The sequence below is a fragment of the Streptomyces sp. NPDC048197 genome, from assembly GCF_043202395.1.
GTDB classification, from domain to species: Bacteria; Actinomycetota; Actinomycetes; order Streptomycetales; family Streptomycetaceae; genus Streptomyces; species Streptomyces siderophoricus.
In genome coordinates, this window is sequence record NZ_JBIDAJ010000025.1 from 47,146 (window position 1) to 102,151 (window position 55,006).

Sequence of the window (55,006 nt, forward strand, 5' to 3'; positions counted from 1 at the left end):
GCTCGGCGGCGGGGCGGCGTTGGCCCGCGGGGGCGCGGCGCCCCGGGGGGGGCCCCCCCCCCGCGGGGGGGGGGCGGGGGGGGGCCGGGGGGGGGGGCGCCGGCCCCGGGGGGGGGGGGGCGCCCGCCCGCGTCCACGAGGCGTACCGGCGGCCGGTCTACGAGGCGTCCTGGTAGGCGCTCCAGACCTTCGGCGGGAGGGACGTCCCCAGACCGGTGCGGGGGCCGCCGACGCCCTGCAGGCCCAGCAGTTGGGGCGCACCGGGCTGGTTGCGGAACATGGTGACGGCGGTGGTCGGCTCGTCACCGGCGCCCGGCGTGGTGCCGGGGCGGACGCCGCCCCAGTTCCCGCCGCCGGTGCCGGGCCCGGTGCCGACCGGGGCGGGCGCCGGGCTGCCGATGAACCACGCCGACTTCATCCGGTCGCCCGGCTCGGTACGGCCGGCCGCCACCGGCGGCCCGGCCGGCTTGGCGTCCGGCAGCCCCAGCGTGCGCCATCCCACGCCCTCCAGGGCGCCGGTCACCTGCTGGGCGACCCCGGCGTCGAGGACCTGCTGGGGCACCGACCGCTCGAAGCCGGGGACCGTGCGGCCGTCGTGCGTCATGGACGACACCGCGTACGGATCGGCGTGCAGCCCGCCGTTGGCGAACGTGGTGTAGGCGCTCGCCATCCGTATCGCGCTGGGCGCCGAGGTGCCGAGCGGGAAGGTCTGCTCCAGGCGGGCCATGCTCTCCTTGCGCAGTCCGGCGGCCACCGCGAGGTCCCGGATCCGGGCCAGCCCGATCCGCTGCCCGGCCTGGACGAACGGCGGGTTCTGGGCCTGCACCAGGGCGCTGCCGAGGTCCGCTGCGGCCTGGTCCGGCCGCCAGTCCACCGGGACGGCCCGGCCGGCCCCCTCGGGGCGGTCGGTGGGCTGCACGGTGGTGTCGACCTGCTGCTGGAGGGCGGCGGCGAGCACGAAGGGTTTGAAGGCCGAGCCGGCCGGGACCGCCGTGGTGTCCGCGTTGTTGCTGAAGTGCCGGGTGGCGTCGGCACCGCCGTAGAGCGCGACGATCGCGCCGTCCCGGGGGCGCACCGAGGCCGCCCCGAATTCCACGAAGGTGTCGGCGGCCCGCTCCTTCGGGTCGAGGTTCTCCCGGCGGACGGTGTTCACGGCCGCCTCCAGGCGGCGGGTGCGCTTCTTGTCGAAGGTGGTGTGGACGCGGTAGCCGCCGCGCGCCAGGTCCTTGTCGGTGAGCCCGGTGTCGGCCTTGATGAACTTGTTGGCGACGTCGACGAGATAGCCGATCTGGCCGGCCTGGCTGGTGGGCTTCGACGGCGGCCGGGGCTCGGGGAAGGTGCGGTACTTCGCCCGTTCCTCCTCGCTCATCTTGCCGGTGGCGACCTGCCGGTCGAGGATCCACCGCCAGCGTGCCACCGCCCGCCGGTGGTTGGCCTCGCTCAGCCCCGGGTCGTACTGGTCGGCACCCTTCAGCGTGGCCGCCAGCAGGGCGCCCTGGCTGGGACTGAGGTTCTTGGCGTCGATGCCGTAGTACGCGTGGGCGGCGGCCTGGATGCCGTACGAACCGCGGCCGAACCAGCTGGTGTTGAGGTAGCCGCGGAGGATGTCGCGCTTGGACTTCTGGTTGCTCACCTTCAGCGCGATGATGAATTCCCGCAGCTTGCGGGTGACCGTCTGGTCCTGCGAGAGATAGGTGTTCTTCACGTACTGCTGGGTGATGGTGGAGCCGCCCTGGGTCTCCTCGCCGGAGACCATGTTGACCAGGGCCCGGGCGATTCCCTGGACGGATACCCCGGGATCGCTGTAGAACGTGGCGTTCTCGGCGGAGATCACCGCGTTCTCGACCGAGTCGGGGACCTTGTCGAGGGTGATGTTCTGCCGGTTGACGGCGCCCACGCTCACCATCTGGCTGCCGTCCGCCCAGTAGTAGACGGTGGCCTCCTTACCGGCGAGCTCGTTCTCGTCCGGTATGTCGATCTTCGCGTACACGAACGCGAACAACCCCGCCAGGGAGAGGATGCCGAACGCGAGGGTGCCGAGCCACAGCCGCCATGACGGCAGCCAACAGCGCAGCCCCTCGCGTCCCCGGCGCGGATAGTCGATGAACCGGCGACGCCCCTTCGTGCCCTTCATAACCGGATAGATGTGGCGGCCCCGGCCCTGGTTGCCGAGGTAACAGAACGCTCACAATCGCAGGTGACCGGGGTGAACGGGCGCCGCCGGCAAGGACGTCGGGGCGCCGGCCTAGAAGTCGTCGTCGAAGGAGACCGAGCCCTCGACGGCGACCTGGTAGGCGGAGGCCCGGCGCTCGAAGAAGTTGGTCAGCTCCTGGACGTTCTGCAGCTCCATGAAGGAGAACGGGTTCTCCGAGCCGTACACGGGCGCGAAGCCGAGCCGCTGCAGACGCTGGTCCGCGACGCACTGCAGGTACTCGCGCATCGACTCGGTGTTCATCCCCGGCAGGCCGTCGCCGCACAGGTCACGGCCGAACTGCAGCTCGGCCTCGACGGCCTCCCTCAGCATCTCGGTGACCTGCAGCTCCAGCTTGTCGTCGAAGAGGTCGGGCTCCTCCTCGCGGACCGTGTCCACCACCGAGAACGCGAACTCCATGTGCATGGACTCGTCGCGGAAGACCCAGTTGGTGCCGGTGGCCAGGCCGTGCAGCAGCCCGCGCGAGCGGAACCAGTAGACGTAGGCGAAGGCACCGTAGAAGAACAGGCCCTCGATGCACGCCGCGAAACAGATGAGGTTGAGGAGGAAGCGACGGCGGTCGGCCTTGGACTCCAGCCGGTCGATGCTCTCGACCGAGTCCATCCACTTGAAGCAGAACTGGGCCTTCTCCCGGATGGACGGGATGTTCTCCACCGCGGCGAAGGCGGCGGCACGGTCCTCCGGATCGGGCAGATAGGTGTCCAGCAGCGTCAGATAGAACTGGACGTGCACCGCCTCCTCGAAGAGCTGACGGCTCAGGTACAGCCGCGCCTCGGGGGAGTTGATGTGCTTGTACAGCGTCAGGACCAGGTTGTTGGCGACGATCGAGTCACCGGTCGCGAAGAACGCGACCAGCCGGCCGATCATGTGCTGCTCGCCGGGCGAGAGCTTGGCGAGGTCGGCCACGTCGGAGTGGAGGTCGACCTCCTCCACGGTCCAGGTGTTCTTGATCGCGTCGCGGTAGCGGTCGTAGAACTCCGGGTACCGCATGGGCCGCAGGGTGAGTTCGAAGCCCGGGTCGAGCAGGTTCTTTGAACGGGCGGTGTCGGACATTACTGGCAGGCCTCGCAGGACTCGGGGTTTTCCAGGGAGCAGGCGACCGCCTCGGGGTCGGTCACCGGCAGTTGCGGCGCTTGCTGGGCGGGGACGGACGCGGCGCGCGCCGACTGCGCGATCCGCGTCGCCGGGCGCGACCGCAGGTAGTACGTGGTCTTGATGCCGCGCTTCCAGGCGTACGCGTACATCGAGCTGAGCTTGCCGATGGTCGGCGACGCCATGAAGAGGTTCAGCGACTGGCTCTGGTCGAGGAACGGCGTACGGGCCGCGGCCATGTCGATCAGGGCGCGCTGCGGGATCTCCCAGGCGGTGCGGTAGAGCGCCCGGATCCGCTCGGGGATCCACGCCACGTCCTGCACCGAGCCGTTCGCCTCGCGCAGCGCGTCACGGGTCCGCGCGTCCCACAGGCCCAGAGCCTTGAGCTCCTCGATCAGGTAGGCGTTGACCTGCAGGAACTCACCGCTCAGCGTCTCGCGCTTGAAGAGGTTGGACACCTGCGGCTCGATGCACTCGTACACACCGGCGATGGAGGCGATGGTCGCGGTCGGCGCGATCGCGAGGAGGAGGGAGTTGCGCATCCCGGTCTTCGCGATGCGGGCGCGCAGCGCGGCCCAGCGGTCCGCCCAGCGCGGCTCGGCGTCCGGGTAGTGGTCGGGGTGCAGCACGCCGCGGGCGGTACGGGTCGCGGACCAGGCGGGGTGCGGGCCGTGCCGCTCGGCGAGGTCGGCGGACGCCTCGTAGGCGGCGAGCATGATCCGCTCGGAGATACGGGTGGACAGCTCCTTCGCCTCGGGGGAGTCGAAGGGCAGCCGCAGCCGGAAGAAGACGTCCTGCAGACCCATCAGGCCCAGACCGACCGGGCGCCAGCGGGAGTTGGAGGCGGCGGCCTGCTCGGTGGGGTAGAAGTTGATGTCCACGACGCGGTCGAGGAAGGTGACGGCCGTACGGACCGTGGCGTCCAGCCGCTCCCAGTCCATCGCCTCCTCCCAGCCGTTGGCCTCGTTGCCCAGGTGGGCGGCGAGGTTGACCGACCCGAGGTTGCAGACCGCGGTCTCCCCGTCGTCGGTCACCTCCAGGATCTCCGTGCACAGGTTGGAGGAGTGCACGACCTTGCCGGGCTCGGCGGTCTGGTTGGCGGTGCGGTTGGCGGCGTCCTTGAACGTCATCCAGCCGTTGCCGGTCTGCGCCAGGGTGCGCATCATGCGGGAGTACAGCACCCGGGCCGGGATCTGCTTGAGCGCCCGGCCCTCGGCCTCGGCCTTGCGGTACGCGGCGTCGAACTCCGCGCCCCACAGGTCCACCAGCTCGGGGACGTCGGAGGGCGAGAACAGCGACCAGTCGGCGTCCGCCTCCACCCGGCGCATGAACTCGTCCGGGATCCAGTGCGCGAGGTTCAGGTTGTGGGTACGGCGGGCCTCTTCGCCGGTGTTGTCGCGGAGCTCCAGGAACTCCTCGATGTCCGCGTGCCAGGTCTCCAGGTAGACGCAGGCCGCGCCCTTGCGCCGGCCGCCCTGGTTCACCGCCGCCACCGAGGCGTCCAGCGTGCGCAGGAACGGCACGATGCCGTTGGAGTGCCCGTTGGTGCCGCGGATCAGCGAACCACGGGCCCGGATCCGGGAGTACGACAGTCCGATGCCGCCGGCGTGCTTGGAGAGCCGGGCGACCTGGTGGTACCGGTCGTAGATCGAGTCCAGCTCGTCCAGCGGGGAGTCCAGCAGGTAGCAGGACGACATCTGGGGGTGGCGGGTGCCGGAGTTGAAGAGGGTGGGGGAGGAGGGGAGGTACGACAGCGAGCTGGTGAGGCGGTACAGCTCGGCGACGTCCACCAGCGCCCGCTCGGTGGCCTCGGGCGAATCGGCGGCCTCCGCGAGGCCGCAGGCCACCCGCAGCAGGAAGTGCTGGGGCGTCTCGATCACCTGACGGGTGGTGGGGTGCCGCAGCAGGTAGCGGGAGTGCAGGGTGCGCAGGCCGAAGTAGCCGAAGCGGTCGTCGGCGCCGTCCGCGAGCGCCTGCTCGACCAGCGCGTCCAGCCGCGCCGCGTGCGCCCGGACGAACTCCGCGGTCTCGTCGGCGATCAGGCCCTCGCGGTGGCCGACCTCGATGGAGGCGGAGAAGGCGACCGCCCCCTGTTCGGCCGCCTCCTCCGAGATCGCGAGGGTGAGCAGCCGCGCGGCGAGCTTGGAGTACTCCGGCTCGTCACCGATCAGGCCGGCCGCGGCCTCGGTGGCCAGCGCGCGCAGCTCGGCCTCGTCGGAACCCGCGTGCCGGCCGCGCAGGGCGGCGGCGGCCACCTTGCCGGGGTCGGTCGCGGTGAGGTCCGCGGTCAGGTCGGTGAGGGTGCGCAGCAGGGCGACGCCCGGACCGTCGGAGGCGGGCGGCGTGGTCACCGCGGGCGGCACGACCTCGGCGTCTGACGCGGGTTCCGTTGGCGCGATGGTCACGTGATGCTCTCCCTCACTCGGCGGGGGCCGGGAGGGGCGCGGGCGCGACGGGCGCACGCGGGCATGCGGCACCCCGTCAGGTCAGGGGTGCGCGGGCACACCGCGCGGCGTCCACCGGCCCTCCCTCGGGGCCCGGACGTATCGACGTCCGCACCGATGGCGGTGCGGGCGTGCCGTCGGCAGGTCCTCGGACTTCCGGGCGCACGGCGGCCCGTCGACAAAGGCGGGCGGGTGCGCTCGTACACCGTTGCGGGACAGTCCCGGATTCCCACCGGGTTCCCCTGCGGCGACAGCGAGGACGAGCATACATGTGGTGGTGGCCCCTCAGGTGCACCCCCACATCTAGTGTGTCGCGAGTGATCAACGAGTGATCGGGCGGTGCCTGTCAGTGGTCTCGGCTATCGTCGGTTGCACGTTCCTTGCTCTGCCCGATGACAGAAGGAGGAGGCTCCATGACCGCGCTTGCCGACCGGCCGCACATCAGCACGGCCGATTTCGAAGAGGCCGCCCGGATACTCAGCCGCTTGGAGGAAGAGGCGCGGTTGGAGCTCATCAACGGGAAGGTCAAGAGCAAGCCCATGCCGGACGGGGATCACGGACGGATCATCCAGTGGTTGCTGCGCATCTGCATGCAGCACAGGCCTGAGCTCTTTCTGGACCCGAACCAGGGGCTGAAGACGGAGGCTTACCGGAACGGCCGCCTCCGCCCTGATGGCTCGCTCGTTCCCAGTGATGCTTTCGTCGGTCAGGGTGAATGGGCGGATCCCGAACCGGTGTTGATGGTCGTCGAGGTGACTTCGCACGACGCGGACACCGACCAGCGCGATCGGGTGGAGAAGCCCCGCGCGTACGCCGAAACCGGCATTCCGGTCTACCTGCTGATCGACCGTGACAACTGCGAGGTGTCCGTGTACAGCGAGCCGAACGGTTCCCGGTACGAGAACGTGCACACCGTCCCGTACGGCAAGTCTCTCCACCTCCCGGACCCCGTCGGCATCACCCTCGACACCGAGCCGCTCAAGGACTGGGCGAACTGATCCGGGGTGTACGGAACGGGCCGCTGCCTCCCGTGCGAGAGGCAGCGGCCCGTGGCGTCGGACGCGGGGTGGCTCAGTGCCCCGCCGGAGCCCCCGCCGTCGCCGGGGGGAGTTCGACGGCCACGCCTTCGTCGCCCGCGTCGGCGGTGTAGTCCGCGGGGCTGGTCTCGTCCGTGCCGTCGGGGGCGTTGAAGGCCCGTAGGACGACGGTGAGGACGACCGCGACGACGACGTTCAGGACGAACGCGGTCAGGCCGATGTAGCCGATCTCCCCGAGGCCGGGGATCGCCGTGCTGGGGCCGCCGAAGTGCTTCTGCTTCGGGGTGGCCACGCCGTACGCCGCGAGCGTGCCGTAGAGCATGCCGGCCGCCCAGCCCGCCAGGAGTGCCCAGCGGTGGAACCAGCGGGTGAACAGGCCGCCGACCAGGGACGGCAGGGTCTGCAGGATCCAGATGCCGCCCAGCAGCTGGAAGTTGATGGCGACGGTCTTGTCCATGGTGAGGACGAAGACCAGGGCGCCGACCTTGACCAGCAGGGAGACCAGCTTGGCGACCTTGTGCTCCTGCTCGGGTGTGGCGTCCTGCTTGAGGAAGTCCTTGTAGACGTTCCGGGTGAAGAGGTTGGCGGCCGCGATGGACATGATGGCCGCCGGGACCAGGGCGCCGATGCCGATCGCGGCGAACGCGACGCCGGTGAACCAGCTGGGGAACATGTCCTCGAACAGCTGGGGGATGGCCAGTTGCGGGTTGCCCTGGATGTCCGTACCGGCCTTGATCGCCATGAAGCCGAGCAGCGCCAGCAGGCCCAGCATCAGCGAGTAGAGCGGCAGGATCGTGGTGTTGCGGCGGATCACGTTGCGGCTGCGCGAGGACAGCGTCGCGGTGATCGAGTGCGGGTACATGAACAGCGCCAGGGCCGAGCCGAGGGCCAGCGTGGCGTACGCCCACTGGGCGTTGGGGCCGCTGGTCACTTCGCCGCGTGGTTTGCCGGGGACGGCGCCGGGCTGCGCGAGCGCCTTGCCCGCCGCGTGGAAGATGCTGTCGAAGCCGCCCAGTTTGATCGGGATGTAGATGATCGCGACGCCGATGACGAGGTAGATCAGGCCGTCCTTGACGAACGCGATCAGGGCGGGCGCACGCAGACCGGAGGAGTAGGTGTAGGCCGCCAGCACCGCGAAGGCGATCAGCAGCGGGAGGTCCTTGACGAACCAGTTGGTGTGCTCGCCGCCGCCGATCCCCATGACGTCCAGCACGGCCTGGATGCCCACCAGCTGGAGCGCGATGTACGGCATCGTGGCGAGGATGCCGGTGAGCGCCACCGCCAGCGACAGGCCCTTGGAGCCGAAGCGGCCGCGGACGAAGTCGGAGGTGGTGACGTAGCCGTGCTTGTGCGAGACCGACCAGAGGCGGGGCAGGAAGAGGAAGATGAAGGGGTAGACCAGGATCGTGTACGGCACGGCGAAGAAGCCGGAGGCGCCCGCCGTGTAGACCGCCGCCGGGACGGCCACGAAGGTGTACGCGGTGTACAGGTCACCGCCGAGCAGGAACCACGTGATCCAGGTGCCGAAGCTGCGGCCGCCCAGGCCCCATTCGTCCAGGTTGGCGGACTGCTCGGCCTTGCGCCAGCGGGCGGCGAGGAAGCCCATGACCGTCACGGCCAGGAAGAAGAAGACGAAGACGGCGAGGGCGACGCCGTTGACGCCGTGGGTCTGGGAGGCGGCCAGCCGGACGGTCGCCGGGGCCGCGGTCACGAGGGCGCTCACCGGCCACCGTCCTTGCGGAGGCGCTGCTCACGCCGGACGAGCTTGTACGCGACGGTGGTCAGCACCGTAGAGATCAGCACCCACGCCATCTGGTACCAGTAGAAGAACGGGATCCCGATCAGCGTCGGCTCGATCCTGGCGTACGAGCTCACCCACAGCATCGAGACGAACGGGGCCAGCAGGCACAGTCCGGCCACGATGCGCGTCGGGGTGACGACCTGTCTTCCGGTCGGTGATTCGGCTGGCTCTGGCATCAGCGTGGCTCCGTCCCTGGCTGTCTCCTGTGCAATCGGCTGGAAATCTATGGCAGGGCCGTGGCGCGCGTCACTAGGTGTCCGCATATCGGTATGGACACTTCGCCGGGAACGGGGCGGCGGGCAACGGGAGTTCCGCGCCCGCCGGTGCCGTTCAGTCCGTGGGGCGCTGCAGCCTGGCGACGAACTTGTAGCGGTCGCCGCGGTAGACCGAGCGCACCCATTCCACCGGCTGCCCCTGGGCGTCGAGGGAGTGGCGGGAGAGCATCAGCATCGGCAGGCCGACGTCGGTGCCCAGCAGTCCGGCCTCGCGCGGGGTGGCGAGCGAGGTCTCGATGGTCTCCTCGGCCTCGGCGAGCCGGACGTCGTAGACCTCGGCCAGCGCGGTGTACAGCGAGGTGTACTTGACCAGGTTGCGGCGGAGCGCGGGGAAGCGCTTGGCCGACAGGTGGGTGGTCTCGATCGCCATCGGCTCACCGCTGGCCAGCCGCAGCCGTTCGATGCGCAGCACCCGCCCGCCGGGCGCGATGTCCAGCAGGCCGGCCAGCCGGTCGTCGGCGGTGACATAGCCGATGTCCAGCAGCTGGGAGGTCGGTTCCAGCCCCTGGGCACGCATGTCCTCCGTGTAGGAGGTCAGTTGCAGGGCCTGGGAAACCTTGGGCTTGGCCACGAAGGTGCCCTTGCCCTGGATGCGTTCCAGCCGGCCCTCGACGACCAGTTCCTGGAGGGCCTGGCGGACGGTGGTCCGCGAGGTGTCGAACTCCGCGGCGAGGGTGCGTTCGGGCGGGACCGGGGTGCCGGGCGGCAGGGTTTCGGTGATTTCCAACAAGTGCCGCTTGAGGCGGTAGTACTTGGGCACGCGCGCGGTCCGCGCGCCGCCGGCGCTCTCGACGCTGCCGCCGTCGGTCTCCATGACCCGCCTCTCCGACCCCTGTCCTGCTGCCGTCACCGGCTCCTCCGTACGTAGCGGCTCACATCGTGGCACGGAAGGGTTCCCCGCGCCCTCTCGCAGGTCCCGGCCCGCCTGATGTCGGTCCGGTAACGGACCTGACAGCGACTCTTATACACCCTTGACACCCCAAAAGGTCTAGGCCAAGCTGCGGGAACTGGTCTAAACCATTAAAGACCACACCCGGCCTTTAGGGGAGAGCGCAATGAAGCGTGGGCTCATAGCAGCGACGGCCGTCGCGGGAATGCTGGTGAGTGTCGCTGCCTGTGGGTCCAGCGACGGCGGGAAGACGGGGGCGGACGGCTTCAAGGGCCAGAAGCTGACCGTATGGGTGATGAGCGGATCGAACCCGGCACAGTGGTCCAAGCAGGTCTCCGAGCAGTTCAAGAAGAAGACCGGCGCGACCGTCGAGTTCAAGGTCCAGCAGTGGAACGGCATTCAGCAGAAGCTGAGCACCGCCCTTTCCGAGGACACCCCGCCGGACGTCGTGGAAATCGGCAACACCCAGACCGCCGCCTACGCCAAGGCGGGCGCCCTGGCCGACCTCGGTGACCTCAAGAAGGACATCGGCGCCGACTGGAACGACGCGTTCAACAAGGCGTCGATCGTGGACGGAAAGCAGTACGCACTGCCGTGGTACGCCGGGAACCGCGTGGTGATGTACAACAAGAAGATCTGGGCGAAGGCCGGTATCAAGGGAATTCCGAAGACCCGTTCCGAGCTCTTCAAGGACTTCGACACCATCAAGAAGAAGACCGACGCCGAACCGCTCTACCTGCCCGGCCAGAACTGGTACTTCTTCGACGGCCTGACCATCGGCACCGGGGCCGACCTGGTGAAGAAGCAGGGCGGCAAGTGGGTCTCCAACCTCGGCGACCCCAAGGTCTCCAAGGCCATGGACATCTACCGGCAGTACCAGTCCTTCAGCACCGCGCCGAAGAACAAGGACGAGGCCACCCCGCAGCAGGCCGAGATCTTCGCCAAGGGGAAGACCGGCGCCATCATCGCCATGGGCTACGAGGCCGCCGAAGCCGTCAAGACCAACCCGGACATCAAGCCGGACATCGGCTTCTTCACCATTCCGGGCGAGACCGCCGGCAAGCCCGAGGGAGTATTCCTCGGCGGCTCCAACTTCGCGGTCGCCGGAATGGGCAAGAACCAGGAACTCGCCAAGGAATTCCTGAAGGTCGCACTCTCCAAGGAGAACGACGGGCAGATGGTCAAGGAGGCCGGCTGGACCCCCAAGTCCGCCGACCTGGCCGGCGCCGCCCAGGAGAATCCGGCCGCCGCGGCCGCCGCCCCCGCCGCACAGAAGTCCGGCGGCACCACCCCGCTCATTCCGCAGTGGGCCGCCGTGGAGAACGTCCCGAACCCCATCAAGAACTACATGACGGCCGTGCTGAACGGTAAGTCCCCGGCCGACGCCGCCAAGGACATCGAGTCCGACATCAACGCGCGGCTCGCCAAGCAGTAACCACACCGGCTGCGTACGGGGCCGGCCGTCCCCGGCCCCGTACGCGCGTGGGCAGGCGCACACCGACCTTCACGGCAACCCGGCGACAACAAGGGGGAACAGGGGCCATGGCAGTGCAGCTCGACGCCGCGGTGGAAAAGACCGCGCCGCGCACCGGCAAGGGGGGAGCCCCGCCCGCCCGCGGCACCGTGGGCAGACGGACCGCCCGCCGCACCCCCTACCTCCTCCTGCTGCCCGCCCTGCTCGCCACCGCCGTCTTCCTCGGCTGGCCGCTGGTCCGCAACCTGCTGCTCTCCTTCCAGAACCTCAACATGAAGGAGCTCATCCAGCACCTCACCGACTGGCGCGGGACCGGCAACTACCAGGAGGTCCTGGGCAGCGAGCAGTTCTGGCGGGTCACCGGCCGGACCGTCGTCTTCACCGCGGTCAACGTGGTCCTGATCATGGTCCTGGGCGTGCTGATCGGACTGCTGCTGGCCCGGCTCGGCAAGAAGATGCGGCTGACCCTGTCGCTCGCGCTGGTCCTGGCCTGGGCGATGCCGGTGGTCGCCGCCACCACCGTCTTCCAGTGGCTCTTCGACTCCCGCTACGGCGTCGTCAACTGGCTGCTCGACAAGCTCGGCCGGCACTCCATGGCCCACTACGACTGGGTCGGCACCCAGCTGTCGACCTTCTTCGTGATCACCGTGCTGATCGTGTGGCAGTCCCTGCCGTTCGTGGCCCTCAACCTCTACGCGGCCACCACGACCATCCCCCGGGAGCTCTACGAAGCCGCCCGGATGGACGGGGCCGGCACCTGGAAGGTCTTCACCTCCGTCACCTTCCCCTTCCTCAAGCCGTTCTTCCTGGCCACCACGTTCCTGGAGATCATCTGGGTCTTCAAGGCGTTCCCGCAGATCTTCGCGATCAACCAGGGCGGCCCGGACCGGCTCACCGAAACCCTGCCGATCTACGCCTTCACCGAGGGCGTCGGCAACCTCCACTTCGGCATGGGCGCCGCGATCTCCCTGCTCACCATCGCCGTGCTGCTCGTGATGACCGCCCACTACCTGCGTCTGACGCTCAAGCAGGAACAGCAAGAGGAGAACGAGCTGTGAAGCGCACGGCCCTTTCGACGGCCGGCCGCATCTGGCCCAACGCCACCGCGGCCCTGCTCGCCCTCGGTTTCGTCTTCCCCGTCTACTGGATGTTCAGCACCGCCTTCAAACCGACCCGGGACATCATCACCGAGGACCCGGTGTGGTTCCCCTTCCACGGCACCGTCGAGCACTTCGCGACGGCCGTCACCGCCCCCCACTTCTGGGCACTGGCCGGCAACTCGGTCGTCGTGACCGTCCTGGCCGTCGGGCTGTCCCTGGTCATCGCGCTCTGCGGGGCGTTCGCCCTCACCCGGATGCGCTTCAAGGGCCGCCGCGGCATCCTGCTGACCTTCATGGTCGCCCAGATGGCGCCCTGGGAGGTCATGGTGATCTCCATCTACCTGATCGTCCGGGACGCCGACCTGCTCAACAGCCTCGTCCCGCTCACCTGCTTCTACATGCTGATGGTGCTGCCCTTCACCCTGCTGACGCTGCGCGGCTACGTCGCCGCGGTGCCCAGGGAACTGGAGGAGTCCGCGATGGTCGACGGCTGCTCCCGGCGGCAGGCGTTCCGCAAGGTCGTCCTCCCGCTGCTGGCACCCGGCCTGATGGCCACCTCCCTCTTCGGCTTCATCACCGCCTGGAACGAGTTCCCGCTCGTGCTGGTCCTCAACAAGGAGCCGGGCACCGGCACGCTGCCGCTGTGGCTCTCGCAGTTCCAGACCCAGTTCGGCGACGACTGGGGCGCCACCATGGCCGCCGCCTCCCTCTTCGCCGTCCCGATCCTCGTCCTCTTCCTGTTCCTGCAACGCAAGGCGGTCGGCGGTCTCACCTCCGGCGCAGTGAAGGGATAACGCACGCCATGCCACCTCCCGTCCGCCCGGTACGCCCCACCGACACCCTCACCCGCGACGCGCTCGCCGTCCTCCAGCCCGGCTTCACCGGCACCACCGCCCCCGACTGGCTGCTGCGCCGGCTCGGCGAGGGCCTGACCACGGTCGGCCTGTTCGGCCGCAATGTGGCGAACCCCGGCCAACTGGCCGCGCTGACCGGCCGGTTGCGCCGGGAACGCGAGGACGTCCTGGTCGCCGTCGACGAGGAGGGCGGCGACGTCACCCGCCTCGAAGTGCGCGGCGGCTCCTCCTTCCCCGGCAACCACGCGCTGGGCGCCGTCGACGACCCGGCCCTGACCCGCGCGGTCGCCCGGGAACTCGGCCGCCGGCTGGCCGAGTGCGGCATCACTCTCAACTGGGCACCGTCCGCCGACGTCAACTCCAACCCGGACAACCCGGTCATCGGCGTCCGCTCCTTCGGCGCCGACCCGCACCTGGTCGCCCGGCACACCGCCGCCTACGTCGAGGGCCTGCAGTCCGCCGGCGTGGCCGCCTGCACCAAGCACTTCCCCGGCCACGGCGACACCGCCGTCGACTCCCACCTCGACCTGCCGCGGATCACCGCCGACCTGGCCACCCTCCAGGAGCGCGAACTCGTCCCGTTCCGCGCCGCGGTCGCGGCCGGCACCCGCGCCGTGATGAGCGCCCACATCCTGCTGCCCGCACTGGACGGCGACCGCCCCGCCACACTCAGCCCGGCCGCCCTGCACGGCCTGCTGCGCGCCCCCGCCACCGAGGGCGGCCTCGGCTTCGACGGCCTGATCGTCACCGACGGCATGGAGATGCAGGCCATCTCCGCCACCTACGGCATCGAACGCGGCAGCGTGCTCGCCCTCGCGGCCGGCGCGGACGCGATCTGCGTGGGTGGCGGCCTCGCCGACGAGGACATCGTGCTGCGGCTGCGCGACGCCCTGGTGGCGGCGGTGCGCGACGGCGAACTGCCGGAGGAGCGGCTGGCCGACGCCGCGGCACGGGTGCGCGCCCTGGCGCGCTGGACCGTGGCCGCGGGGGAGGGGGCCGCGGGGGAGCGGGCCGCGCCCGCGCCGGGGATCGGCCTCACCGCCGCCCGGCGCGCCCTGCGCCGCACCGCGGGCGGGCAGCCGTACGCACCGCTCACCGGCGCCGCCTACGTCGCGGCGTTCACCCCGCTCGCCAACATCGCGGTCGGCGACGAGACGCCGTGGGGCGTCGCCGCCGAACTGGCCCGCCTGCTGCCGGGCACCGACACCGGCACCTACTCCGCGGACGCCGCTGCGGCCGGGATCCCGGCACTGGTCGAGGGCCTGCTCACCGCGGCCGCCGGCCGCCGGATCGTGGCCGTCGTCCGCGACGTCCACCGCCACCCCTGGATGGCCGACGCCCTGGCCGCCCTCCTGGCCGCCCGCCCCGGCACCGCCGTCGTGGAAATGGGCGTCCCCCAGGCCCCGCCCCGGGGCGCCCTCCACCTCGCCACCCACGGCGCCGCCCGGGTCTGCGGCCGGGCCGCGGCCGAGGCCCTCACCGGACGCCTCTGAAAACCCGGACCGGCCGGGCCACGGAGCAGTCGGGATACGGACCGGCCGGGGCGCTCCCCGTGGGAACGCCCCGGCCGGTCCGTACGCGGGCGCGGCCCGCGGGCGGGTCAGATGCCCTGCCACTCCGGCTTCGCCGCGTAGGTGGCGCGGAAGTAGTCGGCGAGCTTCAGCTTGCCGGCTGCGGCCTCGTCGACCACGACCGTGGCGTGCGGGTGCAGCTGGAGCGCGGAGGCCGGGACCAGCGCGGCCACCGGGCCCTCCACCGCATGGGCCACCGCGTCCGCCTTGCCCTCACCGGTGGCCAGCAGCACCAGGTGCCGGGCCTCCAGGATGGTGCCGATGCCCTGGGTGATGACGTGGTGCGGGACCTCGTCGAGGCTGTCGAAGAACCGGGCGTTGTCCTCCCGGGTCTGCCGGGTCAGCGTCTTGATGCGGGTCCGCGACGCCAGCGAGGAGCAGGGCTCGTTGAAGCCGATGTGCCCGTCGGTGCCGATGCCGAGCAGCTGGAGGTCCACCCCGCCGGCCTCGCCCAGCGCCCGGTCGTACGCCTCGCAGGCGGCCTGGACGTCCTCGGCCGTACCGTCCGGCCCCATGAACGCGCCCTCGTCCAGACCGAGCGGCTCGACCACCTCGCGCAGCACCACCGAGCGGTAGGACTCGGGGTGCCCGGCCGGCAGCCCGACGTACTCGTCGAGCTGGCAGATCCGGGTCCGCGAGGCGTCCACCTCGCCGGCCCGGACCTTCGCCGCGAGCGCCTGGTAGATGGGCAGCGGGGTCGAGCCGGTGGCCACCCCCAGCAGCGCATCGGGCTTGCGCCGCACCAGGGTGGCGATGGCCTCCGCGATCAGCTCGCCGCCTGCCGTGGCGTCCGGAACGATGACAACTTCCACGTTTGGCCTGCCGTTCTGGAGAAGGGTCCGAAGGGTCTGCAGCGTCCGTAAACGGAGGTGGTATAGACCAATCTACCAGAGGGTGGGCCCTCGGAGCGGGTGGCGGCGCACCACGGCGGGCGGCGGCTTTCCGTCGGTACGGTGACCGGCGGGGTGAGGCGGCGTCAGAGCAGGCCGCCACCGGTCGCGTCGATCCACTGCCCGGTCACCCACCGGCTGTCGTCCGAGGCCAGGAAGGCCACGATGTCGGCGATCTCCGCGCCGCCCGCGACCCGGCCCAGCGGCGACAGCCCGCGCACCCGCTCCCGGGCCGCGGCGTTGTCCTCGCCCCGCAGCCAGCCGGCGTTCATGTCGGTGTCCACCGCCCCCGGCGCCACCGCGTTGACCGTGATGCCGCGCGGCCCCAGGTCCTTGGCGAGGGTCGAGGTGAAGACGTCGACCGCCCCCTTCGACATGGCGTACGCGATCAGCTCCGGCTTCGCGGCGCCGCGGGTCAGGCCGGTGGAGACATTGACGATCCGCCCGCCGTCGCGCAGCCGGGACAGCCCGCGCTGCACCAGGAAGAACGGCGCCTTGGCGTTGACCGCGAAGAGACGGTCGAAGTCCTCCTCGGTGAGCGCGCCGATCCCCTTGAGCGTCCCGTCCACCGCCTTGTTGATCCCGGCGTTGTTGACCAGGACGTCCAGCCCCGCGGCCTGCTCGTCGAACGCGGCCCACAGCGCCTCGGCGTCCCCCGGCACGCCCAGCTCCGCCCGGACGGTGAAGGCCGTCCCGCCCGCGGCCTCGATCGCCGCGACGGTCTCCTTCGCCGCCGCCTCGTCGTGGCCGTAGTGGACGGCCACCCGGGCGCCGTCCCGCCCCAGCCGTTCCGAGATCGCCCGGCCGATCCCCCGGCCGCCGCCGGTGACCAGTGCCGTCCTGCCGCTGAGCGCACCCATGGACATGTGCCCCTCCCCATCCGTGTCCGGCGTCCCCGCCGCGCGGGCACACCGCTCCGTCTGCCGGGCGACTGTTTTGTATCGCTCGGTCCAGAACGAAGGTAGCACGCATTCCGGCCGCGCAGGCCACGTCCTACGGAAAGGTGGATCACCGAGCCGGGCCGTCACCGGCCCCGGAAACACCCGCGGGCCGCGGCGCCGGGACAGGACCCTCAACCTGTCATCGGCACCGCAGCCCGGAGCTGACATCGGCCGGCCCCGCCGTACGGACGGTGGGCTCCCCCGTGTGCGGTGGGGTCGCCGTCCCGTCCTGGGGCCGGTCGATCGGAGGCCTCGGCGCAGTCAGGGCAGAGAGCGCTTCCGGCCTCGTTCCGTCCTCCTGTGCGGGGAGGGCGGAGGTCTTTGCTGAATTCTGGACTAGACCATTCTCACTTGTCCATGCCCTTGCGGGGACAACACTCATACCGTACGCCGGTAGGCTCCAAGACGTGCCCTCCATGAACGATCTCGTACGCCAGCACACCGCTCTGAGCGACTCCGACCTCGAGTGGCTCCACATGCTGGTCTCGGAGTGGCAGCTGCTCTCCGACCTGTCCTTCGCCGATCTCGTCCTCTGGGTCCCGACGCTCGACGGCACCCGTTACGTCTCGGTCGCCCAGATGCGTCCCAACACCGGCCCCACCTCCTACCAGGACGACATGGTCGGCCACCTCGTTCCCCGGGGACGCCGGCCGATGCTGGATTCCGCCTTGGACGAGGGCCGCATCGTACGCGAGGGCGACCCGGAGTGGCGAGAGGAAGTTCCGGTCCGGGTCGAGTCCATCCCGGTACGGCGCGAGGGCCGGGTGCTCGGCGTGATCGCGCGGAACACCAACCTGCTGACCGTCCGCACCCCCAGCCGGCTGGAGCTCACCTACCTCCAGAGCGCGTCCGACCTCGCCCAGATGATCGCTGCCGGAACGTTTCCGTTCCCCGGCCAGCAGGTCGACATGGACGCCTCGCCGCGCGCCGGCGACGGGCTCATCCGGCTCGACGCGGACGGCGTCGTCCAGTACGCCAGCCCCAACGCGCTCTCCGCCTACCACCGGCTCGGCCTCGCCGCGGACCTCGTCGGCCACCACCTCGGCCAGGCCACCGCCGAACTGGCCCCGGCCCGCGGCCCGGTGGACGAGGCCCTGGTCAAGCTGGCCAGCGGCTGGGCGCCCCGGGAATTCGAGGTCGAGGGCAATGACGGCGTGATTCAATTGCGCGCCATTCCGCTCAAACCGAAGGGCACCCATATTGGTTCCCTGGTGCTGCTGCGGGACGTCACCGAACTGCGCCGGCGCGAACGCGAACTGATCACCAAGGACGCGACCATCCGGGAAATCCACCACAGGGTGAAGAACAATTTGCAGACAGTGGCCGCGCTGCTACGGCTGCAGTCCCGCCGGATGGATTCCGAGCAGGGCCGCGAGGCGCTCAACGAGGCCGTGCGCAGGGTCGGTTCGATCGCGATCGTGCACGAGACGCTGTCGCAGAACCTCGACGAACGGGTCCAGTTCGACGAGATCGCCGACCGGGTGCTGGCCATGGTCGCGGAGATCTCCCCGGGCAAGGTGACCACCCGCCGCACCGGGCGGTTCGGCATCCTCGACGCCGAGGTGGCCACCCCGCTGTCGATGGTCCTCACCGAAATCCTGCAGAACGCCCTGGAGCACGCCTTCGACCAGGCCGAGCAGGGCATCGTCGAGGTGGGCGCGGTGCGCGGCGGCAGCCGGACCGACCCCCGGCTGATCGTCACCGTCCAGGACAACGGCCGCGGCCTGCCCGAGGACTTCGACCCGCAGCGCGCCGGAAACCTGGGGCTGCAGATCGTACGGACCCTGGTGGAAGGGGAGTTGGGCGGCACCTTCGACATGGTGCGGGCACCCGAGCGCGGCACCCGGGTCCTCCTCGACATCCCGGTACGGCCGGAGAAGCAGCACTAGGCGGAACCGGGGGAGGTCCGGGGGAAGCCGGCGGGGAAGGCCCGCCGGCCGGGGTGCGGGCGGCCGGCCCGGGCCCGTCGTCGGGCCCGGCACAGCAACAAGCCCCGGACCGATCGGTCCGGGGCTCAAAGCTATTGCGATGCGATAACGACCGGGCTTCTTAAGCGCCGTGCGTGCATCGGGGGTACTGCGCGCTGCGGCTCGGGGGCCACGGGGCGGCTGGCTCAGGCGCTGGCGTTGCGCGCCCGGTTGCGAGCTGCACGGCGCTTCATCGCGCGGCGCTCGTCCTCGCTCAGACCACCCCAGACGCCGGAGTCCTGGCCGGACTCAAGCGCCCACTGCAGGCACTGCTCCATGACGGGGCAGCGGCGGCAGACGGCCTTGGCTTCCTCGATCTGCAGCAGCGCAGGACCGGTGTTGCCGATAGGGAAGAAGAGCTCGGGGTCTTCCTCGCGGCAAACGGCGCGGTGACGCCAGTCCATGGCTGCTCCATCTCCTCGTGTGACGGGATCGTTGCTTGTGAATGTGAACGCTTTCACGAATCCCCCAACAAGGGAAGGGCCGAACTCCAGTTGCGAACTGGTGCGGTCCTGGGAATGAGGAGGAGGATTCGGGCTCTCAAGGGGGCCGGTAAAGCGGCCGTCCCGATCGCCATGAAGAGACTCGCAAACCTCGGCTGCGGATACAACCCCTTCCGGAAACTTTTTTTTGATTCCTTGGTGTCGCCTCGGTCACAGCCGTCATTCCAGGGGGTGGAAACCAGTCTAAACGTTCGAGTGAAAGGACTTTGGGCCCTACTGCTCACACAATCACACGCAGTGCACGGCGAACGCCTGTGAACGTCACACTCGTACGCAGCCCCAGGTGGTCGCCGTCCATCTGGAAGGGCAGCGGTACCTGCGAATGCAAGGTGAAGTTCGTGAGGTCGTGAAGTGAGAGCGCATGCTTGCCATGGGGGCCGCGCTCCGGGGTTGACGTGAGCAGCTGCGTGGCATAACGGGCCACCGCCGAGGGGGACAGCTTGCTCAGTGCGAACAGATCCAGGGCCGTGTCGAACGAGGCGTCCGGGGACGGATAGATCGGACGGTTGCCCAGGTAGGACCACGGAGCGGTGTTGCAGATTATGGCCAGCGCGAGGTTCTCGACGATCTCCGCCGCACCCTCCGCGCCGTCCTCGCCGCCCGGGCGTTCGAGGGTGATGACCCCCCGCCGGCGGTTCGCCTCCCCCAGGAACTGCCGTACGACCTGTCGCATGTACAGGGCATGCGTCGAACGCTTGCCGCGTTCCCGCTGCTGTTCGACCCGGCCGACGACCCCGGCGTCGAAACCGAAGCCCGCGCAGAAGGTGAACCAGCGCTCCGGAACGCCCTCGTCCTCCGTACCCGGGGTGCCCGCGGCGAGCCCCAGGCCGATGGTGCGCTCACTGCCGTCGCGCAGCGCGTCCAGGAGGGCGCCGGTGGCCTCCACCACATCGTTGGGCAGCCCGAGGGCCCGGGCGAAGACGTTGGTGGAACCGCCCGGGACCACGGCCAGCCGGGGGTGCGACTCGGGATCGGGGCCGTTCGCCAGCAGACCGTTGACGACCTCGTTGACCGTGCCGTCCCCGCCCAGCGCCACGACCAGCTCGGTCTCGCCGCCCTCGGTGGCCTGCCGGGCGAGATCCCGGGCGTGCCCGCGGTACCGGGTCTCGGCGACCTCCAGTTTGAGGTCGCTGGCGAGGGCGTGCGTGAGGACCTCGCGGGTGCGCGCACTGGTGGTGGTAGCAGCGGGATTGACCACGAGGAGAGCGCGCATGTGCAGCAGCGTACCTACCTGCCGGTACCGGGCTCACGCCCCGTCCGCGTCCAGGGCGTTCCGGGGCGCGCGGGCCGCCGGCGCTACCCTGCTGGGGTGAGCAGTCAGCAGAAGCAGTCCGTGAAGCGCGCCGCCGGCGCCCCCGCCGCGCCCGCACCGGCCGGTCCGCGGCCCGCCCGGCTGAGCGCCGCCGCGGCCCTCACCGGGATCGAGGGCCTCGCCCTGGCCGCCCTCGGTACGTACATGCTGATCATGGGCCTCACGGGCTCGCCGGACAGCCCGCAGCAGGCGGAGATGGGCGGGGTGACCGTGCTCGCGCTGGCCGTACTGCCGCTGGTCGCCGCCCGCGGCCTGTGGCTGCGCCGCCGCTGGAGCCGGGGTCCCTCACTGATCACCCAGATCGTCGCCCTGCCGGTGGCCTGGACGCTGGTGCACGGCGGGGGCGCGCTGGTCGCGGGCGGCATCGCGCTGGCCCTGGCCGCGCTGGTCGTCCTCGTCCTGCTGGTCAACCCTACGGCTACGGAGGCGTTGGGGATCGCTCCACGGGAGTAGGGGCTTCCCACGTACCTAGCTGTCCCGCCGTCGGGGTTGGTCGCCGTTGTGCTTTGCGGCGCCCCGCACGTACCCGTCTCTCGCGCCGCGGGGCGTCTCGCCGTTGCGCCTGCGGCGGGCTGGGTGGGTGTCGGGTGCGGTGACGGGCCGGATGGGCCGGTGTTTGGGACTGCTTCGCTTTACGTCCCAAACACCGGCCCCTCCGGCCCGTCCCCTCCCGTTGGGGGAGAGGGAAGAGGTGGGCGGGGGTGGGCGTTGGGGGTATCAGGGGGCCTGCGGACCCTTAGGGGACGGGCGAACGGATCCCCTAAGGGTCGTGAGCGCCCCCTGCGGGGCCACAACGTTGGCGGGTGGGTGGGTATTCCCGCGGCTACTGTGGGTCACTCCTCCACGAGGAGCTTGTCGCGGAGTTGGGCCAGGGTGCGGGCCAGGAGGCGGGAGACGTGCATCTGGGAGATGCCGACTTCCTGCGCGATCTGGGACTGGGTCATGTTGCCGAAGAAGCGGAGGAGGAGGATCTTCTTCTCACGCGGCGGGAGGTCTTCCAGCAGCGGCTTGAGGGACTCGCGGTACTCGACGCCCTCCAGCGCCTCGTCCTCCGCGCCGAGGGTGTCGGCGACGGCCGGCGACTCGTCGTCGGTGTCCGGGACGTCCAGGGACAGCGTGCTGTAGGCGTTGGCCGACTCCAGGCCCTCCAGGACCTCTTCCTCGGAGATCGACAGGTGCTCGGCCAGCTCGTGCACCGTGGGCGCCCGGCCGTGCCGCTGGGAGAGCTCGGCGGTCGCCGTCGTCAGGGACAGCCGCAGCTCCTGGAGGCGACGCGGGACGCGGACCGCCCAGCCCTTGTCGCGGAAGTGCCGCTTGATCTCGCCGACGACCGTGGGCGTGGCGTACGTGGAGAACTCCACGCCGCGCTCCGGGTCGAAGCGGTCCACCGACTTGATCAGGCCGATGGTGGCGACCTGGGTCAGGTCGTCGAGGGGCTCGCCGCGGTTGCGGAACCGGCGGGCCAGGTGCTCCACGAGCGGGAGGTGCATGCGGACGAGGGTGTTGCGCAGCTCGGCGCGCTCCGGTGAGCCGTCGGGCAGCTTGCGCAGCTCGTAGAACATCGCCCGGGCGCCGTTGCGGTCCTGCGGCTCCTGGGAATGCTGTGGTTCCTGCAGCGTGTCGTCGGGCGCCGGGGCATCATGCCGATGCGCCTGCTGCCCTTGCTGCTCGCTCTGGTCCATGTGGTCCGCCCGCTCTGCCTGCTCCGCCGCGTCCAACCGGCCGCCGTGGTCGTCTACGCCCACCGGGTGCGGCCGGGCCTGCTGACCGGGGATGGTCGCACTGGACGCCATCCGCCCGCCGCGTTCGAGATCTTTCACGGGGCCCCCTGTTCGGTCATGACGGTCCGGGACCGGCGCCGCGCTCCTTGTACAGACTGATGGTGACCGTACGGTCCTCGGCGACGGTGGAATCCACCTTGCCGGCCAGTGCGGAGAGCACCGTCCAGGCGAAGGTGTCGCGCTCCGGGGCACGGCCGTCGGTCGTCGGGGCGGACACGGTCACCTGCAGTGCGTCGTCGATCAGGCGGAAGACGCAGCTCAGCACACTGCCGGAGACGGCCTGTTGCAGCAGGATCGCGCAGGCCTCGTCGACCGCGATGCGCAGATCCTCGATCTCGTCGAGGGTGAAGTCCAAGCGGGCTGCGAGCCCGGCCGTGGCCGTACGCAGCACGGACAGGTAGGCACCCGCAGCGGGCAGACGGACTTCCACGAAGTCCTGAGTCCCGGGCTCGCCTGCGATCTGGGACACCCTCACCTCCAAGGTGGCACAAGCTGGTTGAGCTGGAATGCGCGATATTCGCGTGGTTGGGGATATTTCGCGCCGGTCCTTTCTCCCCTCGGGTGAAAGGAGAACGATCCGGCGCGGCACATGGTTCGGCTGCGACGCTATCGCGATCTGCGGGCCGATGTCGCCCGGAAGAGGCACGACTGTCTCCGGGCGGCGAACGGCCCGCATCACCGGACCTTCCCGCTGTCACTGATTGTAAATCCACGGGTACGGACAGTGGCTAGGGGTGTGCACCGCCAAATCGCGGGTGATTACCCTCCGTTGACGCCTGAGGCGCCCGCGAGGTTGTGCAGTGCCTCTCCAGTGAGCCGGAAGACCGTCCATTCGTCCATGGGCCGGGCACCGATCGACCGGTAAAAACCGATGGACGGTTCATTCCAATCCAGGACTGACCACTCGAAACGCTCATACCCGCGGGCCACGCAGATCTCCGCGAGGGCGGCCAGCAGCGCCTTCCCGTGGCCGCCGCCGCGCGCCTCGGGGCGGACGTAGAGGTCCTCCAGATAGACACCGTGCGTGCCCGTCCACGTCGAGAAGTTCCGGAACCACAGGGCAAAGCCCACCGGAGCGTCGTCGGCCTCGGCGATCAGCGCGAAGGCCGCCGGCTGCGGTCCGAACAGCGCCTCCTTCAGCTGGGGCTCGGTCGCCCGGGCGGCCTCGGGGGCACGTTCGTAGGCGGCCAGCTCGCCGATCATGGCGAGGAGGACGGGGACGTCGTCGGGGGTCGCTTCGCGGATCATTCTTGAAGGCTAAACGGACACCGGGGTAGACCTCACACCGGTTTTTCCGCACCCGGCTTCCGCCTCAGACCAGTTTCTGGTCGACGAAACACCAGCGCCAGGAGTCGCCCGGCTCGAAGGTCCGCATCACCGCGTGCCCGGTTTCCCGGAAATGGCCCGTCGCATGCCGGTACGGCGAGGAATCGCAGCAGCCGACGTGCCCGCAGACCAGGCACAGCCGCAGCTGTACGGGATGGCTGCCGACCGCCTCGCACTCCCGGCAGGTGGCGCTCAACGGCGCCGGTTCGGCGCGCGGAAGTCCGGCAACGTGCGTGCACTCGCTCATGATGGCCAGGTTAGATCGCCGGGACGGACGGCGACGGGGTGAGGGGACGGAACGGGCAGATGGCTGTGATGGCGCTGTTCTTGCTGGTCGCGGGCAGTGCGGCGGTCGCCGGGCTGGCCCGCAGGACACCGGTGCCGGCACCCCTGCTGCTCGTGGCCGCCGGGCTCGCCGCGTCGTACATCCCCGGCCTGCCGGACTACACCCTCGACCCGCACATCGTGCTGCCGCTGGTGCTGCCCCCGCTGCTGCACACCGCGGCGCTGGACAGCTCCTATCTGGACCTGCGGGCCAATCTGCGGCCGGTGGCACTGCTGTCGGTGGGCTACGTGCTGTTCGCGACGCTGGTGGTCGGGTACGCGGCCTACCTCCTCGTCCCGGACCTGCCGCTGACCTCGGCGCTGGTCCTGGGGGCGGTCGTCGCCCCGCCGGACGCCGTCGCGGCCACCGCCATCGCCCGCCGGCTCGGCCTGCCGCACCGGATCACCACGATCCTGCAGGGCGAATCCCTGGTCAACGACGCCACCGCGATCACCGCCTACAAGGTGGCGGTGGCCGCGGCCGTCGGCGCCGGTGCCACCTGGAGCGACGGGATCAAGGAGTTCGCCTTGGCGTCCCTGGGCGGCATCGGCATCGGGGTCGTCCTGATGGTGCCGCTGCACTGGCTGCGCGTCCGGCTGCGGGAGTCCGCGCTGCTGGAGAACACCCTCTCGCTGCTCATCCCGTTCGTCGCCTACGCGGCGGCCGAGCAGGTCGGGGCCTCCGGGGTGCTCGCCGTCGTCGTGGTGGGCCTCTATCTGGGGCACCGGTCCTGGCAGGTCGACTTCGAGACCCGGCTCCAGGAGGACGCCGTGTGGAAGGTGATCTCCTTCCTGCTGGAGTCCGCGGTCTTCGCGCTGATCGGGCTCCAGCTGCCGGTTGTGGTGCGCGGCCTGGGGGCGTACGGGGCGGGCCCGGCGCTGGCGTACGCGGCGGTGGTGTTCGTCGTCGTGGTCGGGGCCCGCTTCGTCTGGGTCTTCCCCGCGACCTTCCTGCCGCGGCTGCTCTCCGCCCGGATCCGCGCCCGCGAGCCCGGAGTGAACTGGACCGCGCCGGTGATCGTCGGCTGGGCCGGGATGCGCGGGGTGGTGTCGCTGGCCATCGCGTTCTCGGTGCCGGCCACCGTGCAGGGCGGCGGGCCCTTCCCGGGCCGCGACCTGGTGCTCTTCCTGACCTTCACCACCGTCATCGGCACCCTTGTCGTCCAGGGCCTGACCCTGCCCGCACTGATCCGCGCCCTGCGGCTGCCCGGCCGGGACGCGCAGGCCGAGACGCTGGCCGAGGCCGAGGCCCAGAACGAGGCGTCCCGGGCCGCCGAGGAACGCCTGTCGGAACTGCTCAGGGACGAGCGCAACGCACTGCCCGGCCCGCTCTCGGACCGGCTGCGCACCGTCATGGAACGCCGCCGCAACTCCGTGTGGGAGCGGCTCGGCGCGGTCAACGAGGTGACCGGGGAGTCCGCCGACGAGACCTACCGGAGGCTGGCCCGGGAAATGATCGACACCGAGCGGCGGGTCTTCGTCCGGCTGCGGGACGCCCGGCGGATCGACGACGAGATGCTGCGCACGCTGCTGCGCCGGCTCGACCTGGAGGAGGCGACGGCGTACCGGGAGGGCGCCTCCTGACGCCGGCCTCCGGAAGCCGGCGTCCTGAAGCAGGCGTCCTGACGCCGGCCGGTCACGCGAGCCTCACGGCGCGCCGGTGATCACCGCGGCGACCGTGCTGCCGGCCGGGAACGCGCCCTCCTCGGCCAGCGTGCTCAGCCCGTACAGCAGCTTCGCGACGTAGACCCGCTCCAGCGGCAGCCCGTGCCGCCGCTCGAAGGCGTCCGCGAACGCGTCCAGTTCGGGCGTGCGGCGGGCGTAACCGCCGCAGTGGAAGCGGTCCTCCAGCCGCCAGTCGCCGCGCGGCCCGCCGAACGCCGCCCGCTGCAGCTCCTCGACCGCCCCCGTCAGGAAGTGCGGACGGCCGCCCTTCAGTACGGCGAAGCCGAGCGCCTGCCGGCCCGGGCCCAGCCCCGCCGCGAGACCGGCCAGCGTGCCGCCCGTGCCGCAGGCCACCCCGACCGTGTCCGCCACCCCGCGCAGCTCCCGGCCCAGCTCCGTACAGCCTTGTGCGGCAAGGGCGTTGCTGCCGCCCTCCGGGAGGACGTGGAACGCGCCGAACCGGTCGTGCAGGGCCGCCAGCACCTCCGGCTCGGACTTGCGCCGGTAGCGGTCCCGGTCGAGGAAGTACAGCCGCATCCCGTCGGCCGCGCAGCGGGCCAGCGACGGATTGAGCGGCGCACCGGCCAGCTCGTCACCGCGGACCACACCGATGGTGCCGAACCCGAGCAGCCGGCCGGCCGCCGCGGTCGCCCGCAGATGGTTGGAGTACGCCCCGCCGAACGTCAGCAACGTCCGCGCCCCCGCCGCGGCGGCAGCCCGCAGATTCGGCTCCAGCTTGCGCCACTTGTTCCCCGGCAGATCCGGATGGATCAGATCGTCCCGCTTCAGCAACAGCCGCACCCCACACCGCGCGAAGACCTCGTCCTCGACCCCCTGGAGGGGGGAGGGGAGGCGGGGGTGGAGGGCCCGGAGGCCGGGCAGCGGGTCGGGAGCGGGGCCGGTCACAGGGCCCATTGTCGCCCGGGCGTGCGACACCGGCCCGGCCCCCTGCTCGTACCGGGCCGGGTCGGTCCGCTCGTACCGGGCGGGCACCCGGCCCGTACCGGCGCGACCCGGCGGCCGGTCACTTCAGCCGGGCCGCGATGCGGTTGCGTAGGGAGTGCATGGTGAAGCCGCGGGGGTCGATCTTGCCCGGTTGCCATTCCAGGTGGCCGATGACCGAGCGTTCGGTCCAGTGGTGGGCCCGGCAGACGGCTGCCGCGGCCTTTTCCAGGGCCGTCATCTGGGCCTCGGGCCAGGGGTCGTGGCCGTCGCCGAGGTTCTCGCACTCGAAGCCGTAGAAGGCGCGGTTGCCGTCGGTGTCGGCCTCGTTGTCCGGGGGCAGCCGCTTCTCGGCGATCACCGCGCGCAGGACGTCGCCGTCGCCCAGGCCCGCGTGGTTGGCGCGGCCGTAGCCCACCAGGTGCACCGTGCCGTCCTTGGTGATCACGCCGTGGCACAGCGGCCCCGGCAGGTCCGGCCGGCCGTCGTGGCAGACCTTGACGGTGTCCTTGGAGCCGGAGGTGCCGGTGTGGTGCACCATCACGCCGTGCACCGGGCCCCACGGTCCCTTGCTGTTGCGGTTGTGCGTCTGCCAGCCGTCGATTTCGACGACCTTGAGGTCCTCGGCCTTGAGCGCCGCGAGGAAGCGGGCGGCGGACAGCGGTTCGGACATGGCCACTCCGATACGGGACACGGCGGCCGCCGTCCGCGCACCGCCTGCTGTCTCGCTTGTACGGGATGGCGGCGCGCCGGTGGAGGGGAACGCAATAAAACGGATCGGTCGTTCGGTGGGTGTACGAGCGGTTTCGGCCGGGGGGGTCCCTGCCTCGGGCAGGCCGCATTGTCCGTTGTCCGTTGTCCGTTGTGCGTCGGCCCTCGGCCGTTGGCCTCAGCCGTGCAGGAAGGCGTCCCCGTGGGCGCTGATGTGTGCTTCGAGGGCGTTGAGCGCCTTCTGGGTCGCCTCGGGCGTACCGCTGCCCCGCTTCTCGGCGTAGTACGCGGCGCCCAGTTTCTTCAGCAGGTCGCCGCCGAGGCGGTGCTGCTGCACCTCTTCGACCTTCTGCTTGCCCTGGTTGAGCGCGCTCTGCGCCTGCTCCTTGGCGCGGTCCAGAAATCCTGACATCTGCCACCTCCGTGCGGTCCGTGTCGTAAGGGATCAACGGCTCGGACGGCCGTGGGGTTCCCGTGCCAGGCTGGGGGACGTGGGCGAACGGCGCGAGACGGATGAGCCAGCCGGTGTATGTGGGGTACTCGGGGCAGCCGGGGTATCGGGAGCACTCGGCGCACTCGATGTGCCCGATGTAGCCGATGCGCCCCGGGGGTACCGGGAGCGGGCGTCGCGGGTGGACGGTGCGGTGCTGTGGACCAACACCACCGGGCCGGCGGCGCGCCCCGTACTCCCCGACGGCTGCACCGACCTGATCTGGAGTGAGGGCCGGCTGCTGGTGGCGGGACCGGACACCGGGCCGTACCACCCCGGTGGCGTGCCGCCCGGCACCGGCTACACCGGGCTGCGGTTCGCGCCGGGCCAGGGCCCCGCCGTCTTCGGCGTACCGGCGCACGAACTGCGCGACCGGCGCGTCCCGTTGGCGGACCTGTGGCCCGCGGCGCACGTACGGGAGCTGACCGAGCGGGCGGCGGAGCGGGCGGCGGTGGGGGTGTCGGCGGGGGTGGGCCGGGTGCTGGAGGAGGCCGCCGGGGCGCGGCTCCGGCAGGCCGCCGCGGGGGCCGCGGGTGACGCCCGGACCGCCGCCGTCGCCGCTGCGCTGGCCCGCGGCCGGCCGGTGGCCGAGGTCGCCCGGGCGGTCGCGCTGAGCGAACGCCAGCTGCACCGCCTGAGCCTGGACGCGTTCGGCTACGGCCCCAAGACGCTCGCCCGGGTGCTCCGCTTCGTGCGGGCCCTGGACCTGGCGCGCGCCGGGATGCCGTACGCCGAGGTCGCGGTGCGCGCGGGATACGCGGACCAGGCCCACCTCGCCCGCGAGGTGAAGTCGCTGGCGGGGGCCCCGATGGGGGCGCTGCTCGGCTCGGGTTAGCGTGTGCGCATGGACTACCAGGCCGTTCTTGAAGAGGTAGCGGCCTACGCCAGGCCGTACGTGGGACAGGGACAGGTCGCCGACTACATACCGGCGCTGGAACGGGTGTCCGCGGACCGGTTCGGGATCGCGGTCGCCGACATCCACGGCGAGGTGTACGGGGTCGGCGACTGGGAGGTTCCGTTCTCCGTGCAGTCCATCTCCAAGGCCTTCTCGCTGGCGCTGGTGATGGCCCAGAGCCCCGGCAGCCAGGGCGGTGACGGCAACCACGGTGGCAACGGCGCGCACGGCGGTAGCGGTGCTTCCGGTGGTCCCGGCGGGGACGACATCTGGAAGCGGGTCGGCCGCGAGCCCTCCGGCACGCCGTTCAATTCGCTGGTCCAGCTGGAGGCGGAGAACGGCATTCCGCGCAATCCGTTCATCAACGCGGGCGCGCTGGTCGTCACCGACCGGCTGCAGACCCTCACCGGTGACGCCAGCACCTCGATGCTGCACTTCCTGCGCGAGGAGAGCGGCAACCCCGAGCTGGCCTTCGACCAGGCGGTGGCCGACTCCGAGGCCGCGCACGGCGACCGCAATGCCGCGCTGGCCCACTTCATGGCGTCCTTCGGCAACCTGGAGAACCCGGTCCCCAGCGTCATCCAGCACTACTTCTGGCAGTGCTCCATCGAGATGAGCTGCCGCGACCTGGCCGTGGCCGGCGGCTTCCTGGCCCGCCACGGGCTGCGCGCCGACGGCAGCCGGCTGCTGGAGGCCCGGGAGGCCAAGCGGATCAACGCGGTGATGCTGACCTGCGGCACGTACGACGCGGCCGGGGAGTTCGCCTACCGGGTCGGGCTGCCCGCCAAGAGCGGTGTCGGCGGCGGCATCTTCGCCGTGATCCCCGGCCGCTGCACGCTGTGCGTCTGGAGCCCGGGCCTGGACGCCCGCGGCAACTCCGTCGCGGGCGCCGCGGCGCTGGACCACTTCACGACGCTGACCGGCTGGTCGGTGTTCTGAGCACCGGATTTCTCAGCGTCGGAGTTCCGGACACCGGGGTGATGGGCACCGGCGGACGGTCGGCGCCTGCCCGGTTCCGGGCAGCGGCCGGCCGTTCCGGCTGCCGTTGTGGCGCCCGACCCGCTGGCGCATCGTAAGGGTAGGAGGTGGACCGCCATGGAGCACGAGATCCGCGCCGAGTACGAGGAAGGTCTGCTGCCGCACGAGGACACCCCGGTCAAGCTCTGGCACATGACGCGCATCGGCAGCACCACCGCGATGTGCGGACGGGACCTGGCCCCGGCCGCCGCCACCCAGACGGCCGAAGCCTGGGGCACGCCGAAGGCCGAGCCGTTCTGCTTCCTGTGCGGCGCGCAGTACCTGCGGGAGCAGCCCGGGCACTAGGGGTGCTTCCCAGGGGGCTGGTCAGCGGACACGTTCAGGCGCCCTCCGGCCCGTCGCCCGGCTGCTGCGGCAGCGGTGCGAACAGGTCCACCCCGTGGCCGTCCGGGTCCTGGACGACGGCGTAGCGCTGGCCCCAGAACGCGTCCCACGGCGGCTTCTCGCCCCGGTAGCCGGCGGCGGTGAGGTCGGCGTAGAGCGCGTCGACGCCGGCCGGGCCGTCGCACTCGAAGGCCAGCCCCGTCGGGGTGCCGGCCGGCGGTGGCGTCCAGTCCGGATCGATGGCGCGGGCGGTCGCTACGACGTCCCACATCAGCCGCAGGCCGCCGGGCAGCTCGGCCTCGGCGTGCGGGGCGGTGTCCGAGTCCGCCGGGACCACCAGGCCCAGCCGGCGGTAGAAGGCGAGGGCGGCGGCCATGTCGGCGACCACCATGCCGAAGGCGGCACAGCGCGGAGAGCCGGGGGAACGGGGAGGAGTTGTCGTCATGCGGCGAGCGTAGGGAGGCCGCCGGGCCGGGGTCTTGAACGAATCGGACGCCGGCCGGCAACCCGTACGGGCGAGGCCGGGGGACCGCTGAGGGACCGCCCGGCTTTCCTCCCGTCCCTCCTCAGGGGCAGCGGATGACCTGTCCCGCGTACGAGAGGTTGCCGCCGAAGGCGAACAGCAGCACCGGGGCGCCGGAGGGGATCTCACGGCGTTCGACCAGTTTGGACAGGGCCAGCGGGACGGACGCGGCGGAGGTGTTGCCGGAGTCGACGACGTCCTTGGCGACCACCACGTTGACCGCGCCGAGCCGCTCCGCGACCGGCTCGATGATCCGCAGGTTCGCCTGGTGGAGCACCACCCCGGCGAGGTCGGCGGGGGCGATCCCGGAGCGTTCGCAGACCTGGCGGGCGATGGCCGGCAGCTGGGTCGTCGCCCACCGGTAGACGGTCTGGCCCTCCTGGGAGAACCGGCCGGGTTCGCCCTCGATGCGGACCGCACCGCCCATCTCGGGCACCGAGCCCCACAGCACCGGCCCGATCTCCGGCTCGTCCGCCGCGGTGACCACGGCGGCGCCCGCCCCGTCGCCGGCCAGCACGCAGGTCGTCCGGTCCGTCCAGTCGATCACGTCGGTGAACTTCTCCGCGCCGATGACCAGGGCCGTGGTCGCGGAGCCGGCCCGGATGGCCTGGTCGGCCAGGGCAAGCGCGTGCGTGAAGCCGGAGCAGACCACGTTGACGTCCATCGTGGCGGGCGAGCCCAGGCCGAGCCGGGCGGCGACCCGGGCCGCGGCGTTCGGGCTGCGGTCGACGGCGGTGCAGGTGGCGACCAGCACCAGGTCGACGTCCCCGGGGGCGACTCCGCCGGCGGCCAGGGCCTTCGCCGCCGCGGCGGCCGCCATCGAGTCCACGGTCTCGTCCGGGGCCGCGACATGCCGGGTGCGGATGCCGACCCGGCTGCGGATCCAGGCGTCGTCGGTCTCGACCATCGTGGCGAGTTCGTCGTTGGTGAGCACGCGGGAGGGCTGGTAATGGCCGAGAGCCAGGACGCGTGACCCGGTCATGAGGTCTCCCTGTACGTGGAGCGTTGATACGCGGAGCGGGGGTGCGCCGACGGTCGGTACGCGGGCGGTCGGTGGGAACCGTCGGCGGGTGGACTGTCGGTACGCGGATGTTTGTTTCCGCACCAGTCTCACCCGCCGGCGCCGGCCGGCGGGTGAGCGATCCGCCAATGTTCCGGCGCCAGAACTGGAGACTGGCGCCAGAACCGGGACGTCGGGGCAGGTCCGGGCGGTCGCGGGCGTCCCGGGGACACCCGCGGCGGGGTCCGCCGGTCAGCCGTGGGCGGCTGCGCCGTCCAGGGCCCGGAAGCGGCGCAGCCGGAGGCTGTTGCCGACCACGAAGACCGAGGAGAAGGCCATCGCGGCACCGGCGATCATCGGGTTGAGCAGCCCGGCCGCGGCCAGCGGCAGCGCGGCGACGTTGTAGCCGAAGGCCCAGAACAGGTTGGAGCGGATGGTGCCCAGGGTGGCCCGGGCCAGCCGGATCGCGTCGGCGGCGGTGCGCAGATCGCCGCGGACGAGGGTGAGGTCGCCGGCCTCGATGGCGGCGTCCGTGCCGGTGCCCATGGCCAGGCCCAGGTCGGCGCGGGCCAGGGCGGCCGCGTCGTTGACGCCGTCGCCGACCATCGCGACCGAACGGCCCTCGGCCTGCAGCCGGGCGACCACCGCCACCTTGTCCTCGGGCAGCACCTCCGCGATCACCTCGTCGATGCCGACCTCGGCGGCAACCGATTCGGCGACCGCCCGGTGGTCGCCGGTCAGCAGCACCGGCGCGAGGCCCAGCGCCCGCAGCCGGCGGACCGCCTCCGCGCTGGTGGGCCGGACAGCGTCGGCAACCACCAGCACCGCCCGCGCCGCGCCGTCCCAGCCGACGGTGACCGCGGTCCGGCCCTGCGCCTCGGCGGCGGCCTTGGCGGCGGCCAGTCCGTCCGGCAGGCCGTGGGACCACTCGTCCAGCAGCTGGGCGCGGCCCACCAGGACGGTGTGCCCGTCGACGACCCCGCGGACGCCGAGGCCGGGGACGTTCGTGAATTCCTCCGGGGTGGGCAGGGCGCCGACGCGGGCCGCGGCGCCGGTGGCGACGGCCCGGGCGATCGGGTGCTCGGAGGCGTGCTCCAGCGCACCGGCCAGCCGCAGCGCCTCGGTCTCCGGCACGCCCTCGGCGAGGTGCACCTCGGTCAGTGTCATCACGCCCGTGGTGACCGTGCCGGTCTTGTCGAGCACGATGGTGTCCACCGTGCGGGTCGACTCCAGCACCTCGGGCCCCTTCAGCAGGATGCCCAGCTGCGCACCGCGCCCCGTGCCGACCATCAGCGCGGTCGGGGTGGCCAGGCCCAGGGCGCACGGGCAGGCGATGATCAGGACGGCGACCGCCGCGGTGAAGGCGGCCACCGCGCCCGCGCCGGTGGCGAGCCAGTAGCCGAGCGTGCCGGCGGCCAGCGCGATCACGACCGGGACGAACACGGCGGAGATCCGGTCGGCCAGCCGCTGCGCCGCGGCCTTCCCGTTCTGCGCGTCCGCCACCAGCCGCGCCATCCGGGCCAGCTGGGTGTCCGCGCCGACCCGGACGGCCTCGACGACCAGCCGGCCGCCCGCGTTGACCGTCGCGCCGGTGACGGTGTCACCGGGGGAGACCTCGACCGGGACGGACTCGCCGGTGAGCATCGAGGCGTCCACGGCGGAGGCGCCCTCCACCACCTTCCCGTCGGTGGCGATCTTCTCGCCGGGCCGTACGACGAACCGGTCGCCCACCCTCAGCTCCGCCACCGGGACGCGCACCTCCCCGCCGTCCCGCAGGACCGCGACGTCCTTGGCGCCCAGCTCCATCAGGGCCCGCAGCGCCGCCCCGGCCTTCCGCTTGGCACGCGCCTCGAAATAGCGCCCGGCCAGGATGAACGTGGTGACGCCGGCCGCGGCCTCCAGATAGATGGCGCTGCTGCCGCCGGTGCGGGTGATGGTCAGCTCGAAGGGGTGGGTCATCCCCGGCATCCCGGCGTCACCGAAGAACAGCGCCCACACCGACCAGCCGAACGCCGCCAGGGTGCCCATCGAGATCAGCGTGTCCATCGTGGCGGCGCCGTGCCGCAGGTTCGTCCAGGCCGCCCGGTGGAACGGCCAGGCACCGTACGCCACCACCGGGGCGGCCAGGGTGAGCGAGAGCCACTGCCAGTTGGTGAACTGCAGCGGCGGCACCATCGCCATCAGGACCACCGGGACGGACAGCGCGAGCGAGACCAGCAGGCGGTGGCGCAGCAGGGCGAGGGCGGCGTCGGGCTGCTCGTCCGCACCCGCCGGACCGCCGTCCGGCCCCTCGTCCGGCGGCTCGGCGGCCGCCGGGGGCTCGGGGACCGCGGCGGTGTAGCCGGTCCGCTCCACGGTGGCGATCAGGTCCGCGGCGGTGACCCCGCTGCCCTCCGCGACCGCGACCTGCGCCTTCTCGGTGGCGTAGTTGACGGTGGCGGTGACGCCCGCCATGCGGTTGAGCTTCTTCTCGATGCGGGCGGCGCAGGACGCGCAGGTCATCCCGCCGATCTCCAGCTCGACGCCGTGCTCTCCGATCGCGGTGGTCATAGCTGCTCCTCGGTGTGCTGCGACTGCGTACCCCGCCTGCGCGTACCCGCCTGCGTGTTCCCGCCTGCGTGTTCCCGTAAGGAACGTTATACCCCCCGAGGGTATTCCGGCCGAGGGTATCCCCTCATGCCGGGCCCCGCTCCGGCGGGTTCCCGCCCGCGGCGCTGCCGTCCCCCGGGTCCGCGCCCGGCCCGCTCCCGTCCACCGCCCGGCTCACCCGCTCGCCCATCGCCCGCAGATACGCGGACAGCTCGACCGGTTCGTGCACCGCGAACGCGCACCCCAGCAGCGCCAGCCGCATCGCCAGCCACTCCAGCGAATCGGGCGCACTGTGCCAGCGGCACGAACCCTCGTCCAGCGGCACGACCTCACCCGCCGCCGGCCCGCCCAGCCGCGCGGTCACCTCCGCGGCCGGTGCGTACACCGTGGCCACCGCCCGGTGCGCCGGGGCCATCCCCTGCATCCGCTCCCGCACGTACGCCCCCGCGTCGGCGGCCGGCAGCTCGCGCGGCGCGGTCCGTACGCCGGTGGGGAACGGCTCGCTCAGCCGGTCCACCCGGAAGATCCGCCAGTCCTCCCGGTCGTTGTCGTACGCCACCAGGTACCAGCGCCGGCCCGCCGCCACCAGCCGGTGCGGCTCCACCAGGCGCTTGCTCCGCTCCCCGGCGCCCGCCCGGTAGGCGAAGCGCAGCCGCTCGTGGTTGGCGATCGCCGCGGCGAGCACCGTCAGATGCTCCGGATCGACCCTCGGGCCGTCCCCGGCCGGCATCGGGACGGTGGCCGTGCCCAGCGTGCCCACCCGGCGCCGCAGCCGGGACGGCAGCACCTGTTCCAGCTTGGCCAGCGCCCGTACGGACGCCTCCTCGATGCCCGCGATGGTGTGGCCGGCCGCCGACCGCAGGCCCACCGCGATGGCCACCGCCTCCTCGTCGTCCAGCAGCAGCGGCGGCATCGCGGTCCCCGCCGCCAGCCGGTACCCGCCCACCGCACCCATCGTGGCGTGCACCGGATACCCCAGGTCCCGCAGCCGCTCGACGTCCCGCCGGATCGTACGGGAGGTCACCCCCAGCCGCTCCGCCAGCTCCGGCCCGGGCCATTCGCGCGGGGTCTGCAGCAGGGACAGCAGATTCAGCAGACGTGCCGATGTCTCACTCATGCACCGATGATGCCGCAGGTAGTAGGACGAGCTCTGTCCTACATGGGCCCTAGTGTTCGTCGAAGACGTCCCCGCACCATCGCTCGCGGACGCCGCACCACCGACCACGGACCCGGAGTACCCATGACCACGCCCGCCCCCGCCGTGCCCGACCGCAGACGCTGGACGGCGCTCGCCGTCGTCCTCACGGCCGCCTTCATGGACCTGGTCGACGCGACCATCGTCAACATCGCGCTGCCGAGCATCCAGCAGGACACCGGCGCCACCTTCAGCTCCCTGCAGTGGGTGACCGCCGGCTACGCCCTCGCCTTCGCGCTCGGCCTGATCACCGGCGGCCGGCTCGGCGACATCCACGGCCGCAAGCGGCTGTTCCTGCTCGGCATGGCCGGCTTCACGCTCGCCTCCGCCCTGTGCGGATTCGCCGCCGGCCCGGGCATGCTGATCGGGGCGCGGGTGCTCCAGGGCGCGATGGCCGCGCTGATGGTGCCGCAGGTGCTCGCGATCATCCACGTCACCTTCCCGGCACACGAACGCGGCAAGGTCTTCGGGATGTTCGGCGCGGTGATCGGCCTGGGCGCGGTCTGCGGGCCGCTGATCGGTGCGCTGCTCACGCAAGGCGACCTCTTCGGCCTGGAATGGCGCCCGATCTTCCTGATCAACCTCCCGGTCGGGGTGGCCGGCATCCTGCTCGGCCGCCGCTTCATCACCGAGTCCCGCTCCGCGGGCGCGCTGCGCCTCGACCTCGTCGGCACCGCACTGGCCACCGTCGGCCTGCTGATGCTGCTCTACCCGCTCACCCAGGGCCGGGAGTCCGGCTGGCCGCTGTGGGGCTTCGTCTCGATGGGCGCGAGCCCGCTCGTCCTGGCCGGCTTCGTCCGCTACGAGCGCGCCAAGGCCCGCAAGGACGGCTCACCGCTCGTCGAACTCTCCCTCTTCCGGGTCCGGTCCTTCGCGGCGGGCGCCGCCGTCCAGCTCACCTTCGGCGCGGTCAGCGGCCTGTTCTTCCTGATCTGGACGCTGTTCATGCAGCTGGGCCTGGGCTGGGGGCCGCTGCACGCCGGGCTGACCGGGGTGCCGTTCTCGCTCGCCTGCTCGGTGGCGGCCGGCATGTCGGTGCAGAAGCTGGTGCCGCGCTTCGGCCGGGCGGTCCTGCAGGCGGGCGCGCTGATCATGCTGTCCGGCGCCCTGCTCTACATCTGGGAGGCCGACCACTACGGCACCGCCCTCACGTCCTGGCAGATGGCGCCGGCGATGCTGCTGATGGGCGCCGGGATGGGGCTGATCGTCGCGCCGGTCACCGATGTGGCGATCTCCGAGGTGCCGGCCGCGCACTCCGGCTCGGCGTCCGGCATCTTCAACACCACCGGCCAGCTGGGCATGGCGCTCGGCCTGGGGCTCTCGTCCGTGGCCTTCTTCGGGGCCGTCGGCGGGCCGGCGGAATCCGGCGGCGGGGCGGCCGCGCCCGGCGCCGCCCACCCCGCGTTCATCGCCGCCACCACCCACGCCCTGTGGTGGGTCGCGGCCGGCCTGGTCCTCGTCGTGGCCCTGCTCTTCCTGCTCCCGCGCCGGGCCCGCACCCCGCAGGCGGAGCCGCAGGACGCACCGGCGAGCGCGGCGGAGGAGCGCCCCCGGCCGGTCCCCGTCCCCTGACGCGCGGCCCGGGGGCGGCGTCCGCGGGGAGCCAAAACACCCGCTTTGGCATACCGGTCCCCGGCGCCCGCAGGCCATACTGGCCGGGTGTCGATGATCAGCAACCTCCGCAAGGCCGTCCGGCTTCCGCAGCCGCGTACGCGCGGGGTGGACCTCAGCCACCCCGCGCGCTCGCCGCTGGGCACCGCCGTGGTCAACTGCGCGGTGTACGTCGACGGCGTGCGGCAGGACGGCAACCAGCCGGCCGATGTGGCGATACGCCGGGTACGGGAGTCCGGCAGAGGGTTCGTCTGGATCGGGCTGCATGAGCCGTCCGAGAAGGAATTCGCCGGAATCGTCGACCTGTTCGGGCTGCATCCGCTCGCCGTCGAGGACGCCGTGTACGCCCACCAGCGCCCCAAGCTGGAGCACTACGACGACTCGCTGTTCACCGTGCTGAAGACGGTCCGCTACGTCGAGCACGACCGGCTCACCGACAGCAGCGAGGTGGTGGAGACCGGCGAGATCATGGTCTTCACCGGCATCGACTTCGTGATCACCGTCCGGCACGGCGGGCACGGCTCGCTGGGGCCGCTGCGCGAGCAACTGGAGCGGGTGCCCGAGCAGTTGGCGCTCGGCCCGTCCGTCGTCCTGCACGCCGTCGCCGACCTCGTCGTGGACGACTACCTCGACGTCGCGGCCGCCGTCCAGGACGACATCGACGACGTCGAGAGCGAGGTCTTCTCGGAACGCGGCAGCGGCGGCGCCGGCCGGATCTACCAGCTCAAGCGCGAGCTGCTGGAACTCAAGCGCGCGGTGGCCCCGTTGGACCGGCCGATGCGGGAGCTGGCGACCCGGCCGATGCGGCAGGTCGATCCGCAGATCAAGACGTACTTCCGCGACGTCGCCGACCACCTCGCCCGGGTCACCGAACAGATCACGGCCTTCGACGAACTGCTCAACTCCATACTCCAGGCCCATCTCGCGCAGGTCACGGTCGCGCAGAACGAGGACATGCGCAAGATCAGCGCCTGGGTCGCCATCCTCGCCGTACCGACCATGGTCTGCGGCATCTACGGCATGAACTTCGACCACATGCCGGAAAAGCACTGGACGTTCGGCTATCCGCTGGTGATGACGCTGGCCGTGGTCATCTGCTGGGTGATCCACCGCGGGTTCAAGCGGAACGGGTGGCTCTGAACGGGCGGCTTCAGGCTGGGGCTTCGGGCGGGTGGCTCGAGGCGGCGCAAGTGGCCTTGGGCGGGCGTCCGCGGGGAGGCGTCCCCGCCTCATGAGGCGATTCCCGTCGTCGATCTCCACGTACAGTCCGGTGATGAGGGCGTCCAAGTTCTCGTTCGTCACACAACGATCTTGGACGCCCTCTCTGCATCCCCGGAGGGTGCAGCTTTCCCCGAGGGGCTGGTCTGACAGGGCGTGTCACATCTTGAGGCACTGTCTTCGTCAAGGACACGAACACCCAACCGTCGTTCTCACGCAGAAGAAGGGGTTTCTCGTGTTTGCCGCCTACCTCGTGGTCACCCTCCTCACCTCGGCTGTCAACGGTTCGGCCGCCATCGCCAACTTCATCGGCCACGACTACCCCAAGAGTCAGGCGGACAAGCTGCGTGTGCCCCGGTCCTGGATGCGCCCGCTGGGCACACTGCTGGCGTTGGGGGCGCTGGGGCTGCTGGCCGGGTTCGCCGTGCCGGTGCTGGGCACGCTCGCTGCCATCGGTCTCGTGTTGTACTTCCTTGGTGCACTCTGTGCCCACCTGCGGGTTCGGGACCACCAGCTGGGTCCCTGGGCCGTGTTCTTCTGTCTGCCCGTGGCTGCTCTGGCCGTGAATCTGGCCTACCACGGCACCCGGTGAACCGGTGCAGCTTGTCCATCAGGAGGAGCCACACCCATCCCCGGACGCACCGTCAGCATTCGGAACCACTCGTCTAGGGGATGCGAGCGCCCCCGGTGGGGCCACAACGGGGTGGCGGGCGAGGGTATTCCCGGCGGAACGGTGGGGGCGACGGCGGGGCCGACAGCGGGGCAACTGTGCGGCCACGGGCCCCGAGGGGAGGTCGGTGGCGAAGCTGTCAGTGGCCCGCCACCGGTGGCCGAGCTGTCAGCGGCCTGCCACGTGCCGGTGGCGGGCCGCGCCCCAGGCGGCTGTGATCTGGGGGAGGAGCAGGGCCAGGAGGACGGTCAGGGGGACCGTCCAGCTGCCGGAGGCGTCGTGTACGGCGCCCAGGACTGCCGGGCCGGTGGCGGCGAGGACGTAGCCGAAGCACTGCGCCATGCTGGAGAGCTGGGCGGTGTGCCGGGCGTCCGGGGCCCGCTGGACGATGAACAGCAGCGCCAGGCTGATCGCCGCGCCCTGGCCGAGCCCCAGCAGCACCATCCACACGTACGCCCCGGCGACCGGCGCGGTCAGCACCCCGGTGAACGCCGCCGCGCACAGCAGGGCGCCCAGGGTGGCCAGCGTGCCGGCCGACAGCCGGCGGCCGACGACCACCGGCGCGAGGAACGACCCCGCGATGCCCAGCAGCGAGGAGAACGACAGCATCCAGCCGGCGTCGCCCGCGCTCATCCCGGCGTCGGTGAGCATCGTCGGCAGCCAGGCGGCGGCCGCGTAGTAACTCAGCGACTGCAGGCCCATGTACGCGGTGACCTGCCAGGCCAGCGCGGAGCGCCACAGTCCGCGCACCGGACGGGCGGCCTGCCGGGCCGCGGCCGCCGGCACCCGCGTACGGCTGCGCACCTGCGGCAGCCAGCAGAGCAGGGCGACGAGCGCGAGCGCGCCCCAACAGGCCAGGGTGGCCTGCCAGTTCAGGCCGGCGGCGTGCTGGACCGGGACGGTCACACCGGCCGCGAGCGCCGCGCCGCCGAAGAGCGACATCGAGTACAGACCGGTCATCAGCCCGGCGCGCGCCGGGAAGTCCCGCTTGATCAGGCCCGGCAGCAGGACGTTGGCCACCGCGATGCCGGCGCCGATCACGACCGTTCCGGCGAACAGCGCCACCACCGAGTCCAGCAGCCGCAGCGCGGTGCCCAGGCAGATCAGCGCCATCGTGCCGAGCAGCGACCGCTCCATGCCGAACCGGCGTCCCAGCCGCGGTGCGACCGGCGCCAGCAGCCCGAAGCAGAGCAGCGGCAGCGCGGTGAGCAGGCTCGTCGCGGCGGCCGACATCCCGCTGTCGTCCCGGATCGTGCCGGCCAGCGGGGAGACCGCGACCAGCGCGGGCCGCAGGTTCAGCGCCAGCAGGACGACGCCGGCACCGAGGCGGAGGGCGCGGCGGCCGGTGGCCCCGGGGCCCGCGGTCGGCGGCGCGGGGGACGCGGGCGGCGCGGGAGCCGTGCGGGTGGCGGTCCGGTCGGTGGTCACTGCGGGTCTTCCTCCGTGCGGTCCGGGCCCGCGCCGGCGCCGTCGCGCAGGGCCGCCATGCCCTCGCTCAGATGCGCCAGCGCGGCCCGCTCGGCGCCCTCCGCGTCGCCCGCCTCGATGGCGTCGACGATGGCCTCGTGCGCGTCGTACTGATTGCGGACGGAATCGGGGACCGGGGCGCCGACGACCGACTGGAGCGTGGCCCGCAGGGCGTCGCTGAGGTGGTCGTAGAGGTCGGCGAGGACGCTGTTGTGGGCCGCGGCGGCGATGGTGCGGTGAAAGTCCAGGTCCGCGTCGATGAAGGCGGGCAGGTCGCCGCCGCGCCAGGCCCGGTCCCGCTCGGCGAGGGCGGCGCGCAGCGCGGCGAGGTCCTCGTCGGTGCGGCGCAGGGCCGCGTACCGTGCGGCGTCGCGCTCCAGCGAGGCGCGCACCTCGAACGTCTCCAGGTCGCCGGCCCGCCGCAGCCGGCGCTGTACGGCGGCGCCGAAGCCGCTGCTGGCGCGGACGTAGGTCCCGTCGCCCTGGCGCGGCTCCAGCATCCCGGTGTGCACCAGGGCGCGCACCGCCTCGCGGACCGTGTTGCGCCCCACGTCGAGCTGCTCGACGAGCACGGGCTCGGCGGGGATCTTCGTCCCGACCGGCCACTCGCCGCCGGCGATCAGGCCCTCCATCTGCTCGATGACCAGGTCCACCAGGCTCGTCCGGGCGGTGCTGCGCAGCGGCATCGACGACGTCCTTCCCCTCACGACCGGAGCTCGGTCCGGCCCCATTCCACCGGTGATGGGAACATCCCATGTTTGTGGCTGTCAAACGAGGACCGCCTGGAGGAGGTCGAATGAGGAACAGTGGCCCGAGGGGCCCTCGATCCCGGGAGGCACATGAACGCGCGAGTCCGCCGGCCGGCGCCGTGGCGGGGGCAGTGGCCGGTGATCGGTGTGGTGGCCGCGGGCGGGGCCCTCGGCGCCGCGGCCCGGTACGGGGCCTTGCTGCTCCGGCCCGCCGGACCCGCCGCGTTCCCCTGGACGATCCTGGCCGTCAACGCGGTCGGCTGTGCGCTGATGGGCGTCCTGATGGTGCTGATCACCGAGGTCCGGACCGTGCACCCGCTGGTGCGCCCGTTCCTCGGCACGGGCGTCCTCGGCGGGTTCACCACCTTCTCGACCTACGCGGTGGACGTCCAGCGGCTGGTCGCCGCCGGACGGGTGGCGGCCGCGGCGGCGTACCTGGCGGGCACCGTGCTCCTCGCGCTCGCGGCCGTATGGGGCGCGGCGGCCGCCACCCGCGCCCTCCTCGGATCCGGCCGCCGGGCGGTGTGAGCGCGGAGAACGGACCGGGTGGCCGCGGCGCAGGCCCGGGCGCGCGGCACGAAAAAGCGGTGGGGCTCCGGGGGAGCCCCACCGCAAGGGCGGCGCAGGAAATGCGAGGCTGGTGGGGATACGAGAGCCGGCCGCCAGGATCCGGTACTCGTCAGCCCAGGCCGGGGGCGTGGACCGTCCGCCGTCAGCGCGGTCCGGTCCGCCGGCCACCGCCGAACTCGTGGTGCGAACCAGGCGTCAGGACGCCTTGCCGAAGTGGACGCCCGTCAGGCCGTTGGCCCACAGCTGCTCCACCTGGGCGCGCTCGTTCGCGTCCGGCTGGGTGTTCTGGCAGGACGTGCCGGGGCCGCCGCCGGACATCAGCTCGCTGCACGGGCCCTCGTAGTGGTCCGGCAGACCCAGCACATGGCCGGTCTCGTGGGCGGTCACGCGGGTGGAGTTGTACTCCTGGTTCTGCTGGTAGTCCAGGAACACATAGCCCTTGCCGTGGCCGTCGGTGCTGGCGTACGAACCCCGCGGGTCGTTGCCCTCGCGGTACTGGAAGTCGCCGCCGCTGCCCTCGTGCAGCTGCACGTTCTTGACGGCGCTGTTCCAGATCGACGCGCTCTCGGCTATCTGGCTCTTGAAGGTCGGTGCGGCGCTCGCGTCGTAGGTCACGGTGACCGATTCCGCGTGCGGGTGGGCCTTCAGCTTGGCCCGCGCCGACTTCATCACGGCCTCGAAGAACGCCTTGGTGTCCGCCTTCTCGGCCGCCGAGCCGTTGTAGGCGGCGATCGACGCCGGGGTGCTGAAGTGGGAGGAGTGGGTGGGGGAGGGGGAAGCTGCCGAAACCGGCGCCGCGGCTGCGAGCGCGGCGGCGAGGCCCAGACCGAGCGCCGCCGACAGCGCCGTCTTGGGAGATCTCATGTGGGGGCTCCTTCATCTCCGAGGGCCGTACGGTCGCCGTGTGGGGCGGCGACCGGGGCCCCGCGGATTTCTCGTGCCGTTGAGTCTGGACGGACTTCACCCGCAGGGCGGAGATGTTAGGTAGCGATAGCTTGGCGCAATACCCTCGCGAAAAAGGCGAGTTCCGGCGGGTTTGAGAGCCTGGTGTGACGGATGCCCTCGTCGTTATGCTCCCGACGTGGAGCTAGAGGTACGGCATCTTCGCGCACTGTGCGCCATCGCGGACTCCGGCAGCGTACGCAAGGCGGCCCGGCAACTCGGCATGACCCAGCCCTCCTTGACGACACAGCTCCACCGCATCGAGAAGGCCCTCGGTGGCCAGCTCTTCTTCCGCGAACCGACCGGCAGCCGGCCCACCCCGCTGGGCCATGCGGTGCTGTGCCGGGCCCGGCCGATAGTGGCCGAAATGCGGGCGCTTGTCGACGAGGTCGCGTCGGTCTCGCACCGTGCGCAGGGCGCCCGGCTGCACATCGGCAGCACCAACAGCCCCGCCGTCGCCGGCTGGCTGCGCCGGCTACGGGTCCGGCTGCCCGAAACGGACACGACCATACGTACCGATGTGTCCGCCAACGCCCTGCTGCACATGGTCGCCACGGGCCAGCTCGACGCCGCGTTCGTGCACGAGGTCGAGGGCGCCCCGCTGCGCGTCCCCGACGGCCTGGTCGAGCATGAACTCATCGCCCGCGAGCCGCAGTTCATCGCCCTGGCGGACAGCCACCCGGCGGCCGCGCAGGAGGTCGTACGGGTCGCCGACCTCGCCGAGGACCAGTGGATGGTCGACCCGACGGTGGACGGCGAATGGGCCGGTTTGCGCCGTATATGGGCGGCGGCCGGAATCAACCCCCGGGTGGTGCACGGCGATTACCTCACCGCGGTGGACCTGGTCACGGCCGGCGAGGTGGTCACCCCCTGCCAGCCGACCGCCCGCTCCCGGCACGGCATGGCCATCCGCCCTCTGTACGGCGACCCGCTCGCGGTCCGGCTCGTCATGGCCTGCCGCCAGGACGGTACTCCGGCCGGCACCCCGGACGAACTGTTCGCCGACCTGACCGCCTCCTACATGGAGATCGCCTGGGCGAGCGACGCCTACCGCGCCTGGCTCGCCCGCCACGACGGGCCGCTGCCGGTGGCGACGTAGGGGCCCTGCCCGGGCGTCACCCCCCGACCGCCGCCGGCTCGTCCACCTGCCGGACCTCGGCGGACAGGGTCCACGCGTCCCCGTGCACCCCCAGGAAGCGCTCGGCCCATCCGACCGCCTCCTGCTGCGAGCCGGCCCGGATCAGCGCGTACCCGCCGATCACCTCCCCGTCCTCCTGGAACGGCCCCTCGGTCGCGGTGATCCGCCCGCCCGACAGCCGCAGCCGGGTGCCCTGTGTGCTCGACGTCAGCCCCGCGGTGTCCAGCAGCACCCCGGCCGCGGTCATCTCGTCGAGGAGCTTGCCCATCCGCTCCATCAGCTCCGCGCCGGGCCCGCCGGCGGGCATCGCGTTCTCGTCGGTCCTGAGCAGCATCATGAAGCGCATGGCGGCCTCCCGTGTCCCTGTCGCGTCGTCCCTACGGCGCCCGGCCGGCCCCTGCCGGGTGGCCGGATCGCCCCCTTACTAACCCGGCGAACCGCCCCGTGCCGGCCCGACACCACCTGGAATGCGCTTTCGGTGCAAAGAAGTGGCTTACGCACGGGCCGAGGTGGGCGTGTGAGGCAGCTCACGTCCGCGGAGTGCATAGCGGGACGTGGGTCAGTGCCTTTGTAGGGGCGTAGGCGAGTGATCGAGGGGAGGGACGGCGTTGATGGGGCAGATGCGGGCCGATGCGTTCGACCGGTTCGTCGCGGCTCGTTGGCCGGCACTGCTTCACCTGGCGCATCTGCTCACCGGCGGAGACCGTCACCGGGCCGAGGATCTGCTGCAGGAGGCGCTGGTCAAGCTGTGGTTCGCATGGCCGAGGGTGGCCGAGCAGGCGCCGGAGGCGTATGTGCGCCGGGTGCTGGCACGTGCGGCGGCCCGCTCGGCGCGGCGTCGCTGGTGGGGCGAGCGTCCGGTGGAGCGGTTGCCGGAGCTTCCCGAGACCGGCGATGTGGCCGCTGCCGTGGAGGAACGGACGCGGTTGGAGGCCGCGTTGGCGCTGCTGCCGGTGCGGCAGCGTGCCGCGGTGGTGCTGCGCTACTACCAGGACCTGTCCGAGGGGCAGGTTGCCGAGGCGCTGGGGTGTCCGGTGGGCACCGCCCGGTCCCTCACGTCACGGGGCGTGGCGCGGTTGCGGCAGGTCCTGGGTGACGCCATCGAGCCGGTGAAGTGAAAGGAGACATCATGGAAGACTTCGAGCGCGAACTCGCGCGGATGATGCGCGACACCCAGGCCAACACCCCCTTTGAGGACCAGCACCGGCAGCGGCTGCAAGCCGGGGTCCGGGCCCGTCGGCGTGCTCGTACGGTCTGGATGGCCACCGGCTCGGCGCTGACGATCGCCGGGCTCGGCGTCGGGCTGGAAGTCCTGCCGAGCGCCTCCGCCCAGGGCGGGCCCGCCGTTCCTCATCACCGACCCACCTCCACGACCGCGCCGGTCCCCCTCCCGCCCCGCACCTGCACCACCGTGCCGGTCCCGCTTCCGGCCCACACCTCCACGACCGTGCCGGTCCCGCTCCCCACCCGCACCTGCGCGACCGCGCCGGCCCCGGCCCCCACCTCGACGGCCAAGTAGGGCCGGCGCCAGGGGAGCGAGCGGGAGTGCCGTAAGGACGCTCCACAACTCGCCCCGCGCGAACGCCGCGCCGCACCGCTGCTGGACCTTCGGGCCGACCACCACCACCGGCCTGCTCGGCATCACGAGCTCTCTGACGTCACGTCAGCTCTGGCCGCATGCAGAAATCTGCTCCGGGCCGGCGATGACGCCTGCCTGAATTAAGGACGACTTGAAAAGTGCCTACCGTATTCGTCAGGGTGTTCAAAGAGCCCGGTCTTCGCAAAAAGATACTCTTCACGCTGGGAATCCTGCTGCTCTACCGCTTGGGGCAGAACGTCCCGGTCCCCGGGGTGAATTACCGGTACGTTGCCCAGTGCATCAAGGCGGGGGGCGGCAACGGCGGCCTTTTCGGCCTGATCAACACGTTCAGCGGTGGTGCGCTGCTGGAACTCACCGTCTTCGCCCTGGGGATCACGCCGTACATCACGGCGAGCATCATCCTTCAACTGCTGACGGTGGTCGTTCCGCGCCTGGAGGCGCTGAAGAAGGAGGGCCAGGCGGGCACCGCGAAGATCACCCAGTACACCCGGTACCTGACGCTGGGCCTGGCGGTGCTCCAGGGCGCCGCCGTGGTGGCCAAGGCGCAAAGCGGTGGACTCTTCCCCACCTGCCAGGTCCGGGCCCAGATCGTCCCGGACACCTCGATCTTCCGGACCTCCGTCATGGTCATCACGATGACCGCGGGCACCGCCGTGGTGATGTGGCTGGGAGAGCTCATCACCGACCGCGGCATCGGCAACGGCATGTCCCTCCTGATGTTCACCTCCCTCGCCGCCAGCTTTCCGGCCAACCTGTGGGGGATAAAGAAGTCGGGCAAAATACTGGGCGGCTGGGGCGAGTTCGGCCTCGTGATCGCGGTCGGCCTCTGCATGGTCTGCCTGGTGGTCTTCGTCGAGCAGGCGCAGCGCCGGATTCCGGTCCAGTACGCGAAACGAATGATCGGCCGCCGTTCCTACGGCGGCACGTCGACCTATATCCCGCTGAAGGTGAACCAGGCGGGTGTCATTCCCGTCATCTTCGCCTCATCGCTGCTCTCCATCCCCACGCTGATCGATCTCGGGGGCGACTCGGCGTCCGGATGGGCCCGGTGGATCGCCACGAATCTCGTCAGGGGCGACCAACCGGTCTATCTGACCCTTTACTTCCTGTTGATCGTCGTCTTCGCGTTCTTCTACGTCGCCATCTCCTTCACCCCCAAGGAAGTCGCCGACAACATGAAGAAGCACGGCGGGTTCATCCCCGGCATCCGGGCCGGCCGACCCACAGCTGGCCATCTGGGTTACGTGCTCAACCGGATCACCTGGCCGGGAGCGCTCTACCTGGGGCTGATCGCCCTTGTGCCCACGGCGGCACTGGTGCTGTTCCACGGCAGCAATTTCCCGTTCGGCGGCACGAGCATCCTCATCATCGTGAGCGTCGGCCTGGAGACCGTGAAGCAGATCGAGAGCCAGCTCCGGCAGCGCACTTACGAAGGGTTCCTCCTGCGCTGACGCGCCTCGCCCTGGCCGTGAGGGCCGCGGATCCACGCGCGGCTGCGGCCGGGCAAAGAAGACCGCACCCGCTCCGTCATGGCCGCCGTGTGCGGCGGCATGCGGACCGGGTGCGGACAGGTAGGCGGGGCCACCCGCGGAAGTGCAGGTCAGGCCGCCTGTGCAAGCCTCAGGCCTTCTTGGTCTCCCAGAAGATGTCGGCGATCTTGCCGATGAGGTCGAGGGCCTTCTGGCCGGTCGCCGGGTCGTTGGAACCCTTGGCCGCGCTGAGCGCCTTGAGGGTGTCGTTCACGAGCTGGTGCAGCTCGGGGTACTTCTCGAAGTGCGGGGGCTTGAAGTAGTCGCTCCACAGCACCGAGACGTGGTGCTTGGCCAGCTCCGCGCGCTGCTCCTTGATCAGGACGGCGCGGGTGCGGAAGTCAGGGTCCTCGTTGGCCTGGTACTTCTCCTGGACGGCCTTGACCGACTCGGCCTCGATGCGGGCCTGGGCCGGGTCGTAGACGCCGCAGGGCAGGTCGCAGTGGGCGCTGACCTTGACCTTGGGCGCGAACAGGCGGGAAAGCATGTGCAGTCCTTCCTCGTGATCGTCTTCTCAGGTGCGAGATTACTCGGTGCGGGAAGGCTTTTCTCGGGCGGCCCGGGGGTCTTAGGGCAAAAGTCCGGTGCCGGGCCGGGACTGTTGGAGGATGGACCTGAGCGAAGCGAAATGGGGGTGCCCCCGGACGGAGTCCGGGGGAGGGTCGGACCGGGGCTGGACCGGGAGGTAAGGGATGCCGGAGCGGGTGGACGAGCGCGGACCGGAGCAGGGCGAGGGCGCGGAGCCGGGGCCGGAGCGGGCCGGGCTGCTCCGCGCGTTCGGGCTGGCCGAGGTCTACAACCCGTCCATGGTGCCCACGCTGCTCCCCGGTGATCAGCTGGTGGTGCAGTACGGCGCGGTGGTGCGGCCCGGTGACGTGGTCGTGCTGCGGCACCCGTTCCGGCAGGACCTGCTGATCGTCAAGCGGGCCGTGCGGCGGCAGGACGGCGGCTGGTGGGTCCGGGGGGACAATCCGTTCGTCGAGAACGACAGCCGGGAATTCGGGGTGGTTCCGGACGAACTGGTCATCGCCCGTGCCCGGCTGCGGCTGCGGCCGCCGCGCGGGGTTCAGCGGTCGGTGCCCGCGCTGCTCTCCTGGGCGGCGTCCGCGGTCCGTCCGGTGCGGGCCGAGCGTTCGCTCTCCAGGCGTTTGCGGGCGCGGTAGGCGGCGACGTTGGCGCGGGTGGCGCAGCGGTCGGAGCAGTAGCGCCGGGAGCGGTTGGTCGAGGTGTCCAGGTAGACGTGGCGGCAGGGGGCCGCCTCGCAGATGCCCAGCCGGTCCACGCCCAGTTCGGTGAGGTGGAAGGCCAGTCCCATGCAGGCGGTCGCGGTGAAGCCGGCCGTTGCGTTGGCGGCCTGCTCGGCGATGTGCATGTGCCATTTGGGCCGCCCGTCGTCGTCCCGGTACTCGTGGCCGGAAATCTGCGGGCTGACCGGGAACTCCATCATCAGCGCGTTGAGCAGGTCCACCGCCAGGACCTCGTCGTCGGCGGCGGCGGCCTCGAAGACCGCGCGCAGCCGGGCGCGCACCGCCCGCAGCCGGGTGACGTCGCTGTCGGTCGCCCGCCGGGCCGCCTGCTGGGCGGGCCCGAAGAGCTCGCGCACGGCCTCGACCGAGGTCAGGCTGTCGCTGCCGCGCTCGGGCTGCTCGGTGTTGACCAGTCGCACGGCATAGTCCGAGTAATAGGCCAGTTCCACTTGTAGTCCTTACGGGCGGCGGATAGGGTGCGGTCGTATGGGTGCAGTAATGGGCAGGCCCATTACTAGGGTATTACGGCGTGGAGGGGAAGCGATGACCGAGACCGTCGTCGGTGCCGATTGGCAGGCGTGGCAGGACAGTTGGGACCGCCAGCAGGAGTGGTACCTCCCCGACCGCGAGGAGCGGTTCCGGGTGATGCTCGACATGGTCGAGGCGCTGGTGGGCCCCGCGCCCCGGGTGCTGGACCTCGCGTGCGGTACGGGCAGTATCACCGACCGGCTGCTGAAGCGGTTCCCGGAGGCCGGGAGTGTGGGCGTCGACCTGGATCCCGCGCTGCTGGCCATCGCGGAAGGGTACTTCGAGAACGAGCCCCGGGTCAGGTTCGTACGGGCCGATCTGAAGGACCCGGACTGGACGGCGAAGCTGCCGCACGACTCCTACGACGCGGTCCTCACCGCGACCGCGCTGCACTGGCTGCACACCGAGGACCTGCGGGCCCTCTACGGCCAGCTCGGCACGCTGGTGCGGGACGGCGGGGTGTTCCTCAACGCCGACCGCATGCCGGAGGCGTCCACCCCGCGGATCAACGCGGCCGAGCGGGCCTTCCGGCACGCCCGGATGGACCAGGCCAAGGCTGCCGGCGCGGTCGACTGGGCCGAGTGGTGGCAGCTGGCCGCCGCCGACCCGCGGCTGGCCGGGCCGACCGCCGAGCGCTTCGAGATCTACGGCGAGCACGCCGACGGCGACACCCCGTCGGCGGCGTGGCACGCGGCCGCCCTGCGGGACTCGGGCTTCGCCGAGGCCCGGACGGTGTGGTCCTCGCCCACCGACGCGCTGGTGCTCGGGCTGAAGTAGCGCCGCCCGTACACCGCAGCGATGGGCCGCCCCCTCGGGGAGCGGCCCATCGTGCCGTATCACCGCGCGTCCGGCCGGAACGCCTTACAGCACCTTCGACAGGAACGACTTCGTCCGCTCGTGCTGCGGGTTGCCCAGGACCTCGCGCGGGTGGCCGGACTCGACGACCACCCCGTTGTCCATGAAGACCAGCGAGTCGCCGACCTCGCGGGCGAAGCCCATCTCATGGGTGACGACGATCATCGTCATGCCGTCCGCCGCCAGGTCCTTCATGACGTCCAGGACGTCACCGACCAGCTCCGGGTCGAGCGCCGAGGTCGGCTCGTCGAAGAGCATCAGCTTCGGCTCCATGGCCAGGGCCCGGGCGATCGCCACCCGCTGCTGCTGACCGCCGGAGAGCTGCGAGGGGTAGTTCCCGGCCTTGTCGGCCAGCCCGACCCGGTCCAGGAGCTTGGTCGCGCGCTCCCGGGCCGCGGCCCGGGACTCGCCCTTGACCTGGACCGGCGCCTCCATGACGTTCTCGATCGCGGTCATGTGCGGGAAGAGGTTGAAGCGCTGGAAGACCATGCCGATGTCGCGGCGGCGGGCGGCGACCTCGCGGTCGCGCAGCTCGTAGAGCTTGCCGTTGTTCTCGCGGTAGCCGACCAGTTCGCCGTCGACGGACAGCCGGCCGGCGTTGATCTTCTCCAGGTGGTTGATGCAGCGCAGGAACGTCGACTTGCCGGAACCGGACGGGCCGATCAGGCAGAAGACCTCCCGGGGCGCGACCTCCAGGTCGATGCCCTTGAGGATGTGCGCCGCGCCGAAGGACTTGTGGACGCCCTCGGCCTTGACCATCGGGCCGCCGCTGCTGCCGGCGGTCTTCGTCGTCAGCTTGCTGGTCATCCGACACCTCCGGCGGAGCGGTTGAAGCCGCCGGACAGCCGCGCCTTGGCGCGCTGGAGCGGAGTGGGCGGGAGCTGGCGGCTGGAGCCCCGCGCGTAGTAGCGCTCCAGGTAGTACTGGCCGATGCTGAGCACCGTGGTGGCGATCAGGTACCAGGTCGCGGCGAGGATCAGCATCTCGACCACGACACCGGAGTCCCGGCCGACGTTCTGCGCGGCCTGCAGGAGGTCGTAGTACTGCACGGCGATGACCAGCGAGGAGGTCTTCAGCATGTTGATGACCTCGTTGCCGGTCGGCGGCACGATCACCCGCATCGCCTGCGGCACGATGATCCGGCGCAGCGTCTTGCCGTGGCTCATGCCCAGCGCGTGCGCCGCCTCGGTCTGGCCCTCGTCGACGGCGTTCAGGCCGGCCCGGCAGATCTCGGCCATGTACGCGGCCTCGTTGAGGCCGAGGCCGAGCAGCGCGCACAGGAACGGGGTCATGAAGTCCGACCACTCGTCCTTGTAGATCGGCATGATGTCGATGTACTGGAAGACCAGGCCCAGGTTGAACCAGAGGAACAGCTGGACGTACACCGGGGTGCCGCGGAAGAACCAGACGTAGAACCACGCGACGGTCGACGTCACCGGGTTCTTGGACTGGCGCATCACGGCCAGGATCACGCCGAGCACGATGCCGATGATCATCGACAGGACGGTGATCAGCAGGGTGTTGCGCAGGCCCTTGAGGATGTCCCCGTTGAACATGTACTGGGGGATGGCGCCCCAGTTGACGTTCCCGGAGGCGAAGGCCCGGAACAGCAGCGCGACCAGCCCGATGACCACGAGCGCCGCGACCCAGCGCCCGTAGTGGCGGACCGGGATGGCCTTGATGGACTCGGGCGGGGGCGGGGCGTCCGCCGGCGGCTGGGCCGGCTTGTCGACGTCAACTGACACGGAGGTTGCCTTTCAGCATTCGGCGGGAGGGCCGGAGGGGACGGGACGGCTGCCGGCGGCTCAGCTGCCGCCGTTGAGCTTCACTTCCTTGACCGCCGCGTCCTTGACGTCCCACTTGTCCAGGACCTTGGCGTACGAGCGATTCTTGATCGCGAGTTCCACGGCCGCCTTGAGGGCGTCACGGAGCTTCTCCTGGCCCTTGGGGACGGCGATGCCGTACGGGGCCGCCTTGAGGGGCGCGCCGCCGACCATCTGGAAATCCTTGCCGTGCCCGGAGACCTTCACCGCGTACGCCGCGACCGGGTAGTCGCTGGAGACGGCGTCCACGCCCGCGGTACGCAGCCGGGTCTGGGCCTCGGAGTCGTTGTCGAACGCCTCGATGGAGATCGGCTCCTCGCCGTTCTTCTGGCAGGCCTTCGACTTGTCCTTGGCCAGGTCGTGCGAGACCGTGCCGCGCTGGACCGCGATCTTCTTGCCGCACAGCGTTTCCCAGCCGTCGACGCCGTTGGTCTTGCCCTTCTGGGTGTACAGCGAGACGCCGACGTTGAGGTAGTCGATGAAGTCGACGCCCTGGCCGATCTTCTTGCCGGTGTTGCTGTCGATGCCCTCCTGGCGCTCCTTGGTGTCCGTCATCGCCGACATCGCGATGTCGTAGCGCTTGGACTTCAGACCGCCCATGAGGGTGTCGAAGGTGGCGTTGTTGAAGTTGAGCTTGATGCCCAGCTCCTTGCTCATCGCCGCCGCGAGGTCCGGGTCGATGCCCTCGATCGCGCCGTTCGATCGGAATTCCACCGGCTTGTAGGTGATGTCCGAGCCGACCTGGAGGAGGCCCTTTTCCTGCACGTCCTTCGGCAACAGCTTGAACAGCGGCGCGTGGACGTTCCGGTTCTTCTGCGCCTCACGCCGGGCGATCGCCGCGTCGGTCTGGTCGCCGCAGGCGCTGAGCACCATCAGCGAGGCGACGACCGCGGCCGCGGCGGCCACGGCTTTACGGTGCCTGCCGGCGGCCGGGCGGCGCGTGGTGCTTGCGGTCATGCTGATCCTCCTGCGGGTGGAGAAGCCGACGTGACAAAGACGTGACGAAGGGGCCGTGCGCACCCCTTCGAGCGTCGCGACCTCGGTTGGTGACGGAATCTTGCCATCCGGACTCCGGTATTCGGACTGTCGTACAGGTCAAAATCGGATAACGGACGGGGAAGCGGAGGTGACGGCCCTGTGGCAGATGCGAAACCAGCGTCCCGTGGGAAGCCAGGGGCCGTTAGGTTCGCTCCAGGCGTCTCGAAATCCGGACAGCGGACTCATGGCTCTTCTGCCTTTTTCGTCCATTTCGCCGTTATTGTCGGGCCTCTCAACCCGAGGGTAATGAATCTGACTCGTCGGGGCCCGCGCCCGTCGGGTAGAAAGGTGCGTTACACCCCTCATCCGGGGCTCAGGGCGCGTGTGCGGCGCGCCCGGCGTCCGTACCTCCCCCCGCGCGGCGGCCAACCGTCACGCAGGGCGCGGACGCGGTGCCCGCCCACCCCTTAACCAGGGAGTGGTCACCCTCAGCAGATTTACGAATAAAAGGGGTAAGACAAGTGGCAGCGGAGATCGTCAATCCCGCCAGCGACGGCAATACCGGCGCGGACGAAGACCCGGGCACAGCGCCCGACGGCACCTTCGATCCGGCCTTCGCGCTGCATCGCGGCGGCAAGATGGCCATTCAGGCAACCGTCCCGGTGCGCGACAAGGACGACCTGTCCCTCGCATACACGCCGGGTGTCGCCAAGGTGTGCAGCGCCATCGCCGAGCAGCCCGAGCTCGTGCACGACTACACGTGGAAGTCCCAGGTCGTCGCGGTCGTCACGGACGGCACCGCGGTGCTGGGTCTGGGCGACATCGGCCCGGAGGCCTCCCTCCCCGTGATGGAGGGCAAGGCCATCCTGTTCAAGCAGTTCGGCGGAGTGGACGCGGTGCCGATCGCGCTCGCCACCACCGACACCGACGAGATCATCGAGACCGTCGTCCGGATGGCACCGTCCTTCGGCGGCGTCAACCTGGAGGACATCTCGGCGCCGCGGTGCTTCGAGATCGAGCGCCGGCTCCAGGAAGCCCTGGACATCCCGGTCTTCCACGACGACCAGCACGGCACGGCCGTCGTCACGCTCGCCGCGCTGCGCAACGCCGCGAAGCTCACCGACCGCTCGCTGGGGCAGCTGCGCGCGGTCATCTCCGGCGCCGGCGCGGCCGGGGTCGCCATCGCCAAGATCCTCATCGAGGCGGGCATCGGCGACGTCGCGGTCTGCGACCGCAAGGGCGTGGTCTCCGCCGACCGCGAGGACCTCACCGACGTCAAGCGCGACCTGGCCGGCTTCACCAACAAGGCCGGGCTGACCGGTTCGCTGGAGCAGGCGCTGGACGGCGCCGACGTCTTCATCGGCGTCTCCGGCGGCACCGTGCCGGAGGCGGCGGTGGCGAAGATGGCGAAGAACTCGCTGATCTTCGCGATGGCCAACCCCACCCCGGAGATCCACCCCGACGTCGCGCACAAGTACGCGGCCGTGGTGGCCACCGGACGCAGCGACTTCCCCAACCAGATCAACAACGTGCTCGCCTTCCCCGGCATCTTCGCCGGCGCCATGCAGGTGCGCGCGTCGCGGATCACCGAGGGCATGAAGCTCGCCGCCGCCGAGGCACTGGCCGCCGTCGTCGCCGACGAACTGAGCGCCGACCGGGTCATCCCCTCGCCGTTCGACGAGCGGGTCGCCCCGGCCGTCACCGCCGCCGTGGCCGCCGCCGCCCGCGCCGAGGGCGTGGCACGCCGCTGAGCCCCGGCGGCCTTGCCGCTCCCGTGCAACGGGCCGGGCCCGCACCTCCCTCAGGGTGCGGGCCCGGCCCGTTCGCGATGAGCGACCTGGTGAGGTGCGCGGCCGTTGTGCCGGTTTGCGGCCGGGTGGCGCGGTGCGTGTCACACCCGTGCGCGGTACCGCGGCGCCCGCCCGCGGCCTACGTTGGGATCATGTTTGCTGCCTATGCCGCCCGCATCGACCGTGACCAGCCGCTGAACGGCCTCGAGTTGGGGGACCGCCCGGCCCCCGACGTACGCCCCGGCTGGACGACCGTCAACGTCAAGGCCGCCTCGCTCAACCACCACGACCTGTGGACGCTGCGCGGGGTGGGCATCACCGAGGACGCGCTGCCGATGATCCTCGGCTGCGACGCCGCCGGGATCGACGCGGACGGCAACGAGGTCGTCCTGCACTCCGTCATCGGCCAGACCGGTCACGGCGTCGGCCCCAAGGAGAAGCCCTCCATCCTCACCGAGCGCTACCAGGGCTCCTTCGCCGAGCAGGTCACCGTCCCCACCTGGAACGTGCTGCCCAAGCCGAAGGAGCTCTCCTTCGAGGAGGCCGCCTGCCTCCCCACCGCCTGGCTGACCGCGTACCGGATGCTGTTCACCAACGGGGGCGTGCGCCCCGGGGACAGCGTGCTGGTCCAGGGCGCGGGCGGCGGCGTCGCGACCGCCGCCATCGTCCTCGGCGCCGCGGCCGGCCTGCGGGTCTTCGCCACCAGCCGCGACGAGGCCAAGCGCAAGCGCGCCCTGGAGCTCGGCGCGGAGGCGGTGTTCGCCAGCGGGGAGCGGCTGCCGCAGCGGGTGGACGCGGTGATCGAGACCGTCGGCGCCGCCACCTGGTCGCACTCCGTCAAGTCGCTGCGCCCCGGCGGAACGCTCGTGATCTCCGGCGCCACCAGCGGTTTCACCCCCAAGAGCGGGGAGCTGAACCGGATCTTCTTCCTGGAGCTGAAGATCGTCGGCTCGACGATGGGCAGCAAGGAGGAACTGGCCGGCCTGCTCAGCTTCTGCGCCGCGAAGGGGATCCGCCCGGTGATCGACTCCACCCTGCCCCTGGACCGCGCCCGCGAGGGCTTCGCGAAGATGGCGGAGGGCGACCTCTTCGGCAAGATCGTCCTCACGGTGTAGGTGTTTGCCCC

53 protein-coding genes and 1 riboswitch are annotated in these 55,006 nt (G+C 71.3%); of the genes, 23 read left to right on the top strand and 30 right to left on the bottom strand.

Going from position 1 to position 55,006, the window contains the following annotated elements; genetic code table 11:
* Positions 1-157: 157 nt before the first annotated feature.
* From ACGF4C_RS27835 to ACGF4C_RS27845, 3 genes are all read right to left on the bottom strand, one after another.
* Complete coding sequence (locus ACGF4C_RS27835) at positions 158-2,134, bottom strand: transglycosylase domain-containing protein (protein WP_393569540.1); 1,977 nt, start codon at positions 2,132-2,134, stop codon at positions 158-160.
* 111 nt (positions 2,135-2,245) lie between these two features.
* Positions 2,246-3,265, bottom strand: coding sequence for a ribonucleotide-diphosphate reductase subunit beta (locus ACGF4C_RS27840; protein ID WP_393569542.1), 1,020 nt, complete (start codon positions 3,263-3,265; stop codon positions 2,246-2,248).
* Positions 3,265-5,709 (bottom strand): ribonucleoside-diphosphate reductase subunit alpha, encoded by a 2,445-nt coding sequence (locus tag ACGF4C_RS27845; RefSeq protein WP_393569544.1) that lies wholly within the window; start codon positions 5,707-5,709, stop codon positions 3,265-3,267. The genes ACGF4C_RS27840 and ACGF4C_RS27845 overlap by 1 nt, the downstream gene beginning before the upstream one ends.
* A 181-nt stretch (positions 5,710-5,890) precedes the next feature.
* A riboswitch (cobalamin riboswitch) is annotated at positions 5,891-5,992 on the bottom strand.
* 169 nt (positions 5,993-6,161) lie between these two features.
* On the opposite strand from ACGF4C_RS27845, the gene ACGF4C_RS27850 reads away from it, so the two are divergent.
* Positions 6,162-6,746 (top strand): Uma2 family endonuclease, encoded by a 585-nt coding sequence (locus tag ACGF4C_RS27850; RefSeq protein ID WP_393569546.1) that lies wholly within the window; start codon positions 6,162-6,164, stop codon positions 6,744-6,746.
* A 73-nt stretch (positions 6,747-6,819) separates the two neighbouring features.
* Here ACGF4C_RS27850 and mctP read toward each other — a convergent pair whose 3' ends face one another.
* From mctP to ACGF4C_RS27865, 3 genes are all read right to left on the bottom strand, one after another.
* Positions 6,820-8,496, bottom strand: a complete 1,677-nt coding sequence (mctP, locus tag ACGF4C_RS27855) for a monocarboxylate uptake permease MctP (protein ID WP_393569624.1) — start codon at positions 8,494-8,496, stop codon at positions 6,820-6,822.
* A gap of 8 nt (positions 8,497-8,504) precedes the next feature.
* Positions 8,505-8,762, bottom strand: coding sequence for a DUF3311 domain-containing protein (locus ACGF4C_RS27860; protein WP_051823365.1), 258 nt, complete (start codon positions 8,760-8,762; stop codon positions 8,505-8,507).
* Between the two features lie 154 nt (positions 8,763-8,916).
* The gene (locus tag ACGF4C_RS27865) at positions 8,917-9,675 is read right to left on the bottom strand and encodes a GntR family transcriptional regulator (RefSeq protein WP_393569626.1); all 759 of its coding nucleotides are present in this window, start codon (positions 9,673-9,675) and stop codon (positions 8,917-8,919) included.
* A gap of 241 nt (positions 9,676-9,916) precedes the next feature.
* Here ACGF4C_RS27865 and ACGF4C_RS27870 point away from each other — a divergent pair, with 241 nt between their 5' ends.
* From ACGF4C_RS27870 to ACGF4C_RS27885, 4 genes are all read left to right on the top strand, one after another.
* Entirely contained in the window at positions 9,917-11,185 is a 1,269-nt protein-coding gene (locus ACGF4C_RS27870) for an extracellular solute-binding protein (RefSeq protein ID WP_393569549.1), read from the top strand.
* A 107-nt stretch (positions 11,186-11,292) separates the two neighbouring features.
* The gene (locus tag ACGF4C_RS27875; protein WP_393569551.1) at positions 11,293-12,282 is read left to right on the top strand and encodes a carbohydrate ABC transporter permease; all 990 of its coding nucleotides are present in this window, start codon (positions 11,293-11,295) and stop codon (positions 12,280-12,282) included.
* A complete protein-coding gene (locus ACGF4C_RS27880; RefSeq protein WP_393569553.1) occupies positions 12,279-13,118 on the top strand; it encodes a carbohydrate ABC transporter permease in 840 nt (279 codons plus the stop codon). Before ACGF4C_RS27875 ends, ACGF4C_RS27880 begins: the two co-directional genes overlap by 4 nt.
* A gap of 8 nt (positions 13,119-13,126) precedes the next feature.
* Positions 13,127-14,671 carry a glycoside hydrolase family 3 protein gene (locus ACGF4C_RS27885; RefSeq protein WP_393569555.1) on the top strand — a complete coding sequence of 515 codons (1,545 nt, stop codon included), beginning with the start codon at positions 13,127-13,129 and terminating at the stop codon, positions 14,669-14,671.
* 107 nt (positions 14,672-14,778) lie between these two features.
* Here the strand turns inward: ACGF4C_RS27885 and nagB are convergent, their stop codons facing one another.
* Entirely contained in the window at positions 14,779-15,561 is a 783-nt protein-coding gene (nagB, locus tag ACGF4C_RS27890; RefSeq protein WP_310727770.1) for a glucosamine-6-phosphate deaminase, read from the bottom strand.
* 164 nt (positions 15,562-15,725) lie between these two features.
* The gene (locus ACGF4C_RS27895) at positions 15,726-16,499 is read right to left on the bottom strand and encodes an SDR family oxidoreductase (RefSeq protein WP_393569628.1); all 774 of its coding nucleotides are present in this window, start codon (positions 16,497-16,499) and stop codon (positions 15,726-15,728) included.
* A 497-nt stretch (positions 16,500-16,996) separates the two neighbouring features.
* Here ACGF4C_RS27895 and ACGF4C_RS27900 point away from each other — a divergent pair, with 497 nt between their 5' ends.
* A complete protein-coding gene (locus ACGF4C_RS27900) occupies positions 16,997-18,469 on the top strand; it encodes a sensor histidine kinase (protein ID WP_393569630.1) in 1,473 nt (490 codons plus the stop codon).
* A gap of 224 nt (positions 18,470-18,693) precedes the next feature.
* On the opposite strand, the gene ACGF4C_RS27905 is transcribed toward ACGF4C_RS27900, so the two are convergent.
* Both ACGF4C_RS27905 and ACGF4C_RS27910 read right to left on the bottom strand, forming a co-directional pair.
* Positions 18,694-18,951, bottom strand: a complete 258-nt coding sequence (locus ACGF4C_RS27905; RefSeq protein ID WP_003983230.1) for a WhiB family transcriptional regulator — start codon at positions 18,949-18,951, stop codon at positions 18,694-18,696.
* Between the two features lie 319 nt (positions 18,952-19,270).
* On the bottom strand, positions 19,271-20,263 hold the full coding sequence (locus ACGF4C_RS27910; RefSeq protein ID WP_393569558.1) for a diacylglycerol/lipid kinase family protein: 993 nt from the start codon (positions 20,261-20,263) through the stop codon (positions 19,271-19,273).
* Between the two features lie 96 nt (positions 20,264-20,359).
* Here ACGF4C_RS27910 and ACGF4C_RS27915 point away from each other — a divergent pair, with 96 nt between their 5' ends.
* Positions 20,360-20,815, top strand: coding sequence for a hypothetical protein (locus ACGF4C_RS27915; RefSeq protein ID WP_201801621.1), 456 nt, complete (start codon positions 20,360-20,362; stop codon positions 20,813-20,815).
* A 380-nt stretch (positions 20,816-21,195) separates the two neighbouring features.
* Here the strand turns inward: ACGF4C_RS27915 and ACGF4C_RS27920 are convergent, their stop codons facing one another.
* The 4 genes from ACGF4C_RS27920 to ACGF4C_RS27935 form a co-directional block, all read right to left on the bottom strand.
* Positions 21,196-22,155, bottom strand: a complete 960-nt coding sequence (locus ACGF4C_RS27920; RefSeq protein ID WP_261957436.1) for an RNA polymerase sigma factor SigF — start codon at positions 22,153-22,155, stop codon at positions 21,196-21,198.
* 43 nt (positions 22,156-22,198) lie between these two features.
* Positions 22,199-22,612 (bottom strand): anti-sigma regulatory factor, encoded by a 414-nt coding sequence (locus ACGF4C_RS27925; RefSeq protein WP_030413515.1) that lies wholly within the window; start codon positions 22,610-22,612, stop codon positions 22,199-22,201.
* A 290-nt stretch (positions 22,613-22,902) separates the two neighbouring features.
* Entirely contained in the window at positions 22,903-23,391 is a 489-nt protein-coding gene (locus ACGF4C_RS27930) for a GNAT family N-acetyltransferase (RefSeq protein WP_393569561.1), read from the bottom strand.
* A 64-nt stretch (positions 23,392-23,455) separates the two neighbouring features.
* Positions 23,456-23,716: a UBP-type zinc finger domain-containing protein gene (locus ACGF4C_RS27935; protein ID WP_030413517.1), complete on the bottom strand. Its 261-nt coding sequence runs from the start codon at positions 23,714-23,716 to the stop codon at positions 23,456-23,458.
* A gap of 59 nt (positions 23,717-23,775) precedes the next feature.
* Between ACGF4C_RS27935 and ACGF4C_RS27940 the strand changes: the two genes are divergently transcribed.
* Positions 23,776-25,377 (top strand): Na+/H+ antiporter, encoded by a 1,602-nt coding sequence (locus tag ACGF4C_RS27940; protein WP_393569563.1) that lies wholly within the window; start codon positions 23,776-23,778, stop codon positions 25,375-25,377.
* A 63-nt stretch (positions 25,378-25,440) separates the two neighbouring features.
* On the opposite strand, the gene ACGF4C_RS27945 is transcribed toward ACGF4C_RS27940, so the two are convergent.
* The 3 genes from ACGF4C_RS27945 to ACGF4C_RS27955 all read right to left on the bottom strand — a co-directional run bounded on the left by ACGF4C_RS27945 (position 25,441) and on the right by ACGF4C_RS27955 (position 27,523).
* Entirely contained in the window at positions 25,441-26,373 is a 933-nt protein-coding gene (locus ACGF4C_RS27945; protein ID WP_393569633.1) for a 1-aminocyclopropane-1-carboxylate deaminase/D-cysteine desulfhydrase, read from the bottom strand.
* Between the two features lie 109 nt (positions 26,374-26,482).
* Entirely contained in the window at positions 26,483-27,073 is a 591-nt protein-coding gene (locus ACGF4C_RS27950) for an N-acetylmuramoyl-L-alanine amidase (RefSeq protein WP_393569565.1), read from the bottom strand.
* Positions 27,074-27,289: 216 nt separating this feature from the next.
* Positions 27,290-27,523, bottom strand: a complete 234-nt coding sequence (locus ACGF4C_RS27955; RefSeq protein ID WP_393569567.1) for a hypothetical protein — start codon at positions 27,521-27,523, stop codon at positions 27,290-27,292.
* Positions 27,524-27,743: 220 nt separating this feature from the next.
* On the opposite strand from ACGF4C_RS27955, the gene ACGF4C_RS27960 reads away from it, so the two are divergent.
* From ACGF4C_RS27960 to ACGF4C_RS27970, 3 genes are all read left to right on the top strand, one after another.
* Positions 27,744-28,436, top strand: a complete 693-nt coding sequence (locus tag ACGF4C_RS27960; protein WP_393569569.1) for a helix-turn-helix domain-containing protein — start codon at positions 27,744-27,746, stop codon at positions 28,434-28,436.
* Between the two features lie 9 nt (positions 28,437-28,445).
* The gene (locus ACGF4C_RS27965) at positions 28,446-29,435 is read left to right on the top strand and encodes a glutaminase (protein WP_393569571.1); all 990 of its coding nucleotides are present in this window, start codon (positions 28,446-28,448) and stop codon (positions 29,433-29,435) included.
* A 156-nt stretch (positions 29,436-29,591) separates the two neighbouring features.
* Positions 29,592-29,819, top strand: a complete 228-nt coding sequence (locus ACGF4C_RS27970; protein WP_030415993.1) for a hypothetical protein — start codon at positions 29,592-29,594, stop codon at positions 29,817-29,819.
* A 34-nt stretch (positions 29,820-29,853) separates the two neighbouring features.
* Here ACGF4C_RS27970 and ACGF4C_RS27975 read toward each other — a convergent pair whose 3' ends face one another.
* From ACGF4C_RS27975 to ACGF4C_RS27990, 4 genes are all read right to left on the bottom strand, one after another.
* On the bottom strand, positions 29,854-30,303 hold the full coding sequence (locus ACGF4C_RS27975; protein ID WP_393569573.1) for a VOC family protein: 450 nt from the start codon (positions 30,301-30,303) through the stop codon (positions 29,854-29,856).
* A 121-nt stretch (positions 30,304-30,424) separates the two neighbouring features.
* Positions 30,425-31,363, bottom strand: coding sequence for a beta-ketoacyl-ACP synthase III (locus ACGF4C_RS27980; protein WP_393569575.1), 939 nt, complete (start codon positions 31,361-31,363; stop codon positions 30,425-30,427).
* 270 nt (positions 31,364-31,633) lie between these two features.
* Positions 31,634-33,931: a heavy metal translocating P-type ATPase gene (locus tag ACGF4C_RS27985; protein WP_393569577.1), complete on the bottom strand. Its 2,298-nt coding sequence runs from the start codon at positions 33,929-33,931 to the stop codon at positions 31,634-31,636.
* Between the two features lie 124 nt (positions 33,932-34,055).
* Positions 34,056-35,087 (bottom strand): helix-turn-helix transcriptional regulator, encoded by a 1,032-nt coding sequence (locus tag ACGF4C_RS27990; RefSeq protein ID WP_393569579.1) that lies wholly within the window; start codon positions 35,085-35,087, stop codon positions 34,056-34,058.
* 123 nt (positions 35,088-35,210) lie between these two features.
* Here ACGF4C_RS27990 and ACGF4C_RS27995 point away from each other — a divergent pair, with 123 nt between their 5' ends.
* The 3 genes from ACGF4C_RS27995 to ACGF4C_RS28005 all read left to right on the top strand — a co-directional run bounded on the left by ACGF4C_RS27995 (position 35,211) and on the right by ACGF4C_RS28005 (position 38,586).
* Entirely contained in the window at positions 35,211-36,737 is a 1,527-nt protein-coding gene (locus ACGF4C_RS27995; RefSeq protein ID WP_393569581.1) for an MFS transporter, read from the top strand.
* 93 nt (positions 36,738-36,830) lie between these two features.
* A complete protein-coding gene (locus ACGF4C_RS28000; RefSeq protein ID WP_393569635.1) occupies positions 36,831-37,916 on the top strand; it encodes a magnesium and cobalt transport protein CorA in 1,086 nt (361 codons plus the stop codon).
* Positions 37,917-38,229: 313 nt separating this feature from the next.
* Entirely contained in the window at positions 38,230-38,586 is a 357-nt protein-coding gene (locus ACGF4C_RS28005) for a DoxX family protein (protein WP_393569583.1), read from the top strand.
* A gap of 246 nt (positions 38,587-38,832) precedes the next feature.
* Here the strand turns inward: ACGF4C_RS28005 and ACGF4C_RS28010 are convergent, their stop codons facing one another.
* Both ACGF4C_RS28010 and ACGF4C_RS28015 read right to left on the bottom strand, forming a co-directional pair.
* Positions 38,833-40,092: a CynX/NimT family MFS transporter gene (locus ACGF4C_RS28010; RefSeq protein ID WP_393569585.1), complete on the bottom strand. Its 1,260-nt coding sequence runs from the start codon at positions 40,090-40,092 to the stop codon at positions 38,833-38,835.
* A complete protein-coding gene (locus ACGF4C_RS28015) occupies positions 40,089-40,817 on the bottom strand; it encodes a FadR/GntR family transcriptional regulator (protein WP_393569587.1) in 729 nt (242 codons plus the stop codon). Before ACGF4C_RS28015 ends, ACGF4C_RS28010 begins: the two co-directional genes overlap by 4 nt.
* 153 nt (positions 40,818-40,970) lie before the next feature.
* On the opposite strand from ACGF4C_RS28015, the gene crcB reads away from it, so the two are divergent.
* Positions 40,971-41,408, top strand: a complete 438-nt coding sequence (gene crcB, locus ACGF4C_RS28020; protein ID WP_393569589.1) for a fluoride efflux transporter CrcB — start codon at positions 40,971-40,973, stop codon at positions 41,406-41,408.
* A 237-nt stretch (positions 41,409-41,645) separates the two neighbouring features.
* Here the strand turns inward: crcB and snpA are convergent, their stop codons facing one another.
* Positions 41,646-42,314 (bottom strand): snapalysin, encoded by a 669-nt coding sequence (gene snpA, locus ACGF4C_RS28025; RefSeq protein WP_393569592.1) that lies wholly within the window; start codon positions 42,312-42,314, stop codon positions 41,646-41,648.
* 217 nt (positions 42,315-42,531) lie between these two features.
* Here snpA and ACGF4C_RS28030 point away from each other — a divergent pair, with 217 nt between their 5' ends.
* Positions 42,532-43,491, top strand: coding sequence for a LysR family transcriptional regulator (locus ACGF4C_RS28030; protein WP_393569594.1), 960 nt, complete (start codon positions 42,532-42,534; stop codon positions 43,489-43,491).
* Positions 43,492-43,507: 16 nt separating this feature from the next.
* Here the strand turns inward: ACGF4C_RS28030 and ACGF4C_RS28035 are convergent, their stop codons facing one another.
* A complete protein-coding gene (locus ACGF4C_RS28035) occupies positions 43,508-43,876 on the bottom strand; it encodes a YciI family protein (RefSeq protein ID WP_393569596.1) in 369 nt (122 codons plus the stop codon).
* A 265-nt stretch (positions 43,877-44,141) separates the two neighbouring features.
* On the opposite strand from ACGF4C_RS28035, the gene ACGF4C_RS28040 reads away from it, so the two are divergent.
* The 3 genes from ACGF4C_RS28040 (at position 44,142) to secY (ending at position 46,581) form a co-directional block, all read left to right on the top strand.
* Positions 44,142-44,648, top strand: coding sequence for a SigE family RNA polymerase sigma factor (locus ACGF4C_RS28040; protein ID WP_393569598.1), 507 nt, complete (start codon positions 44,142-44,144; stop codon positions 44,646-44,648).
* Between the two features lie 11 nt (positions 44,649-44,659).
* Complete coding sequence (locus tag ACGF4C_RS28045; RefSeq protein ID WP_393569600.1) at positions 44,660-45,049, top strand: cellulase; 390 nt, start codon at positions 44,660-44,662, stop codon at positions 45,047-45,049.
* A 218-nt stretch (positions 45,050-45,267) separates the two neighbouring features.
* A complete protein-coding gene (secY, locus tag ACGF4C_RS28050) occupies positions 45,268-46,581 on the top strand; it encodes a preprotein translocase subunit SecY (protein ID WP_393569602.1) in 1,314 nt (437 codons plus the stop codon).
* A gap of 169 nt (positions 46,582-46,750) precedes the next feature.
* On the opposite strand, the gene sodN is transcribed toward secY, so the two are convergent.
* Positions 46,751-47,146, bottom strand: a complete 396-nt coding sequence (gene sodN, locus ACGF4C_RS28055) for a superoxide dismutase, Ni (protein WP_030416009.1) — start codon at positions 47,144-47,146, stop codon at positions 46,751-46,753.
* A gap of 205 nt (positions 47,147-47,351) precedes the next feature.
* On the opposite strand from sodN, the gene sodX reads away from it, so the two are divergent.
* Entirely contained in the window at positions 47,352-47,822 is a 471-nt protein-coding gene (sodX, locus tag ACGF4C_RS28060; RefSeq protein ID WP_388964291.1) for a nickel-type superoxide dismutase maturation protease, read from the top strand.
* Here the strand turns inward: sodX and ACGF4C_RS28065 are convergent.
* Complete coding sequence (locus ACGF4C_RS28065) at positions 47,726-48,355, bottom strand: CGNR zinc finger domain-containing protein (protein WP_393569605.1); 630 nt, start codon at positions 48,353-48,355, stop codon at positions 47,726-47,728. The two genes, sodX and ACGF4C_RS28065, sit on opposite strands and share 97 nt — an antisense overlap.
* A gap of 94 nt (positions 48,356-48,449) precedes the next feature.
* On the opposite strand from ACGF4C_RS28065, the gene ACGF4C_RS28070 reads away from it, so the two are divergent.
* Positions 48,450-49,211, top strand: coding sequence for a class I SAM-dependent methyltransferase (locus ACGF4C_RS28070; protein ID WP_393569607.1), 762 nt, complete (start codon positions 48,450-48,452; stop codon positions 49,209-49,211).
* Positions 49,212-49,295: 84 nt separating this feature from the next.
* Here ACGF4C_RS28070 and ACGF4C_RS28075 read toward each other — a convergent pair whose 3' ends face one another.
* The 3 genes from ACGF4C_RS28075 to ACGF4C_RS28085 are packed head-to-tail and all read right to left on the bottom strand — an operon-like array spanning position 49,296 to position 52,069.
* Entirely contained in the window at positions 49,296-50,048 is a 753-nt protein-coding gene (locus ACGF4C_RS28075; RefSeq protein WP_362148694.1) for an amino acid ABC transporter ATP-binding protein, read from the bottom strand.
* A 44-nt stretch (positions 50,049-50,092) separates the two neighbouring features.
* Positions 50,093-51,034 carry an amino acid ABC transporter permease gene (locus ACGF4C_RS28080; protein WP_030416014.1) on the bottom strand — a complete coding sequence of 314 codons (942 nt, stop codon included), beginning with the start codon at positions 51,032-51,034 and terminating at the stop codon, positions 50,093-50,095.
* A 60-nt stretch (positions 51,035-51,094) separates the two neighbouring features.
* Positions 51,095-52,069 carry an ABC transporter substrate-binding protein gene (locus ACGF4C_RS28085; protein WP_393569609.1) on the bottom strand — a complete coding sequence of 325 codons (975 nt, stop codon included), beginning with the start codon at positions 52,067-52,069 and terminating at the stop codon, positions 51,095-51,097.
* Positions 52,070-52,611: 542 nt separating this feature from the next.
* On the opposite strand from ACGF4C_RS28085, the gene ACGF4C_RS28090 reads away from it, so the two are divergent.
* The gene (locus ACGF4C_RS28090; protein ID WP_393569611.1) at positions 52,612-53,841 is read left to right on the top strand and encodes an NADP-dependent malic enzyme; all 1,230 of its coding nucleotides are present in this window, start codon (positions 52,612-52,614) and stop codon (positions 53,839-53,841) included.
* 191 nt (positions 53,842-54,032) lie between these two features.
* Positions 54,033-54,995 carry a zinc-binding dehydrogenase gene (locus ACGF4C_RS28095; protein ID WP_393569613.1) on the top strand — a complete coding sequence of 321 codons (963 nt, stop codon included), beginning with the start codon at positions 54,033-54,035 and terminating at the stop codon, positions 54,993-54,995.
* Positions 54,996-55,006 lie beyond the last annotated feature (11 nt).

What these genes read in the sequence shown, in the direction of transcription:
- ACGF4C_RS27835 (WP_393569540.1), bottom strand. Translation starts at nt 2,134, where the DNA reads ATGAAGGGCACGAAGGGGCGTCGCCGGTTCATCGACTATCCGCGCCGG.
- ACGF4C_RS27840 (WP_393569542.1), bottom strand. Translation starts at nt 3,265, where the DNA reads ATGTCCGACACCGCCCGTTCAAAGAACCTGCTCGACCCGGGCTTCGAA.
- ACGF4C_RS27850 (WP_393569546.1), top strand. Translation starts at nt 6,162, where the DNA reads ATGACCGCGCTTGCCGACCGGCCGCACATCAGCACGGCCGATTTCGAA.
- ACGF4C_RS27860 (WP_051823365.1), bottom strand. Translation starts at nt 8,762, where the DNA reads ATGCCAGAGCCAGCCGAATCACCGACCGGAAGACAGGTCGTCACCCCG.
- ACGF4C_RS27865 (WP_393569626.1), bottom strand. Translation starts at nt 9,675, where the DNA reads ATGGAGACCGACGGCGGCAGCGTCGAGAGCGCCGGCGGCGCGCGGACC.
- ACGF4C_RS27870 (WP_393569549.1), top strand. Translation starts at nt 9,917, where the DNA reads ATGAAGCGTGGGCTCATAGCAGCGACGGCCGTCGCGGGAATGCTGGTG.
- ACGF4C_RS27875 (WP_393569551.1), top strand. Translation starts at nt 11,293, where the DNA reads ATGGCAGTGCAGCTCGACGCCGCGGTGGAAAAGACCGCGCCGCGCACC.
- ACGF4C_RS27885 (WP_393569555.1), top strand. Translation starts at nt 13,127, where the DNA reads ATGCCACCTCCCGTCCGCCCGGTACGCCCCACCGACACCCTCACCCGC.
- ACGF4C_RS27895 (WP_393569628.1), bottom strand. Translation starts at nt 16,499, where the DNA reads ATGGGTGCGCTCAGCGGCAGGACGGCACTGGTCACCGGCGGCGGCCGG.
- ACGF4C_RS27900 (WP_393569630.1), top strand. Translation starts at nt 16,997, where the DNA reads ATGAACGATCTCGTACGCCAGCACACCGCTCTGAGCGACTCCGACCTC.
- ACGF4C_RS27905 (WP_003983230.1), bottom strand. Translation starts at nt 18,951, where the DNA reads ATGGACTGGCGTCACCGCGCCGTTTGCCGCGAGGAAGACCCCGAGCTC.
- ACGF4C_RS27910 (WP_393569558.1), bottom strand. Translation starts at nt 20,263, where the DNA reads ATGCGCGCTCTCCTCGTGGTCAATCCCGCTGCTACCACCACCAGTGCG.
- ACGF4C_RS27920 (WP_261957436.1), bottom strand. Translation starts at nt 22,155, where the DNA reads ATGGCGTCCAGTGCGACCATCCCCGGTCAGCAGGCCCGGCCGCACCCG.
- ACGF4C_RS27930 (WP_393569561.1), bottom strand. Translation starts at nt 23,391, where the DNA reads ATGATCCGCGAAGCGACCCCCGACGACGTCCCCGTCCTCCTCGCCATG.
- ACGF4C_RS27935 (WP_030413517.1), bottom strand. Translation starts at nt 23,716, where the DNA reads ATGAGCGAGTGCACGCACGTTGCCGGACTTCCGCGCGCCGAACCGGCG.
- ACGF4C_RS27940 (WP_393569563.1), top strand. Translation starts at nt 23,776, where the DNA reads ATGGCTGTGATGGCGCTGTTCTTGCTGGTCGCGGGCAGTGCGGCGGTC.
- ACGF4C_RS27945 (WP_393569633.1), bottom strand. Translation starts at nt 26,373, where the DNA reads ATGGGCCCTGTGACCGGCCCCGCTCCCGACCCGCTGCCCGGCCTCCGG.
- ACGF4C_RS27950 (WP_393569565.1), bottom strand. Translation starts at nt 27,073, where the DNA reads ATGTCCGAACCGCTGTCCGCCGCCCGCTTCCTCGCGGCGCTCAAGGCC.
- ACGF4C_RS27955 (WP_393569567.1), bottom strand. Translation starts at nt 27,523, where the DNA reads ATGTCAGGATTTCTGGACCGCGCCAAGGAGCAGGCGCAGAGCGCGCTC.
- ACGF4C_RS27965 (WP_393569571.1), top strand. Translation starts at nt 28,446, where the DNA reads ATGGACTACCAGGCCGTTCTTGAAGAGGTAGCGGCCTACGCCAGGCCG.
- ACGF4C_RS27970 (WP_030415993.1), top strand. Translation starts at nt 29,592, where the DNA reads ATGGAGCACGAGATCCGCGCCGAGTACGAGGAAGGTCTGCTGCCGCAC.
- ACGF4C_RS27975 (WP_393569573.1), bottom strand. Translation starts at nt 30,303, where the DNA reads ATGACGACAACTCCTCCCCGTTCCCCCGGCTCTCCGCGCTGTGCCGCC.
- ACGF4C_RS27980 (WP_393569575.1), bottom strand. Translation starts at nt 31,363, where the DNA reads ATGACCGGGTCACGCGTCCTGGCTCTCGGCCATTACCAGCCCTCCCGC.
- ACGF4C_RS27985 (WP_393569577.1), bottom strand. Translation starts at nt 33,931, where the DNA reads ATGACCACCGCGATCGGAGAGCACGGCGTCGAGCTGGAGATCGGCGGG.
- ACGF4C_RS27990 (WP_393569579.1), bottom strand. Translation starts at nt 35,087, where the DNA reads ATGAGTGAGACATCGGCACGTCTGCTGAATCTGCTGTCCCTGCTGCAG.
- ACGF4C_RS27995 (WP_393569581.1), top strand. Translation starts at nt 35,211, where the DNA reads ATGACCACGCCCGCCCCCGCCGTGCCCGACCGCAGACGCTGGACGGCG.
- ACGF4C_RS28000 (WP_393569635.1), top strand. Translation starts at nt 36,831, where the DNA reads ATGATCAGCAACCTCCGCAAGGCCGTCCGGCTTCCGCAGCCGCGTACG.
- ACGF4C_RS28015 (WP_393569587.1), bottom strand. Translation starts at nt 40,817, where the DNA reads ATGCCGCTGCGCAGCACCGCCCGGACGAGCCTGGTGGACCTGGTCATC.
- crcB (WP_393569589.1), top strand. Translation starts at nt 40,971, where the DNA reads ATGAACGCGCGAGTCCGCCGGCCGGCGCCGTGGCGGGGGCAGTGGCCG.
- snpA (WP_393569592.1), bottom strand. Translation starts at nt 42,314, where the DNA reads ATGAGATCTCCCAAGACGGCGCTGTCGGCGGCGCTCGGTCTGGGCCTC.
- ACGF4C_RS28035 (WP_393569596.1), bottom strand. Translation starts at nt 43,876, where the DNA reads ATGCGCTTCATGATGCTGCTCAGGACCGACGAGAACGCGATGCCCGCC.
- ACGF4C_RS28040 (WP_393569598.1), top strand. Translation starts at nt 44,142, where the DNA reads ATGGGGCAGATGCGGGCCGATGCGTTCGACCGGTTCGTCGCGGCTCGT.
- ACGF4C_RS28045 (WP_393569600.1), top strand. Translation starts at nt 44,660, where the DNA reads ATGGAAGACTTCGAGCGCGAACTCGCGCGGATGATGCGCGACACCCAG.
- sodN (WP_030416009.1), bottom strand. Translation starts at nt 47,146, where the DNA reads ATGCTTTCCCGCCTGTTCGCGCCCAAGGTCAAGGTCAGCGCCCACTGC.
- sodX (WP_388964291.1), top strand. Translation starts at nt 47,352, where the DNA reads ATGCCGGAGCGGGTGGACGAGCGCGGACCGGAGCAGGGCGAGGGCGCG.
- ACGF4C_RS28070 (WP_393569607.1), top strand. Translation starts at nt 48,450, where the DNA reads ATGACCGAGACCGTCGTCGGTGCCGATTGGCAGGCGTGGCAGGACAGT.
- ACGF4C_RS28075 (WP_362148694.1), bottom strand. Translation starts at nt 50,048, where the DNA reads ATGGTCAAGGCCGAGGGCGTCCACAAGTCCTTCGGCGCGGCGCACATC.
- ACGF4C_RS28085 (WP_393569609.1), bottom strand. Translation starts at nt 52,069, where the DNA reads ATGACCGCAAGCACCACGCGCCGCCCGGCCGCCGGCAGGCACCGTAAA.
- ACGF4C_RS28095 (WP_393569613.1), top strand. Translation starts at nt 54,033, where the DNA reads ATGTTTGCTGCCTATGCCGCCCGCATCGACCGTGACCAGCCGCTGAAC.